Origin of the sequence: Catalinimonas alkaloidigena (assembly GCF_900100765.1) — a bacterium.
Taxonomy (GTDB): Bacteria; Bacteroidota; Bacteroidia; order Cytophagales; family Flexibacteraceae; genus Mooreia; species Mooreia alkaloidigena.
Genome location: NZ_FNFO01000008.1, coordinates 286,265 through 343,935 on the forward strand (window position 1 = coordinate 286,265; position 57,671 = coordinate 343,935).

The 57,671-nt window shown below is 56.8% G+C and carries 49 protein-coding genes (2 of these 49 running past the window's edge); 16 read left to right on the forward strand and 33 right to left on the reverse strand.

The annotated features are described in order from the left end of the window. Window positions 1-566, reverse strand: the beginning of a protein-coding gene (locus BLR44_RS19675) for a S41 family peptidase (RefSeq protein WP_176956128.1). It extends 871 nt beyond the left edge of the window; only the first 566 of its 1,437 coding nucleotides appear in the window; it begins with the start codon at window positions 564-566; its stop codon lies off the left edge, out of view. Between the two features lie 73 nt (window positions 567-639). Beyond that, entirely contained in the window at window positions 640-1,827 is a 1,188-nt protein-coding gene (locus tag BLR44_RS19680) for a helix-turn-helix domain-containing protein (protein ID WP_089685271.1), read from the reverse strand. Window positions 1,828-1,984: 157 nt separating this feature from the next. Between BLR44_RS19680 and BLR44_RS19685 the strand changes: the two genes are divergently transcribed. Together BLR44_RS19685 and BLR44_RS19690 are read left to right on the forward strand one after the other, a co-directional pair. Next, a complete protein-coding gene (locus tag BLR44_RS19685; protein ID WP_089685273.1) occupies window positions 1,985-2,500 on the forward strand; it encodes a DinB family protein in 516 nt (171 codons plus the stop codon). 162 nt (window positions 2,501-2,662) lie between these two features. Next, window positions 2,663-2,899 (forward strand): hypothetical protein, encoded by a 237-nt coding sequence (locus tag BLR44_RS19690; RefSeq protein WP_218127126.1) that lies wholly within the window; start codon window positions 2,663-2,665, stop codon window positions 2,897-2,899. Between the two features lie 44 nt (window positions 2,900-2,943). On the opposite strand, the gene BLR44_RS19695 is transcribed toward BLR44_RS19690, so the two are convergent. The 4 genes from BLR44_RS19695 to BLR44_RS19710 all read right to left on the reverse strand — a co-directional run bounded on the left by BLR44_RS19695 (window position 2,944) and on the right by BLR44_RS19710 (window position 8,195). Beyond that, entirely contained in the window at window positions 2,944-3,453 is a 510-nt protein-coding gene (locus BLR44_RS19695) for a pyridoxamine 5'-phosphate oxidase family protein (protein ID WP_089685277.1), read from the reverse strand. A 138-nt stretch (window positions 3,454-3,591) separates the two neighbouring features. After that, entirely contained in the window at window positions 3,592-4,896 is a 1,305-nt protein-coding gene (murA, locus tag BLR44_RS19700) for a UDP-N-acetylglucosamine 1-carboxyvinyltransferase (protein ID WP_089685279.1), read from the reverse strand. A 161-nt stretch (window positions 4,897-5,057) separates the two neighbouring features. Continuing rightward, a complete protein-coding gene (locus BLR44_RS19705; protein WP_089685281.1) occupies window positions 5,058-5,741 on the reverse strand; it encodes a DUF4290 domain-containing protein in 684 nt (227 codons plus the stop codon). 204 nt (window positions 5,742-5,945) lie between these two features. After that, on the reverse strand, window positions 5,946-8,195 hold the full coding sequence (locus tag BLR44_RS19710; protein ID WP_089685283.1) for an ATP-dependent helicase: 2,250 nt from the start codon (window positions 8,193-8,195) through the stop codon (window positions 5,946-5,948). A 554-nt stretch (window positions 8,196-8,749) separates the two neighbouring features. Between BLR44_RS19710 and BLR44_RS28920 the strand changes: the two genes are divergently transcribed. Next, on the forward strand, window positions 8,750-8,899 hold the full coding sequence (locus BLR44_RS28920; protein WP_176956129.1) for a hypothetical protein: 150 nt from the start codon (window positions 8,750-8,752) through the stop codon (window positions 8,897-8,899). Between the two features lie 44 nt (window positions 8,900-8,943). Further along, a complete protein-coding gene (locus tag BLR44_RS19720; protein WP_089685287.1) occupies window positions 8,944-9,477 on the forward strand; it encodes a ferritin in 534 nt (177 codons plus the stop codon). 326 nt (window positions 9,478-9,803) lie between these two features. On the opposite strand, the gene BLR44_RS19725 is transcribed toward BLR44_RS19720, so the two are convergent. From BLR44_RS19725 to proS, 4 genes are all read right to left on the reverse strand, one after another. Continuing rightward, a complete protein-coding gene (locus BLR44_RS19725) occupies window positions 9,804-10,922 on the reverse strand; it encodes an SMP-30/gluconolactonase/LRE family protein (RefSeq protein ID WP_143017385.1) in 1,119 nt (372 codons plus the stop codon). Between the two features lie 111 nt (window positions 10,923-11,033). Then, on the reverse strand, window positions 11,034-14,144 hold the full coding sequence (locus BLR44_RS19730) for an FAD-binding and (Fe-S)-binding domain-containing protein (RefSeq protein WP_089685291.1): 3,111 nt from the start codon (window positions 14,142-14,144) through the stop codon (window positions 11,034-11,036). A gap of 138 nt (window positions 14,145-14,282) precedes the next feature. Beyond that, the gene (locus BLR44_RS19735; protein WP_089685293.1) at window positions 14,283-15,755 is read right to left on the reverse strand and encodes a T9SS type A sorting domain-containing protein; all 1,473 of its coding nucleotides are present in this window, start codon (window positions 15,753-15,755) and stop codon (window positions 14,283-14,285) included. 254 nt (window positions 15,756-16,009) lie between these two features. Then, entirely contained in the window at window positions 16,010-17,485 is a 1,476-nt protein-coding gene (gene proS / locus BLR44_RS19740) for a proline--tRNA ligase (RefSeq protein WP_089685296.1), read from the reverse strand. A gap of 178 nt (window positions 17,486-17,663) precedes the next feature. Here proS and BLR44_RS19745 point away from each other — a divergent pair, with 178 nt between their 5' ends. From BLR44_RS19745 to guaB, 3 genes are all read left to right on the forward strand, one after another. Continuing rightward, the gene (locus BLR44_RS19745; RefSeq protein WP_089685298.1) at window positions 17,664-19,064 is read left to right on the forward strand and encodes a hypothetical protein; all 1,401 of its coding nucleotides are present in this window, start codon (window positions 17,664-17,666) and stop codon (window positions 19,062-19,064) included. A gap of 102 nt (window positions 19,065-19,166) precedes the next feature. Next, window positions 19,167-20,855 (forward strand): OmpP1/FadL family transporter, encoded by a 1,689-nt coding sequence (locus tag BLR44_RS19750; protein WP_089685300.1) that lies wholly within the window; start codon window positions 19,167-19,169, stop codon window positions 20,853-20,855. A 161-nt stretch (window positions 20,856-21,016) separates the two neighbouring features. Next, window positions 21,017-22,486: an IMP dehydrogenase gene (gene guaB / locus BLR44_RS19755; protein WP_089685302.1), complete on the forward strand. Its 1,470-nt coding sequence runs from the start codon at window positions 21,017-21,019 to the stop codon at window positions 22,484-22,486. 75 nt (window positions 22,487-22,561) lie between these two features. Here the strand turns inward: guaB and BLR44_RS19760 are convergent, their stop codons facing one another. The 7 genes from BLR44_RS19760 to pheS form a co-directional block, all read right to left on the reverse strand. Further along, complete coding sequence (locus BLR44_RS19760; protein ID WP_089685304.1) at window positions 22,562-23,527, reverse strand: AAA family ATPase; 966 nt, start codon at window positions 23,525-23,527, stop codon at window positions 22,562-22,564. Beyond that, window positions 23,527-24,900 carry a peptidylprolyl isomerase gene (locus BLR44_RS19765; RefSeq protein WP_143017386.1) on the reverse strand — a complete coding sequence of 458 codons (1,374 nt, stop codon included), beginning with the start codon at window positions 24,898-24,900 and terminating at the stop codon, window positions 23,527-23,529. The genes BLR44_RS19760 and BLR44_RS19765 overlap by 1 nt, the downstream gene beginning before the upstream one ends. A 124-nt stretch (window positions 24,901-25,024) precedes the next feature. Further along, window positions 25,025-27,334 (reverse strand): peptidylprolyl isomerase, encoded by a 2,310-nt coding sequence (locus BLR44_RS19770; protein WP_089685308.1) that lies wholly within the window; start codon window positions 27,332-27,334, stop codon window positions 25,025-25,027. Window positions 27,335-27,463: 129 nt separating this feature from the next. After that, window positions 27,464-27,898 (reverse strand): ATP-binding protein, encoded by a 435-nt coding sequence (locus tag BLR44_RS19775; RefSeq protein WP_176956130.1) that lies wholly within the window; start codon window positions 27,896-27,898, stop codon window positions 27,464-27,466. Then, window positions 27,882-28,229 (reverse strand): STAS domain-containing protein, encoded by a 348-nt coding sequence (locus BLR44_RS19780; RefSeq protein ID WP_089685312.1) that lies wholly within the window; start codon window positions 28,227-28,229, stop codon window positions 27,882-27,884. Before BLR44_RS19780 ends, BLR44_RS19775 begins: the two co-directional genes overlap by 17 nt. 238 nt (window positions 28,230-28,467) lie before the next feature. Then, window positions 28,468-28,911: a Rieske (2Fe-2S) protein gene (locus BLR44_RS19785; protein ID WP_089685314.1), complete on the reverse strand. Its 444-nt coding sequence runs from the start codon at window positions 28,909-28,911 to the stop codon at window positions 28,468-28,470. 39 nt (window positions 28,912-28,950) lie between these two features. After that, a complete protein-coding gene (gene pheS, locus BLR44_RS19790) occupies window positions 28,951-30,012 on the reverse strand; it encodes a phenylalanine--tRNA ligase subunit alpha (protein WP_176956131.1) in 1,062 nt (353 codons plus the stop codon). Between the two features lie 193 nt (window positions 30,013-30,205). On the opposite strand from pheS, the gene BLR44_RS19795 reads away from it, so the two are divergent. After that, window positions 30,206-30,868, forward strand: a complete 663-nt coding sequence (locus tag BLR44_RS19795) for a hypothetical protein (RefSeq protein WP_143017387.1) — start codon at window positions 30,206-30,208, stop codon at window positions 30,866-30,868. A gap of 26 nt (window positions 30,869-30,894) precedes the next feature. Continuing rightward, window positions 30,895-31,278, forward strand: a complete 384-nt coding sequence (locus BLR44_RS19800; protein WP_089685319.1) for a hypothetical protein — start codon at window positions 30,895-30,897, stop codon at window positions 31,276-31,278. A gap of 9 nt (window positions 31,279-31,287) precedes the next feature. On the opposite strand, the gene BLR44_RS19805 is transcribed toward BLR44_RS19800, so the two are convergent. Continuing rightward, complete coding sequence (locus tag BLR44_RS19805; protein ID WP_089685321.1) at window positions 31,288-31,800, reverse strand: O-acetyl-ADP-ribose deacetylase; 513 nt, start codon at window positions 31,798-31,800, stop codon at window positions 31,288-31,290. Between the two features lie 61 nt (window positions 31,801-31,861). Then, the gene (locus BLR44_RS19810; RefSeq protein WP_089685323.1) at window positions 31,862-32,947 is read right to left on the reverse strand and encodes a transporter substrate-binding domain-containing protein; all 1,086 of its coding nucleotides are present in this window, start codon (window positions 32,945-32,947) and stop codon (window positions 31,862-31,864) included. A gap of 212 nt (window positions 32,948-33,159) precedes the next feature. On the opposite strand from BLR44_RS19810, the gene carA reads away from it, so the two are divergent. Next, the gene (gene carA, locus BLR44_RS19815; protein WP_089685325.1) at window positions 33,160-34,266 is read left to right on the forward strand and encodes a glutamine-hydrolyzing carbamoyl-phosphate synthase small subunit; all 1,107 of its coding nucleotides are present in this window, start codon (window positions 33,160-33,162) and stop codon (window positions 34,264-34,266) included. 116 nt (window positions 34,267-34,382) lie between these two features. Next, window positions 34,383-34,955: a helix-turn-helix domain-containing protein gene (locus tag BLR44_RS19820; protein WP_089685328.1), complete on the forward strand. Its 573-nt coding sequence runs from the start codon at window positions 34,383-34,385 to the stop codon at window positions 34,953-34,955. A 9-nt stretch (window positions 34,956-34,964) separates the two neighbouring features. Here the strand turns inward: BLR44_RS19820 and BLR44_RS19825 are convergent, their stop codons facing one another. From BLR44_RS19825 to BLR44_RS19855, 7 genes are all read right to left on the reverse strand, one after another. Then, entirely contained in the window at window positions 34,965-35,549 is a 585-nt protein-coding gene (locus tag BLR44_RS19825) for a GNAT family N-acetyltransferase (RefSeq protein WP_089685330.1), read from the reverse strand. Then, entirely contained in the window at window positions 35,546-36,136 is a 591-nt protein-coding gene (locus BLR44_RS19830) for a C40 family peptidase (RefSeq protein ID WP_089685331.1), read from the reverse strand. The genes BLR44_RS19825 and BLR44_RS19830 overlap by 4 nt, the downstream gene beginning before the upstream one ends. A gap of 62 nt (window positions 36,137-36,198) precedes the next feature. Then, window positions 36,199-37,449: an alkaline phosphatase family protein gene (locus BLR44_RS19835; protein ID WP_176956132.1), complete on the reverse strand. Its 1,251-nt coding sequence runs from the start codon at window positions 37,447-37,449 to the stop codon at window positions 36,199-36,201. Between the two features lie 77 nt (window positions 37,450-37,526). Continuing rightward, complete coding sequence (locus tag BLR44_RS19840) at window positions 37,527-38,525, reverse strand: alkaline phosphatase family protein (protein WP_218127127.1); 999 nt, start codon at window positions 38,523-38,525, stop codon at window positions 37,527-37,529. Window positions 38,526-38,671: 146 nt separating this feature from the next. Next, window positions 38,672-40,159, reverse strand: coding sequence for a SusD/RagB family nutrient-binding outer membrane lipoprotein (locus tag BLR44_RS19845; protein WP_089685338.1), 1,488 nt, complete (start codon window positions 40,157-40,159; stop codon window positions 38,672-38,674). A gap of 53 nt (window positions 40,160-40,212) precedes the next feature. Next, complete coding sequence (locus tag BLR44_RS19850) at window positions 40,213-43,434, reverse strand: SusC/RagA family TonB-linked outer membrane protein (RefSeq protein WP_089685340.1); 3,222 nt, start codon at window positions 43,432-43,434, stop codon at window positions 40,213-40,215. A gap of 244 nt (window positions 43,435-43,678) precedes the next feature. Next, window positions 43,679-43,873 (reverse strand): hypothetical protein, encoded by a 195-nt coding sequence (locus BLR44_RS19855; protein ID WP_089685342.1) that lies wholly within the window; start codon window positions 43,871-43,873, stop codon window positions 43,679-43,681. Between BLR44_RS19855 and BLR44_RS19860 the strand changes: the two genes are divergently transcribed. From BLR44_RS19860 to BLR44_RS19880, 5 genes are all read left to right on the forward strand, one after another. Continuing rightward, the gene (locus tag BLR44_RS19860; protein ID WP_089685343.1) at window positions 43,872-44,579 is read left to right on the forward strand and encodes an HAD hydrolase-like protein; all 708 of its coding nucleotides are present in this window, start codon (window positions 43,872-43,874) and stop codon (window positions 44,577-44,579) included. The genes BLR44_RS19855 and BLR44_RS19860 overlap by 2 nt on opposite strands. 53 nt (window positions 44,580-44,632) lie before the next feature. Continuing rightward, the gene (locus BLR44_RS19865; RefSeq protein WP_089685345.1) at window positions 44,633-45,793 is read left to right on the forward strand and encodes a TIGR03364 family FAD-dependent oxidoreductase; all 1,161 of its coding nucleotides are present in this window, start codon (window positions 44,633-44,635) and stop codon (window positions 45,791-45,793) included. A gap of 62 nt (window positions 45,794-45,855) precedes the next feature. After that, the gene (locus BLR44_RS19870; RefSeq protein WP_089685347.1) at window positions 45,856-46,716 is read left to right on the forward strand and encodes a histidinol-phosphatase; all 861 of its coding nucleotides are present in this window, start codon (window positions 45,856-45,858) and stop codon (window positions 46,714-46,716) included. Next, window positions 46,709-48,028, forward strand: coding sequence for a DUF5690 family protein (locus BLR44_RS19875; protein WP_089685349.1), 1,320 nt, complete (start codon window positions 46,709-46,711; stop codon window positions 48,026-48,028). Before BLR44_RS19870 ends, BLR44_RS19875 begins: the two co-directional genes overlap by 8 nt. Window positions 48,029-48,035: 7 nt before the next feature. Beyond that, complete coding sequence (locus BLR44_RS19880; protein WP_089685351.1) at window positions 48,036-48,623, forward strand: phosphonate degradation HD-domain oxygenase; 588 nt, start codon at window positions 48,036-48,038, stop codon at window positions 48,621-48,623. An 18-nt stretch (window positions 48,624-48,641) separates the two neighbouring features. On the opposite strand, the gene BLR44_RS19885 is transcribed toward BLR44_RS19880, so the two are convergent. The 7 genes from BLR44_RS19885 to BLR44_RS19915 all read right to left on the reverse strand — a co-directional run. Next, window positions 48,642-49,847: an alginate lyase family protein gene (locus BLR44_RS19885; RefSeq protein WP_245706117.1), complete on the reverse strand. Its 1,206-nt coding sequence runs from the start codon at window positions 49,845-49,847 to the stop codon at window positions 48,642-48,644. A gap of 107 nt (window positions 49,848-49,954) precedes the next feature. Beyond that, on the reverse strand, window positions 49,955-50,719 hold the full coding sequence (locus BLR44_RS19890) for an SDR family oxidoreductase (protein ID WP_143017392.1): 765 nt from the start codon (window positions 50,717-50,719) through the stop codon (window positions 49,955-49,957). A 35-nt stretch (window positions 50,720-50,754) separates the two neighbouring features. Beyond that, window positions 50,755-51,585 (reverse strand): 5-dehydro-4-deoxy-D-glucuronate isomerase, encoded by an 831-nt coding sequence (gene kduI / locus BLR44_RS19895; protein WP_176956133.1) that lies wholly within the window; start codon window positions 51,583-51,585, stop codon window positions 50,755-50,757. Window positions 51,586-51,712: 127 nt separating this feature from the next. Next, a complete protein-coding gene (locus BLR44_RS19900; protein ID WP_089685355.1) occupies window positions 51,713-52,015 on the reverse strand; it encodes a phosphoribosylpyrophosphate synthetase in 303 nt (100 codons plus the stop codon). A 152-nt stretch (window positions 52,016-52,167) separates the two neighbouring features. Next, the gene (locus tag BLR44_RS19905) at window positions 52,168-53,820 is read right to left on the reverse strand and encodes a RagB/SusD family nutrient uptake outer membrane protein (RefSeq protein WP_089685420.1); all 1,653 of its coding nucleotides are present in this window, start codon (window positions 53,818-53,820) and stop codon (window positions 52,168-52,170) included. Between the two features lie 23 nt (window positions 53,821-53,843). Then, entirely contained in the window at window positions 53,844-57,263 is a 3,420-nt protein-coding gene (locus tag BLR44_RS19910; RefSeq protein ID WP_245706118.1) for a SusC/RagA family TonB-linked outer membrane protein, read from the reverse strand. A gap of 37 nt (window positions 57,264-57,300) precedes the next feature. Beyond that, on the reverse strand, window positions 57,301-57,671 hold the end of the coding sequence (locus BLR44_RS19915; protein ID WP_089685357.1) for a FecR family protein. The gene runs 652 nt beyond the window's last position; only the last 371 of its 1,023 coding nucleotides appear in the window; its start codon lies off the right edge, out of view; it ends in the stop codon at window positions 57,301-57,303.

The window sequence follows — 57,671 nt, forward strand, 5'->3', positions numbered from 1 at the left end:
CCGATGTATGTAGCATAAATGCCTGAAAAGTAGTGGTTCAGATCGGCGTACTTTCCGTTGCGGGTGTCCCCGTCGGCGAAAGTGAGCACCGGCAACAGTTGGCCGATCAGGCTCTGCATCGGTTGCCCGTCGATTGCCACAATTTCCGCTCCGGCCGGTAGCGAGTCTGCACCGTAGTGTCCAAGGACCCACGCCTGTTCGCCGACAATGTAGAGCGGCAAGGGGAACAGGTCTTCCGTATGAAACGGGTATTTTTCTTCGCGGCCCGATGCCATCCATTTGGTGTGGCCACAGCGCAGCGCAGCGATCAGCGGCGTGAGCGTGACGTAGAACTCCTGCCGCGATAAAGGCCGCTGGAGCGCCGCGGACGTGGCGTCGAAGAGGGAGTCGAAGGTGGCTTTTGACGTGTACCGGTACAGACCCGGGTGAGCTTCTTCCAGCGCTTGGCGGAAAATGCTGAAATCTTCCTGCAGTTGGGTGGACGACAGGCGGGTATCCTGCGCATAAAGTCGGGGGGCGGCCGCCAGCCACAAGACAGCACAGGCGAGCCAAAGGAGACGTATCATGGTACTTGGAGTTGGTTGAAATACGTCACAAAAGTAGAATGAGAAAGATGGCGTGTCGTCCGATCCGCGAAGTTCAGACCAATTCCCGGGCATTTTTGCGCATAAATTCCGAGGGGGTCTGGCCGGTCTGTTTCTTAAACACAGCGTTGAACGTAGCTTTAGAATTGAAGCCCGCTTCTTCGGCAATGCCCAGGATGGTCAGGTGGCGGTATTCTTCATCCCACAGAAGTTGCTTCGCTTCTTCCACACGATAGCCGTTCACGAAATCATAAAAATTCTTGCCCAGTTGCTCGTTGATGAGCTGCGACAAATGGTGGCGCGGCAGTTCTAATTGATCGGCCAGTTCCTGAATCGTCAGCGTTGATTGTCGGTAGGGTCGGGCGTGTTGCATGTGCCGCAGCAGACGTTCGTGGTAAACTGCCGTCTCTTCTTCTTTCAAAGCCGATCGCTGATACTTAGCCGGTGGCTCCGGTACGGCGGTGGGCGGATCGGCCACGGCGGGCAGCGATGCGGCCTCACGTGCGCCGCGTACGTTCAGGGCAGGATTGAACAACTGCGGTTGGGTCAGGGCCCGGTAGCCCATCCAGTAGATGCAGCCGATCACCCCGAGGTAGTGATAATGATAAAACGCGGCCAGCCCCCACCAGCCCCATTTGCGCGCATAAAACGTCGGAATGGAAATCACCAGGATGCCCAGCATAAAGCCCAACAGTTGCCAGAGCCAGCGTAACCGCAGGGCTTGTGCATCGGAATACATCTCTTGCAACTGACGTTGATAACGTTGCAAGGTGTAGAGCGCTATCCCCAGATACACCACGTGCAGACCGTTCAGCGCTTGGTTCAGCCAACCAAAATCGTCTTGCGAAGCGCGCTCAAAATCGTCGAGGTAGGCGATTTTTTCAGCGGCGGGTTGTACGTAATAGGGCAACAGAACGCAGAGGCAAGCGAAGAAGGGCACCAGATGCACGGCATCTCGCCAGGACCCGCGGGGCGGCTCCGTAAGCTGACGCACGTACAGGTAGAGTAACGGCCCAAACAGCGAAGGCAGCAGCCAGCCTACTTTGCTCAGGTGCGGAAATTGGAGAAAAAAAGCGCGGTTGTCGAAAGCCACCAGCACGGACTGAACCGACAGCAGCACGAGGAGCAGTGCCAGAAGACCGTTGGCACGGCGGTTGGCATGGCGGGTCAGGAGCAGGCAGGCCAGCAACAGGCCTTGCAAGGCTCCAGCAACCAGAATCAGTGGCAGAAATCCGATGCCCATAGCTTCGTTTTTACTAAAAATACGCGGTTCGTTGCAGAAGCAAAATACCGACGCGCTGGTACAGGTCACAAGTAAAAAGCCGACATCGCCCGGCAGCGCGGGGCCCGAAGCATCAGGATGAAATACCGTACTTTTCCCCTTCCATCAATCCCTCGTCATGCAACCTTTTCTATTCCTCTGCCTTGTTGTTCCGCTGTGGGGAGCTACGCCGCCGGAACCCGACTTCAAAAGCAATTTTCTGGACCTGTGGGCGCGGGCCGGCGCGTACACCCTGGAAGTAGCCGACGCGATGCCAGAAAGCGCATACGATTACCGGCCTACGCCAGACGTGATGACCTTCCGGGAGCAGTTGACGCATCTGGTGCAAAACCTCAACTGGATTACGTCTACATTTCTGAAAGACGAAACGTCACCACTCGAAGGGAGGTCTTTAGAGCATCTTTCCAAAAAAGAATTAATTACTGCACTAACTGCCGCGTTTTCGTACGTGGAGGCCACAGCGCAACATTTTCCGCCCGAGGCCCTGGCCGATCCGGTCACCTTTGGCAATGCGCCTGTTAACAAAGAACGTCTTTTTTACGTGATGCGCGATCATATGACCCATCATCGTGCACAGTGCATCCTTTATCTGCGCATGAACGGCATCGAACCGCCATCGTACCGCGGGTGGTAAGCGCTTAACAAAAGCATAACACCGCCACAAATTCAACGCGGAGAATTATCATTTCCATAACATTGAACGCAAAAACTTACACGCACCATATTTTTTATGGCATTTTGCGGCAAAAACCGTATTCCGTTCTTAATTTGGAGTTAAACTGTTATCGGTTATTATATGAAACTCCCCAACGACTCACAAAGACAAATGATTGTAGCTTCGCTGATGCCTTCGCGGGTACAGCAGCAGGTAATTTCGATGTTGTACCAGGAAGAGAGCTGGCGCATGATGACCCTTTGGGCCTTCCGCGCGAAAAATACTCCCGAGGGACCACGCGAAGAGCTAATCCTGCGCGATCGCTACACGTTTGGGATGAGTCCTACGCTTTATAACTTCCCGCTGGTATTGAATTAATAAAAAAGGCGAGTCGACACTCGCCTTTTCTTTTTTATGTGAATTTACGATCGGACGTCGAGCTTTTCGTGCTCTGAATCGCCTCGTGCATCTTTTCCCGTCACGGTCGACTTGACCATTCCGTACAGCGTCAACAAAGTCCCTGAAGCCGAATCCCAATACTCCGCCTTCTCGACGGTGATCTTCAGCAAGGCAATATCGGGGGTATCCAGCCCATCGGCGAACCAGGCCTTTAAGGTCGGATTCCACAGATCGTGCATCTTGGCTTTGTCTTTTACCAGTTGCGCTTCGCCCGAAACCGACACGTAGGTGTCTTTGCCAGGCCCCGAATAGCCTAACCCAACTTTCGGATTGCGCTCGATTTCCCGGACCTTATCCGACTGGTCGCTGGTAAAAAACCATAAGATCCCGTCGGCATCCACGCGCGTGGTGTGCATGGGGCGTGCCCGAAATCGCCCGTCGTCCCCTTGGGTGGTGAGCATGGCGATCTCTACCTTTTCAATTTCTTCTTTGAGTTTGATGGCCGCATCGGTGTGTGTGATTTGCCCTTCCATGTGTGTTGTCAGTAAGGTGAAAAAATGGGGTATATGTTTGATTACTACTGCATTAGAAAAAGGTTTGAGTCAGAGCAAAATAAAAAAGCAGCTCGGGTGAGCTGCCTTCGTACAATCCAATCGTATAGCAAATTAATGTCAGAGTCGGCGAATTTTGGCCCCCACGGCCTGGAGCCGTTGGTCAATCTTCTGATACCCCCGGTCGATCTGTTCGGCATTGTCGATGATGCTGGTGCCTTCGGCCGAAAGCGCCGCAATCAGGAGCGATACCCCGGCCCGAATGTCGGGCGACGACATGCGAATGCCGCGCAGGTTCATTTTCCGGTCCAGTCCGATGACCGTAGCACGGTGCGGGTCGCAAAGGATAATCTGTGCACCCATGTCGATCAGCTTATCGACAAAAAAGAGGCGACTTTCAAACATTTTCTGATGCACCAGCAGCGTTCCGCGTGCCTGCACGGCCGTGACCAGCACAATCGACAGCAGATCGGGCGTAAAGCCAGGCCACGGGTGGTCGGAAACCGTCAGGATCGAGCCGTCGATAAACGTATCGATTTCGTAGTGGTGATGCACCGGAATGTGAATATCGTCGCCGCGGAATTCGAGTCGGATGCCCATCCGCTCAAAAACGCTCGGAATCAGGCCTAATTGGTCGATGCGTGCATTTTTGATGGTGATGGCCGAGCCCGTCATGGCCGCCAGCCCAATGAAACTCCCAATTTCGATCATGTCGGGCAACAACGTATGTTCGGTGCCACCCAGGGCTTCCACCCCTTCGATGGTCAACAGGTTGGACCCCACCCCCGAAATTTTGGCCCCCATGCGGTTCAGCATGTGGCAGAGCTGCTGCAAATACGGTTCGCAAGCGGCGTTGTAGATCGTGGTTTTGCCTTTGGCCAGGACGGCCGCCATGATGATGTTGGCCGTGCCCGTCACCGATGCCTCGTCCAGCAACATGTAGCATCCTTCCAGGTTGGTCCCGTCGATGTGGTAAAACCCGTCTTTGGCGTTGTAGTTGAATTTGGCACCCAGCTTTTCCAGTCCGATGAAGTGTGTATCCAACCGCCGGCGGCCAATTTTGTCGCCTCCGGGCTTGGGAATGCGGGCGCGTCCGAAACGTGCCAGCATCGGCCCCAAAATCATGATGGACCCCCGCAGCGAAGCCGCCTGGCTGGCAAACTCCGGCGTGTCCATGTATTCTGGTTTTACGTCTTTCGCCTCAAACCGGTAAGCCCCTTCTTCCAACTTCTCTACCGAAACGCCCAGGGAGCCCAGCAGTTCAATCAGTTTGTTTGTATCACGAATATCGGGCAGGTTCCGCATGATGATAGGTTCCGGCGTGAGCAGAACCGCACACAGTACCTGCAATGATTCGTTTTTGGCCCCCTGCGGAACAATATCGCCGCGCAATGGGTAACCTCCTTCTATTTCGAGTGAAGCCATGAAGTTGTGTAAGGGTTGTGTAGATCAAAAGTTTGTTGATAGTCCGCAGCTCAAAAAGCTAACTCGCTCATTTACTGAGGAGTACCAAAGTTAAAGCACTCCTCCGGGACGCGTGCCTGGCGAAGTGCTTAAAATTCGTGGTGTGTAAGAAATTTATGGAATTACCGACGTCTCCCACCCTGGCGACGGTTGCTGCGGTAGTTGCGACTTCCTCGGTTGCTGCTGTTGCTCGTGTTGTTGTTGCTACTGCTGCCGGGATAATCGCGCACGGGCTGCGAATCGAAGAGGTTCTGCGCCTTTACGCGCTCGATCGGGATTGTAAGTTTTCCGCGGGAAACGTCACGCAACTGTTGGATAATGACCTCATCCTCAATGTTTTCTTTGTTCCAGGTGCTGTAAAAACTCTTCATCAGCTTGCCCAGGTAGATGATGGCCGCCTCGCGCTCCTCCGGATCTTCCAGATCGACGGCCCGCTGCACCAGCAGTTCTAAGTTGCGGCCGTAGTGTTTGTAACGCACTTCGCCTTCGCGGTAGCGCATGCGTTGTGGTTTTTTATGGATGATGGCCGGCTCGGGTTTGGGATAGGGTCCGTCTACGTCCAGTTCGAAATTCGACATGATGTAGAGGTCGTCCCAGAGTTTCTGGTGGTAATCCTGCGTATTCTGGAAGTTCGGATTGAGCTGCCGCATCAGGTCCACCAGGACGATGGCCGATTGCGTGCGCTCTTCACGGTCCGGAATGCTCATGACGTGCTGCACCAGACGTTGCACATTCCGGCCGTATTCTTTCAGGATGATGTCCTCATCTTCCGTATAATAATAAAATAGATTTTCTCTCTCTGGCATGGAATTAAAAATTACAAAAGGCAAATGACTGATTACAGATGGGTAGAGACCTCAGGTCTCAGGGTATAGCTATGCAGGTAGTGGGTTTGGTTCAATAGGCACCAACGCCTCAACGTGTAGCGCGGGCCCTTCCTTCTCTGCCGAAGCACCGTTTCGTCTGCTCAAAAGAGGGCGCGTTATCACGCCATCGCCCCCTCACACCGGTTACTCGTGGATCATCAGCTTGGCGAAGCTCAAAAGTAACGTCTTTTCGCCATGTTGCTGAAAATTAATACGGGCCTTGCGGTCGTTGCCCTGCACTTCGACAGCGCTGACGGTACCGAACCCAAATTTGGGGTGCTCTACCGTCATGCCTGCCTTCAGGCGCATCGGGTCGCTGGGCCGGAAATTGGCCGAGGGCTGATGGGCGCTCTTTCCATTCACAGGAATGCGTTTCACCGGCGCACCGGCCCGCTTGAACTGCGCCGCAAAACGCGTGGGGCGCGGCGCGGCCTCTTCGGTCCGGAAACGGCGCGTCACTTTCAGGTATTGGCCGTCCAGCTCCTGCAGAAACCGGCTGGGCTCGCAACTGCGAATGTTCCCGAAACGGTAGCGGCTCAGCGCGTACGAGAGGGTGAGCTTTTTCTCCGCACGGGTGATGGCGACGTAAAACAGGCGGCGCTCTTCTTCCAGATCTTCGCGGCTGTTGAGCATCATCTGCGAGGGAAACAGGTCCTCTTCCATACCCACCACATACACATTCCGGAACTCCAGTCCCTTGGCCGAGTGGATGGTCATCAGGGTTACCCGGTCAGGATCTTTGTTCTGATCGTCTTCCCAACTCGTTAATAACGAGACGGTTTGCAAAAACGTGCCCAGGGTTTTGTCTTCGTTTTCCGGGTTGTCGACAAACTCTTTGATGGCGTTCAGCAATTCCTGTACGTTCTCGTAACGTGAGATGCCTTCCGGAGTTTTGTCTTCGTAGAGTTCCTTCAGCAAGCCCGACTCGCGTGCCACCTGCGACGCCACTTCGAAGGCATTCTTGGTCTGCATAGCGAGGTCGAAACTCTTGATCAGGTTGGCGAACGCATCGATCGAGTTCGCCGTCCGCCCCGACATGGCCGTGTAGATGTTGCCGATGATGTCCCACAACGAAACGTCGTTTTCGTTGGCCATCACGATCAGCTTCGCGATGGTCGTATCGCCGATGCCGCGCTTGGGCAGGTTGATGATGCGCTTCAGCGCCTCCTCGTCGTTGTGATTGACCACAAACCGCAGGTACGCCAGCAGATCCTTGATTTCTTTGCGCTGGTAGAACGACAGCCCCCCGACGATGCGGTACTTGATGTTCATCTTCCGCAGGGCCTCTTCCACGTTCCGCGACTGGGCATTGGTGCGGTACAAGATGGCGAAATCCTGGTTGCGCAGCGCGCCGTTCATTTTGTCTTCGAAAATGGAGGTCGCCACCAGCCGGGCCTCTTCCGCATCGCTCGAAGCTTTGATCAGCTCGATCTGGTCGCCCTGTTCGTTGTCGGTCCAGACTTCTTTCCGCAGCTGGCGGTCGTTGTGCTTGATGAGCGAATTGGCTACTTCGACAATGTTGCGGGTCGAACGGTAGTTCTGCTCCAAACGCACGGTTTTCAGCTCGGGGTAATCCTTCTCGAAGTTGAGGATGTTCTGAATATCCGCCCCCCGGAAGGCGTAAATGCTCTGCGCGTCATCGCCCACCACACAGAGGTTGCGGTGCACGGCAGCCAGCTTTTTGGTAATCAGGTATTGCGAGACGTTCGTGTCCTGAAACTCATCGACCAGCAGGTACCGGAAGCGATGCTGGTACTTGTGCAGCACGTCAGGGTGGTCGCGGAACAGCACATTCGTGTTGAACAGCAGGTCGTCGAAATCCATCGCCCCCGATTTAAAACACCGCTGCTGGTACAGTTTGTAGAGGCGTCCCATTTCCGGGCGGCCGGCCACCTCGTCGTCGGCGCGGTAAAACGGATCGTTGATGTACGTCTGCCAGGAAATCAAGCGGTTTTTCGCCATCGAGATCCGCCCCAGTACCACGTTCGGTTTGTAGACTTTGTCATCCAGCGCCGCCTCCCGGATGATGGACCGCAGCAGCGATTTAGAATCGTCGGTGTCGTAGATGGTGAAGTTGCTCGGATAATTGAGTCGCTCGGCTTCGAACCGCAGAATGCGGGAAAAAATGGAGTGGAAGGTACCCATCCAGATGTTCCGCGCCTCGTTGCCGATCATCTTCTCGATCCGCTGGCGCATTTCGTTGGCCGCTTTGTTGGTAAAGGTCAGGGCCATGATGCGGAACGGGTCCGTGCTCTGTTCGATCAGGTGCGCAATGCGGTAAATCAGTACGCGGGTTTTGCCCGAGCCGGCTCCGGCAATGACCATCAGCGGTCCTTCGGTATGGAGGACCGCCTCACGTTGCGGCTCGTTGAGCGAATCCAGCTTCAGTCGCATGAATCGTCGCTAAAGTTAAGTTAGGGGTGATTTCTTGATGCTCTGCGTTGCAGGATATGCAAGTTACGAGATTTCGGGCATCTGCGGGGGCAGTCCCCTGATTTGATGCGAATTGCGCAGGTGGAGGCTGGTCTCAAGAAACACTACACGGCATGGAAGCGTGTCCAAAGGCTACACCCCGTAAAGTACGGTCAGATCATAGCTGGAAATGTGGACACACCGGTGGAACTGACAAGAAATCTTTTTGAAGCACTCCTGGATTACAGACGGTTACCCAAACCTCTCCTCTCTCGGACCACAAAGAGCATTTCCAAATTTCTCCGTCATTAGTATTTGGATTAAGTCTAAATAAGGTTACTTTTGTTACTGATATGGTCGAAATCTTCGGAACGTCGTCGGGTGCTCTTTACCAATGTGACCGAGACAATTGCTTTTATCTCCAGTTTCAGGACAAGCAAACCTCTTTTCGTGTATGCAGTCTCCTCGCGTTTAAAAGGAAAATCGATAACATTGACCTCGTAAGCCTGCTAACGGACGAAGACGACCGGTCGGGTATGACCATCGTCAGAACCTGTCAGCACCGCGAGCTCTTCGTACTGACCATCCGGGAAGTGCTGGAGCTCAAAGAGATCTTATCCGGAGCATTGGTGATGCTGGAGTTGAACAGCATATTGCACCAGAAGTTGCAGTATAGTTTCTCCTGAATCCCGCTTCATTTCCTTTTACACCCTTAAATCGTAATTTCTCTATGAAAGATCTACTCAGACAAAGAGTTTTTATTCCTGAGGCCTCGGCCGCCTTGCTGAACCAACAAATTGCGTTGGAAGCTGCGTCTTCGTCCGCTTACCTGGCGATGGCCGCCTGGTGCGATCAGCACGGCTTCGACCATACGGCGGGACACTTCTACAAGCAGTCGGAAGAGGAGCGCAAGCACATGCTGAAGTTGTTTCACTACCTGAGCGACATGGGTGGACTGGCCGTTTCGCCGCCGCTGTCGGAAGTACAACATGAGTTCGCTTCGCTGCGCGACGTGTTCGAAAGTGCGCTGGACCATGAGGTGCAGGTTACGGAATCAATCAACAAGATTGTGGCCGCCTGCCGCAAAAGCAACGATTTCGCAACGGAGAATTTCATGCAGTGGTACGTGAAGGAACAGGTGGAAGAGGAGTACATCGTGCGCCGCGCGTTGGAGTTGATCGACCTAGCCGAAGCAGGCAGCCTCGACCTGATTGAGCTGGACGAACGCCTGGCACAAATCTCGTACCCCGCTACCGAAGAATAAGTTTTTTCCCTTAACGCTCTTTACCAACCGAACGCTTTTGCCCCATGACGCTGAACAACGAATTGTTTGACTTCGGTTTCTACGACGAAAATCCGCTGATTACCAAATCGCTGCAAGACGCGCCCGGGTGCGTCTTTAAGAAGTGCTGTAAGAAGTACAAAAAGTCGGAGAAGAAGCGGTGCAGAAGCTGCCCTAAACGTTAGTTTACTATGTGTTGGTACCCATAGATGATATAGAAGGCCATCCGCTCGGATGGCCTTCTGTTGTTATAGCATCAGCGATCGCCCGAAGGCTCGCTTCACAGGGGTTGTCAGGACAGTCGGCGTTTAGCGCTGGGTGGTGGATTGGGTCGAAAGGAATTCGGCCGGCACCTGAATAATCGACATGGTATGCACTCCATCGGCCTGTTTGTTGACGAACGAAGGACTGTTGGGCTGGTCGTAGTTGGCCACAAATAACTTGTCGCCTACCAGCAACGGCTCGCACGGCTGGTCCAGCCCGCCGTCGGCTCCGTCGGTGTCGCCGTTTTTCGCTAAGGTGCGGACCTCTCCTTTTTTGGTGACCACATGGATCGCGTTCAGTTCCGAATCGGCGATGTAAAGATGGTCGGTCGTCTTGTCGATAAAGATCCCGTCGCAACAGGGAATTGTCCCCAGCTTCAGAAATTCCTCTTTCGAGTTGACCGCTCCGCTCTGGTCAAAAGTCAGCTTGAACACCCGGCCGTCGGTAAACATCCCCACGAACAGATTGCCCTGGCTGTCGAAATCCATTCCGTCAGTACCCAGGTCGTTGCCGTCCTGCGGAATGGCCTCGAACGTGGCGATCAGGTGGCGTTCTTCCATCGAAGGCTGAATCTGCACCGAATCATTTTCCATTTCATGGCTCGCAATGCGGAAAATCCCGCTGGTGTGCATGTCGTCACTAGTGCGCCATTTGGTATCGGTAATGTAGAGGTCGTTCTTGTGCCAGCGCAGGGCATTCGGATGTTTCAGGCCTTTGGCCACCACGTCGACGCCTACCGGCTTCCCGTTCTCCATGTTCAATCGCAAGATGCGCGACTGAAAGTTACTGTCCAGATTGTACTGGTTGTCGGCAATGTAAAGGTTACCGTCCGGCCCGAACGAAATACCCATCGGAACCGCCTTGTGGGTGGTAGGATGCGCCGGCAGGTTGTAGGCCACTTCCCATTGGTAATCGGGCGTGATTTTCACCAGAAGCCCCGGGTAGGCGGGGGCGCTGGAATTGGGACACGAAAAGAAGACGTTCCCTTCCGGGTCGACCGCCATGCCATCGGGCTGCGCAATGTAGTCGGGAAACGAAAACAACAGCTGCGGTTCGCCGGGTTTGAGGGAAGCACCGGGTTTATACGGCTGAGAGGCTGCGGATTGCGCGTGCACCTGCACGCTAAAAAAGACACCTAGTATCGAGAAAAATAGAGGCTTCATGTTGAAAAAAGTTAAATCAAACATGCCTATATAAACTACAGGCGCCCCGATATGTTCTCTTTTTTTAGAAAGTAACCTACCGGGGCGCTTGCCATGCACAGGAAGCTCGGCTCAGACCAGCGCCTCCCAGAGGATTTCGGCGGGGTGTTTGGCGCGGCGGCCGGTCCCGTCTTTGATCTGGTGGCGGCAGCTGGTGCCCGGCGCAGCGATGATGACGTCGGCAGGCTGCTGACGCACCGTCGGGAACAGCACCAGTTCGCCGACTTGCATGGAGACGTCGTAATGTTCTTTCTCGTAGCCGAACGATCCGGCCATGCCACAACAGCCGGAACGAATCAGATGCACCTCATAATTTTTGGGCAGCGACAGAATTTTTTTCGTCGGGACCAGGGAGGCGAGTGCTTTCTGGTGGCAGTGTCCGTGGAGTTTGATCACCCGCTTTTCGGTCGTAAACTGATCGGCAGTCAGGCGTCCGCGGTCGATCTCACCCGCCAGAAATTCATCCAGCAGAAACGCATGCTCGGCAATGTGGCGGGCGGCTTCGCGTTCTTCGTCCCGCAACAGATCGAGGTATTCGTCGCGGAACGACAGAATCGCCGACGGCTCCAGTCCAATCAACGGGGTTTCTTCGGAGACCAGGTCTTTCAACAACGCCACGTTGCGGCGGGCCACGTCGCGCGCGTCGCGCAGCAAGCCCTTCGACAGGTAGGTCCGGCCACTTTCGGTATGGTCGGGAATGACGACATCGTACCCCAGCTTGGTCAGCAGCTGAATCGCCTGCATGCCCATTGGCACGTCATTATAATTGGTAAACTCGTCGCAGAACAGGTAGACGCGGCGGGAGGTACGTCCCGTGTTGGGCTGTTCGCCCGGCCGCCCCAGTTCCGACTCCGGTGGGTACTCGGCACGCTGCGGAATGTCGGCGTCCAGCGTCTGACCACTCTGCCGACTCCGTTCCGTACCGACCACTTCGGCCGTTTCTTCCGGCGATCCGATGCCGTTTGTGCTCAACCCTGCGCTTCGCGGATTTTCCTGCACAATGCCAAACCGATGGGCTTTGCTTTTCTGATACCACGCGCGGAGTGTGGTCGGATACAGAGGGGGCATGGACCGCTCCGGGGCAAATCCTACCATGCGCTTGGCGAGTTCGCCCACTACCGGCGCTTTGAACGCCGCATTGTAGAGCCCCGACATGGACGACGCCAACACGTTCAGTTTGTTGAAGTTGGCAACGAGGCGTGTCCGCAGCGAAACGCCGTTGGCATCCTGGTACTGTTGCAGAAACTCCGCTTTCAACTTGCCGACATCCACGTTCGAAGGGCATTCGTTTTTACAGCCTTTGCAGGAGAGGCACAAATCCATCACGTCTTTTACCGCTTCGCTGTCGAACCGGTTCGGTTGGCTGGAATTGGTCAGCACTTCGCGCAGAATGTTGGCCCGGGCGCGGGTCGTATGCTTTTCGTTGCGCGTCGCCATGTAGCTGGGGCACATGGTTCCGCCGCTTAGTTCGGTCTTGCGGCAGTCGGCCGAGCCATTGCACTGCTCAGCCGCCCGCAACACACCGTCGGTCTCGCTCCAGTCGAACACGGTGTCGAACTCCGGTGTGGTCTGCCCCGGACGGAACCGCAACGAGCTGTTCATCGGGGGTGTATCGACAATTTTATTGGGGTTGAAGACCCCTTGCGGGTCCCAGGTGTACTTCACCCGTTTCAACAGGCCGTAGTTGTGTTCGCCCACCATGAACCGGATGAATTCTCCGCGCAATCGCCCGTCGCCGTGCTCACCGCTGAGCGATCCGCGGTATTTCTTGACCAGCGCCGCAATTTCCTGCAGAATGGTGCGGAACATCTGGTTTCCTTCTTCGGTCTTCAGGTCCAGGATGGGCCGCAGGTGCAGCTCGCCCGAACCGGCGTGGGCGTAATGCACACAAAAGAGTCCGTAACGTTTCAGCACTTCGTTAAATTCCTGGATGTAGGCAGGCAGGTCCTCTACCGCCACGGCCGTATCTTCAATCACCGGTACGGGTTTGGGGTCGCCCTTCATGTTGGACAACAGACCCAGTCCGGCTTTCCGCAGCGTCCAGATCTTGCCCATGTCTTCGCCTTTTACGATGGGATAATGGTAGCCCAACCCTTCGGCTTTCAGTTCGTCGATCAGCGCCTGGACCCGGGTATCAACCTCGGCTTCGCTTTCGCCCCACAGTTCGATGACCAGAATGGCCCCCGGATCGCCCTGCACAAAGAAACGATTCTTGCGCTGTTCCAGGTTGTTTTTGGTGCACTCCAGAATGAAGTGATCCATCAATTCACTGGCACCAGGGTTGTGTTTCACCGCCACCAGGTTGGCCCGCAGCGACTCGTCGACCGTATGGCAATGGACAGGCACCAGCGCCTTGTGGGCAGGGGACAGCGGAATGACGTTCAGCTTCAGTTCGTACAGAAACAGCAGCGTCCCTTCCGAGCCGGCAATCAGTTTACAGAAATTGAAGGGCTCCCCTCCTGCCGTAAACGGTTCGCACCGCAGCAGCATGTCGAGCGCGTAGCCGGTGTTGCGCCGCGGGATGCTCGGTTTGGGAAATTCTTCTTCGATGGCGGTCCGGTTCTCGGCGTCGGAAAGCAGTTCGTAGATCGACTGGTAGAGTTGTGCTTCCAGCCCGGTTCCCTGGCGTTTCTGTTCAAACGCTTCGTTTGTCAGCGGTCCGAATTCTACTTCAGAGCCGTCGCTCAGCAAGGCTTTGCAGGAAATCAGGTGCTCGCGGGTGCTGCCGTAGACGATGGAGTTGGAGCCGCAGGAGTTGTTGCCGACCATCCCCCCGACCATCGCCCGGTTGGCCGTCGACGTTTCCGGCCCAAACTGCAACCCGTACGGTTTCAGGTGCATGTTCAGCTCGTCGCGTACCACGCCCGGCTGAACCCGTACCCAGTTTTCGGCCTTGTTTACCTCCAGAATGCGGGTAAACGTGCGCGAGACATCCACCACAATGCCCGACCCGACGACCTGCCCGGCCAGCGACGTACCCGCCGTGCGCGGAATCAGCGACGTGTTGTGGGTAGAGGCAAAACGAATCAGTTTTTTCAGGTCTTCGACCGAATGCGGAATGGCTACGGCCAGAGGCAGTTCGCGGTACGCCGAGGCATCGGTAGCATACAACGTCCGTAGGGTGGTGTCGGTGTGGAGTTCACCTTCGAGCTGACCGGCGAGTTCGTGCAGGGCTGCAAGCATAATAACAGAGGTTTCGAAATCAGGGAGGTAAAGCTACAAGGCCCTGGCGAGATGTGAGAGGCTTCCTTTCTCTAAAAATGAAAGAAGGCATCCCGATGCGCCGGAATGCCTTCTCTGCCGAGGTCTGGTTCAGGCAATTTACTCTACCACCAACCGTTTGTGGAAACGTCCTTCCGGCAAGGTTACCTCCAGCAGGTACACACCACGCGACAGGCCAGCCACCGAGAGCTGCGCCAGCGGTCCGCGCTGGGTCCATTGCCGGAGGGCCTGGCCGGTGATGGTCCGAAGGGCCAAGGTATACGCCCGCCCGTTTAGCTCGGCTTGCGAAAGGTCGAGCTGCACCTGCCCGGCGGCCGGATTCGGGTAGAGACGGAAGCGACCGGCGTCGACCGTAGGACTGCTGCTGACCGTTGGCGACGAATAGTAAAAATCGACACGGCTGGCTTTTGCCCAGTCCGGGATGTCGGCATCCCAAATGTAGTCGAGGCTCGACGCAAGCCAGGCTGTGTTGCCTCCGGTCGTCGAGGCGGTTTCGCGCCACAGAGGCGCCAGCCAGAAGGGATACTGCGGGACGAGCTCGCTGGCCGCCGGTTGGTACTGAAACGTTTCCTGTTCGGCTTCTGTCCACGCTTCGCCGTCCCATGTGTAGTAGGTAGAGGACGTACGCGTTCCGTTGGCAGCAAATTGCGATACCATCCGGTAGTTCTCCAGCCAGGCGTCAGTCTCCGAATCAGTGGTGTAATTGATCTGCTCTACCGCGCGTCCCTGCGCATCGTAGCTAGACACAATGCGCGCGAATGGACTCCAGGCGCCCTCTTCCCAATCGTATTCTGCGTATTCTTCCAGTTGGCCAGCTGCGGTATAAGTGTAGATATATCGACTCGACAGTTCCCACGTGGTGCCATCAGCTGAGTAGTAGGTGGTGGCTTCCTGCAGGTGGCCCTGCGCATCGTACTGGTGAGAAAGGCTATCGCTTTTCATCCAGCTTTCTTCGTTCCACTGATAGCGGGTCGAGTAAGTGGCTTTGCCGTTGGCATCGTATGCGTACGCATAGCGATACACATCGAGCCAATAGGTTTCAAACCATCCTTTTGTATTGATCTGCGTGGTATCACCGGCCGCATTGTACGTGTAGATGTATTGATCGGAACCGATCCAGTCCAGCTGTTCAACGTCGAAATAATACACGGTCTTCTGCGAAAGCTGCCCACCGGCATTGTACAGGTAATCGACCCGCTGCTGGGGCGTCCAACTTACGTCTTCCCACAGGTAATCCAACGCTTTGACCACACGGCCCTGGTCGTCGTACTGGTAAGTGTATTTGAACTGCGCCATGGAGTCGACAGGTTCGTCGAACGTGTATTCCGAGTAAATCATGCTGTCCAGTTGATACTGGTCGCCCGCCAACGGGCGGAGTGCCAGCCGGCTCTGGTCTGGAGCTGACGTGCGCACAGCAACCGACGGCGCAAGCGGGGCAGGTTGGTGTACGCTCGGGCGCAAATGTGCGTTGAGCGTGTGCTGAGGCCGGGGCGTGCCCGACGAAGGCGTGACCTGAGCGTAACCCATTCCGGCCCACATCCAGATACTGCACAGGAGTAGAATTTTCTTCATAAAACTAGGGAGTAGAGGATACTTACGTGAGATGCAAAAGTGTAAAAAAGCAACCTCATACAACACCGTTTACTCGAATATTCGCCACCCAATCGACTAAAATAACGCTGTAAAGCGCTTAGTTACGCTTGAACGGCACAAATTCTCTCCTGAAGATTTCATCCACATAGAACTCTAAAAAAATGGCCTTGTCTTTTTTCAAGACAAGGCCGTTGGCACTAAGCGCGAGCCGCGCTGTGATCGTTCTGCAATTGCTAATACGCTCTGGCAAAAAGGACCTGCCGCTGCGACGGCTTGCCCGAATAGATGCAGGTACCGGGAGTTTCGTCGCCTTCCAGCGGAATGCACCGGATGGTGGCTTTGGTCTCGTCTTTGATTTTCTCTTCTGTTTCTGAAGTTCCGTCCCAGTGCGCCAGCACAAAACCGCCTTTGGAGTCGAGCACCTCTTTGAACTCTTCGTACGAACTCACCGGGGTGGTGTGTTCCTGCCGGTAGCGCAACGCGCGGTCGTAAATGCTCTGCTGAATTTCGTCCAGCAACCGGGGCACCAACTCGGCGATGCCGTCGGCCGACACGGTTTCTTTCGTGCCTGTATCGCGCCGGGCCAGTTCGACCGTCCCGTTTTCCAGATCGCGCGGTCCCATCGCAATGCGCAGCGGCACACCCTTCAGTTCCCAGTCGGCAAATTTCCAGCCGGGTGTCTGGGTATCGCGGTCATCGAACCGCACCGAAACGCCCTGGGCTTTCAGCGCCTTCTGAATCTGTTCTGCCCGTTCGCGCAATTGATCGAGTTGCTCGGGTTTCTTGAAAATCGGCACGATTACCACCTGGATCGGGGCCAGCTTGGGAGGCAACACCAGGCCGTTGTCATCGGAGTGTGCCATGATGAGCGCGCCCATCAGGCGTGTGCTTACGCCCCACGACGTGCCCCACACGTAATCGAGGCCGCCTTCTTTCGACGCAAACTTTACGTCGAACGCCTTGGCAAAATTCTGCCCCAGGAAGTGTGACGTGCCACTTTGCAGGGCCTTGCCGTCCTGCATCAGTGCTTCGATGCAATAGGTATCGACCGCGCCGGCGAAGCGTTCGTTCTCCGTCTTTACGCCCTTCACGACCGGCAGTGCCATGTATTCTTCGGCGAACGTGGCGTACACGTCTAGCATCTGCATGGTTTCGGCGACTGCCTCGGCACGGGTGGCGTGCGCCGTGTGTCCTTCCTGCCACAGGAATTCAGCCGTACGCAGGAACAAGCGCGTGCGCATCTCCCACCGCACGACGTTGGCCCACTGGTTGAGGAGAATCGGCAGGTCGCGGTACGATTGAATCCAGTTGCGGTAGGTGCTCCAAATGACGGTTTCGGACGTCGGGCGAACGATCAACTCTTCTTCCAGTTTGGCGTCGGGGTCTACAACCACACCCGAGCCATCGTCCGCGTTTTTCAGGCGGTAGTGCGTCACAACGGCACATTCTTTCGCAAACCCCTCTACGTGGTCGGCCTCGCGGCTGAGGTAAGATTTTGGAATAAACAGCGGGAAATATGCGTTGGTATGGCCCGTCTCTTTGAACATGCCGTCAAGCCCGGCCTGCATTTTTTCCCAGATCGAATAACCGTATGGCTTGATGACCATGCACCCCCGCACCGGCGAGTTTTCAGCAAGGTCTGCACGTTTCACCAACTCGTTGTACCAGAGCGAATAATCTTCGTCTCTTTTGGGTAACCCTTTGCCCATAATCTAAGTTTAACAATATATAAATTCAGGAATGTTTGAATACTTCTGGTATAAAATTTGTTCTATTTATACAGAAGCAGAAAAGGTGCCGGCAAAGATACCGTGAATTCAAAATAATGTTGCCGAGACCTTCGTAATATTGTAAATTGTGACGCTTACCGATAAAAACCGTACCACTATGAAACTTTTCAACCTGCGGGGACTGGCCGTGCTGATGATTCCGCTCCTGGCCGCCTGTACCGCTCAACGTACAGCCTCTACGGGCAGCGAATCTGATGCCCTTTACTTTACCTCTGCCGATCGCCTGTCGGTGCAGCAGAAGGCCACGCCACGCCGGAGCGAAGCGACCAACGAAGTCGCGCCAAGCACTGGCGATGGTTATTACGATTCTGAATACAGTCAAAACTATACGCCGAGCGAAACGGCACCTGCCCAAGTGGCCGATGCGGAGGCGCCGGTAGATTATTATGACGAAAATTACCGTTCGTCTACCACAAGCGGTGGGTATGCCTCCCCTTCGTGGCAAACCTACACCTCGCCCACGTGGGTGAACAACGGCTGGAACTTCTACAACGGGTATTACGATCCGTTCTTCTACAGCCCTTATGTGATGCGCAACAGCTTCAGCCCCTGGATGCGCCCTGGCCTGACGGTAAGCTTCGGGTATGGCGTAGGATGGGGTTCGTCGATGTGGGCTAATCCTTATTACGCTTACGGGTACGATCCATTCTGGGGTCCTGGGTACGGATATGGGGCCGGTTATTATTCACCGTTCGCCTACGGCTACAGCAGCTTCTACAACCCCTGGGGCTATGGGTATTACAACCCTTGGTACGGTAACGCTTATGCCTACGGAGGCGGTTATTACGGTGGCTCGCTCATCGACAACGTGCGTGAAAAGAACAACGTCGTATACGGTGCCCGTGCCAGCCGTGGCAACGCTGTGGCCGTGAGCAGTGTTGGTGGTCGTTCTACCCGCAGCATCACGCGGGGTAGCAGCACCGGCGGAGAGCGCACCGTCGCTACCCCAAGCAATGGCCGTGGTACCGCTCAACCCGCTACCGTTCGTACAGTTGGACGTGATGTCATCGAGCGGGCCGATGTGCGCCCGGCACGTGGCGAACGCATTACGCGTTCCAGTACCAGTGCCCCGCTTCAGGTCGGCGACCGCGTGACGCGTAGCAGCAGCAATGCTTCGTATAACCGCAGCGCCGCACCAGTCAACATGCAGCGCGACGCTGCTCAGCGGAGTGCTACCCAACAGCGTTATTATTCGACGCCTAACTACAGCACGCCAAGCCGCAGCGCCAGCCCGTCACGTAGCATCCAAAGCACCCGCCCGACGCGAAGCAATTCGTACGCACAACCCAATTCGGTCCAGCGCAGCACGTATTCGGCACCAAGCCGGAGCTACTCCACTCCGAGCCGGAGCTACGATAGCTATTCGAGCCCGAGCCGCAGCAGCGACAGCTACTCACGTCCCAGCTACTCGGCACCGAGTCGCAGCAGTAGCCCATCGTTCTCGGCACCGAGCCGAAGCGTCTCGCCAGCGCCTTCGCGCGGCAGCCGTGGGAACTAGCAAAAAGCGGTAAGATCCTCCTACTTTTTTCAGATGCCATCGTACTAAACAGTACGATGGCATTATTTTTTCTTGTCAACTAGCAAGCAACTTTGTCAGATTATGAATTTACGTCGTTCCATATTCGTACTGGGCTTGTCAGGACTCTCAACCCTGGCCTTTGCCCAGACCGGTCCGGAAGGGGCCATTTCCATCTACCATACCGATGCCTTACGCTACTCGTATACCGGCCCTGGCGGTACCTCTCGTACCCTGGGCATGGGCGGTGCTCAGACCGCACTTGGGGCCGACATCAGCAGCCTTTCCATCAACCCGGCCGGACTCGGTGTGTTCCGCCAGTCGGAGTTCAGCATCACGCCGGCCTTTTCGCTCACCAACATCAATTCCCGCTACGCCGCTGGCGAGAACAGGCAATTGTTCGACGCTAACGTGACGGACGATAACTTCAGCAACCTGAACTTTCCCAGCATGGGCGTGGTGTTTACCAACATCAAAGACGACATCGTCCCCGGCGCCTGGCGGGGTGGTTCGTGGGGAATGAGCCTGACGCGCCTCAACAGCTTCAACCAGAACTTCAGCTTTAGCGGCGTTAACCGAAATAGTGCTCCTGGTCAAGCCAACTCCCTGGTAGATTACTATCTGCAGGTTGCTCAAGGGCAACCCGCTGGGCAACTAGAAGGCCTTGGTCCGGATGTTACCTTGCCTTTCAACGTCTTCTTGATTGATACATTAGGAGGTGAGGGCTCTTTTGTTCCTACGGAATACATCGCTGACGCTTCTACGAATCCTTATACACTAGCCGATCTGGTTCCGATTTCTGATATGGACCAGCGGGGTACCATTGAACGGAACGGCGCCCAATACCAATTCGACATCGGATACGGAGGCAATTTTGAAGACAAATTGTACTTTGGATTTGGGGCAGGCATCGGTACCGTTCGTTTCCGGGAGGTTCTGAACTACTCAGAAACGCCTGTGAATGTTTCTTCCGACTTCTCCTTCCAAGGGGTGCAACTCATGCGCGATCTGCAAACCAATGGCACCGGTATCAACTTCAAAGCTGGTCTGATTTATCGACTGACCGATTGGGTACGCCTGGGTGGTTCTGTGCAAAGCCCTACTTTTTTCGCCATGCGCGAACAATCGAATTATACCTTGAGCGCGCAATATGCAGATGTCCTTTACAATTTCGATGCGAATGGACAGGAAGTGTATCTAAGTGATTTTGGCAATGGCGCAGCTAGCTTTCAAGGGAGCGCTCCTACTACCAATTACAATTATAGCATGACCACGCCCTTTCGGGCTACAGGTGGCATTTCGATCTTTGCTGGCAAGAATGGATTTGTTGCCGCTGATGTAGAGTATGTCAATTACACTTCGGCACGGGTGCGGGATAGCAACGGCTCGATGGACATCGATAATATCAAAATCGGTAATATCGCCCAGTCCGCGCTCAATTTTCGGATCGGGGGCGAGTACCGGTATGATATGTTCCGTGTGCGTGCCGGTTATAGCCTTTACGGATCTCCATACAGAGAGAACACGGTGTCAATTAACCAAAGTTCGGTTGGAAAAAGTCCGCTTTCTAATCTCGATGTGCAAGGAAGCACACAGAGCTTTTCAGGGGGATTGGGGCTGCGGCTGGAAGACTTTTACGTCGACCTGGCGGCAATCTACAGCTTGCGCGACAGCCATTACTTCCCCTATCAGGTACGGCAGGGCACTGGCGCTTCCGCAATGAATGATTTGAGCAGTACGACCGTTTCCGTGTCGATCGGCTCATTCTTTTAAGGAGCGTACTTCATGAATTTATAAAAGGCCTTCTCCCTAAGGGAGAGGGCCTTTTTTGTGGAACCGACCCGGAGAACCAGATTATTTCTCGGGAAGGTTTTTTTCCTGAGGTCGTTCACCCTATTTTTGTGCGGCAAATAAAGACACGTAACTTATTTGCCATGAGCGCTAGCGCTGCTAAGATCACGGACTCGCTTACGTACGACGACGTCCTCCTCATCCCTGCTTACTCAGAGATACTTCCCCGCGACGCGGACACCTCTACCCTCCTCACCCGTGCGATCAAACTCAACATCCCGCTGGTTTCGGCCGCGATGGATACCGTCACGGAGTACGAACTCGCCATTGCCATTGCCCAGGAAGGGGGGATTGGGTTCATCCACAAGAACATGACCGCCGCGCGCCAGGCCGAGCAGGTGCGGAAGGTGAAACGTTCGGAAAGCGGCATGATCCTCGATCCGATTACCCTCTCGGAGCATGCCACCCTGGCCGAAGCCGAACGCATCATGCGCGAATTTGGCATCGGCGGCATCCCGATCGTGAACGGCGAAAATAAATTGCGGGGCATCCTGACCAACCGGGATCTGCGTTTTCAGAAAGATCTTTCCATTGCGGTGGAAGAGATCATGACCAAAGAAAACCTCATCACCGCCCCCGAAGGGGTCGACCTCTCCAAAGCCGAAGAAATTCTCCAGGAATTTAAAATCGAGAAGCTGCCGATCGTCGACAAGAATTACAAGCTGATCGGTCTGATCACCTACAAGGACATCCTGAAGAAGAAGTTCCGTCCCAATGCCTGCAAAGACGAGTTTGGTCGGCTGCGGGTAGGAGCCGCGGTGGGCGTCACACCCGACCTATTGGACCGCATCAAGACGCTGAAAACGGCCGGAGTGGACGTTATTACCATCGATACGGCACACGGGCATTCGCGCGGGGTGATTCAGGCGCTCAAAGAGGCCAAAGCTCACTTCTCCGATCTACAGGTGATTGTCGGCAATGTCGCCACCGCCGAGGGTGCGAAAGCGCTGGCCGATGCCGGTGCCGATGCGGTGAAGGTGGGCGTGGGCCCGGGTAGCATTTGCACCACCCGGATCATTGCCGGGGTAGGCATGCCGCAACTGTCGGCCGTGATGGAAGCGGCTGCGGCCTTGCAGGGCAGCGGTATTCCGATCATCGCCGATGGCGGGATTCGGTTCTCGGGCGATCTGGTCAAAGCCATTGCCGGGGGGGCGAGCAGCGTGATGATCGGTTCGTTACTAGCCGGTACCGAGGAAGCGCCCGGCGAAGTGATCATCTACGAAGGTCGTCGCTTTAAAACCTACCGGGGCATGGGCTCGCTGGAAGCCATGGAAGATGGCTCGAAAGACCGCTACTTCCAGGATGCAGAAGACGACATCAAGAAACTGGTTCCCGAAGGCATTGTGGGACGCGTACCCTACAAAGGTCGTGTGGCCGAGGTGCTCTACCAACTGGTGGGTGGGTTACGCGCCGGCATGGGCTATTGCGGTGCTCCTGACATCAAAGCCATGCAACAGGCACGGTTCACCAAAATTACCGCCGCCGGGGTACGCGAAAGCCACCCGCACGATGTTACGATTACACGCGAAGCACCTAACTACAGCCCCCGCTGATCATAGGGCTAGCTAGAAAAGAAAAAGCCGATCTACTGCGAGTAGATCGGCTTTTTCTTTTGATTAGAGGTCCGGTTACAACAAACGTCGGATGATATCGTCGACGGAAATATCTTCGGCTTCGGCTTTGAAGTTCCGCACGATGCGGTGACGCAACACGGGCACAGCCACGGCCTTCACATCTTCGATATCGGGCGAATACTTTCCGTTCAACAGGGCGTTGCATTTGGCCCCCAGCACGAGGTACTGCGAAGCCCGCGGGCCCGCTCCCCATTCCAGGTACTGTCCCGCTTCGCTGGAAGCCAGTTCGGTACCCGGCCGCGTTTTGTGTACCAACCGCACGGCGTATTCCACTACGTTGTCGGCGATGGGCACCCGCCGTATCAGCTCCTGAAACTGCCGAATGTCCGCTCCGGAAAGGACGTGTTTCAGATCTTGTTTTTTGACCGTAGTGGTGTTCTTGACCACGGCCACTTCCGATTGAAACGAAGGGTAATCCAACAAAATGTTGAACATAAAACGGTCCAGCTGCGCCTCGGGCAAAGGATACGTTCCTTCTTGTTCGATGGGGTTCTGCGTCGCCAGCACAAAGAACGGACGCTCCAAGGCGTGTCGCTCGCCGGCCACCGTCACGGCATATTCCTGCATCGATTCCAACAGGGCAGCCTGCGTTTTAGGCGGAGTACGGTTGATCTCGTCCGCCAGCACAATGTTGGAAAACACCGGTCCCGGAATGAAGCGCAGGTTGCGGTTATTGTCCAGTGTTTCCGACCCGATGATGTCGGAAGGCATCAGGTCCGGCGTAAACTGGATGCGGTTGAACTTCAGTTCCAGCACCGACGAAATGGTCTGGATCAGCAGCGTTTTGGCCAACCCGGGTACCCCGACCAGCAGGCAATGCCCCTGGCAAAAAATGGCGGTAAGTACTAACCTGACGACTTCGTCTTGTCCGATGATGACGCGGCCGATTTCCTGTTTCAGTTGATCATACGACGCTTTAAAGGCATCTGCTGCCTCGACGTCGCTCTGGAATGTCTGCATTAAAATGTCTCTTTGTTAAGAAGGTCGCACGAATCGTACATGGGATCGATGCTAATGTACACCTCAGACCGAGTCGACTCAAACCAGTCGCTCAAAAGTCGCTGTTTCTTTTCGGCCAGCGCCGCATTGTAGATCTTCTGGTAGTCTTCCTTCAGATTGGCCTGGTGCGGAGCGGTTCGTGCCTTGTAGTACAAAATGCGCAGGGCATCTTTTCCGTCTTCGGTACGGAATTTCAGGGGCGGAGAGATGTTGCCCACTTTCATGGTATCGATCACAAAAAATACGACAGGATCGATGCTTTCGACGGGCATGCGCGAAATGTTGGTAGAAGGATCAACAAAAAAACCGCCGCTCGTCTTGGTCATTTCGTCGTCCGAATACTCTTTTGCGGCCTTCTCGAACGAAATGCTATCGGCCAGAATCACCGAACGCAGGCTATCGAGGTAGTCTTTGGCGTCGTTGAGGTCCAACGTCGACGATTCCGGTTTGATCAGGATGTGCCGCGCGCGGTACTGCGTACCTTTGCGTTCTTCCAGCCGAATGAGGTGAAAACCAAAGGGAGATTCGATTACCGGCGACATCTCACCGGGTTTCAGTTGCAGCGCAGCGCCTTCGAACTCAGGCACCATGGCCCCGCGTCCCCACCAACCCAGATCGCCCCCTTTTTTGGCCGACCCCGGATCTTCAGAATACGTTTTAGACAGCTCGGCGAAATCCTCACCATTGACGATGCGCTTCCGCAGGTCCTGCAGTTTCTCTTTGGCCTTCTGCTTCTGTTCTTTGCTTACCTCCGGATATTTTACGATCTGCCCGACTTCTACTTCGGTCGAAAAGTAAGGCAGGCTATCGCGGGGAATCGAATTGAAAAATTTACGCACTTCGGCAGGCGTCACCTTGACATCGGCCGTGATGGTCTCCTGCATCTTTTGTACGATCATCTGTTCGCGCACCTGTTTGCGCAGTTCGCCTTTCAGTTGGTCGATCGTCTTGCCGTACAGTTCTTCGAGCTTTTCCTGCGAACCGATCTGGTTGATGAAGTACTGCATGCGGCGGGTCATCTGGTCTTCCACCATCGCATCTTCGACCATCACCGAGTCGATCTCTGCCTTTGCCAGCATCATCTTGCTCACCAGCAGGTTTTCCAGCACCTCGCACTTCAGGTTACCGTTGTCTTTTTCGCCGTTCGAGAGCATTTGCACGTAGGTCATTTCCACATCGGAGCGCAGCACAATGTAGTTATCGACCTTCGCGACGATCTTGTCTACGTTCGTTTTCTGCTGTGCCCGCGCCGGACTGACCAGCCCGATCGCCACCGCAAAGGCCAGCAGAAGCATACCCCACGCACGATGCACAGGAAAAGAGATTTTTTTCATAGAAGTACGATTGAACTTTATCATGACGCCCGCTGGCCTGCAATAGTTCATCAAGCAGCTGTTTTACGTAGGAGTAACGGCGCAGCGGAAGGGGTATTTTACCCGCGCTGCCCTCGCCACCGATTTATTCTCCCTGAGAAGTCGATTTGGGGCGAATGAGCTTCTGCACCTCCTCTTCATTCACCGTCACTGGGTAAGTGGCGCGCAGTTGTTCCACCCATTGCTGTTCCAGGTAATTCTGGTAATCGGAGATGGCCTGTCCCCGGGCTTCGCTCAGGGTTTTGCCGCGCGGCGCTTCGATTGTCTTGATTTTCACCAGGTAAATGCGTCCGTCGCGTGCCACTTCGTAAGTGCCGGGTTTCCACTCGATCTGGTCGAGCACCGGCTGATCACCTTTCTGGAACTTGCCTTCAATCACGTCCAGGTTCAGCGACTGTTCCACGTTCAACAGGCGTTCCAGCTCCTCGTTCGAAGAGCTGTAGGCCAGAAACGACACCCGACGGTTGTGCGGCAGTTTAGCAGCCCCTACCGGCGGGCGGCGACCAAAGTCTTTGGCAATCAGTCGTTTTTCCTCAATGCCCTGTTCGGCGAAATAGTTGCGTACGGCCAGTGCTCGTGCTTTAGACACGCTACTTTTTTCACTAGCGTCTACGTGCCCGATTACGTCGATATACAGGGTAGAGTCGCGTTGCGCCCGGCCCAGAAGTTCTGCCAACTGATCTTTCTGCGGTTCTGTGAGTTCACTCTGGCCCGCCTCGAACGTAATGTCCGAAAATTTCTCCTGAATCGGGAAGATTTTGCCGTCCAGCTTCTGCTTCACCTCGCGTAATACGTCCTGATTGGCTGTGTTGTAAATGACCGCCTGCGCTCGTTCGTCCCAGCGGTAATCATCCCGGTGCTGCTCGAAAAAGGAGCGCAAGCCAGCCGTATCTTCAATGGCCTGCGACCAGACTTTTTCGTCCATCAGTTGGAACAACAAAATTCCGTCCCGGTACTCTTTCACCAACATGCGGTAGTCCACATACTTTTCAGCCAGGTGGTCCCTTTCGTAGGCCACCAGGGTTTCGTCGACGTACTGGTCGTAAGCCAGCCGGGCGGCATATTCCGGCGAAGTGTTGGCGGATTTCCGCTGATGTTCCGACAGGTAGTTGTAAAAATCGCGCCGGGTCAGGGTGCTGTCCTTCACGGTAAAGAGCACGTCGGTCAGGTGGGTGGCGTTCGGATCGTACTTCCACGTACCGGTCAAAAACGTTGAATCTACCCCCGCAAGCGCCGCGTCTACGTTCGAGGCCTTCTCGGCAAATTCGTTTTCGCTTTTCAGGCGCTTGATGAGCGCACTGCGGTTCAGTTCCGAGCGCGAGTCTTTGTTGACTTTGGCACGCAAGTCGTTCTCCAGTTCGCTGAATGGCGCCAGCCCTTCTTTCTCTATGAGTTTGATGATGTGCCAGCCGTAAGGCGTCTGCGTAGGCTCCGACAAGTCGCCTGGATTTTTGAGAGCAAAGGCTGCCTCTTCGAACGAAGGGATCATGTTGCCGGTCCCGAAGATCGGCAACACCCCACCCCGGTTCCGCGATGAGTTGTCTTCCGAAAACTGCGCCACCAGCGCATCCCACGGCTCCCCATCGGCCAGACGCTTGGCCAGTTCGTCGATCTTGCGCTTGGCCTGCAACGAATCGGCTTCGGACATGCCCGTGTTGGCGCGGACCATCAGGTGGGCTACTTTGACCCGGCCGCGCGACGGACGGCGATCGTGAACTTTGATGATGTGGTAACCGAACCGCGTACGCACCGGCTCCGAAACGCCACCTACGGGGGTACGGAACGCCGCATCTTCGAAGGGATATACCATTTGCAGGGCTGTAAAATAGCCTAGGTTTCCGTCGTTACGCGTCACCGAAGGGTCCTGCGAATAATGCCGGGCCAGGGTGGCAAAGTCGCGCCCGCCCAAGGCCTGCTGCCGAATGCTCACCGCTTTATTGTAAGCGGCCAGCGTATCGCGCGGATCGGCCTCGGGAGCGACTTCAATCAGAATGTGCGACGCATTCACCTCCTGTTTCAGGCGCTCGTACGCTTCGCTCACCAGCTGCTCCGTAACGCTCTTTTCAGTCAGGTACGGTTGCGCCAGCTGCTGTTTGTAGCCGTCCAGTTCCGTCTCAAAGGCTTCGGTCGTGTCCAGCCCCATGCGTTCCGCATCGTACACCTTCAGCTTAAAGTTGGTGTAAAGCGTCAGGTAATCGCGGAGACTTTCTTCCGTATAGATGTCGGGACTGTTGGCGTTATTTTTTTCGTAGACGTAGCGAAATTCGCTGGTAGGTACCTGTTGCTCTCCAAACTGAATAATAACAGGCTCTGGCTGAGTTTTCTGGCTGTCAGTTGTTTTACAACCCACCACTACGGCTGTCCCACACAGCAACGTAATCAGCGTGTTTCTCATAGAGGCTTTTCAAGAAGATATAGTACTGCAAGTTTACTTAATTTATCGGTACCCTTAAATGTACAACAAGCCCCTTTGGTCTTGGAATAACCAAAGGGGCTTGTTTCAAAGCATTGCTTTGCTAAAGTCTTATATACCTGATAGTTGCGAGTATAAATTCAGCTTTTTGTAAAGAAGACAAACGTTGCAGTCTTCGCTCTGAACGTATTCGATCTTGTCCATAATGCGGCGCACTAACGACAGACCCAGCCCGCCTTTGCGGCGCAGCCGTTTCACTTCGGTCAACGAAGACTCGATGTAACTACTCGGATCGAACGAATGTCCGTTGTCTTTCAATTCAAAAATGACGCCGTCTTCGAGGGGCTGCACACCCACATGGATAAACTTGCTTTCGTCGCGCTCGTTGGCATGGATGATCAAATTCGCACACATTTCGTCGATCGCCACGACCATCAGGTTCTGCTCCAGTTCGTTAATGGCGAGCGTTTGCAGATTATCCTGGATAAAAGATCGGATCTCCTTTAAATTTTCAAGACGACATTCTATTTTAAGATGTCGATGCATTTGCCATATTCTTTGCTTCTTCTTTGGTTGGCGTGATGTGAATGAGTTCATCCAGACCTAAAATCTCAAATACGCCTTTCACTTTGTCGCTCACCTCAAACAACACCAAATTGATGTTGCTTTCTTCAAACTCTTTCAGGTACGACATAAAAACGCCTAATCCCGCGGAAGAAATGTAATTCAATTCACTACAATCCACCAAGATGTTTTTCGCCCCATCGGCAACAACGCGCTCAATGGTTTGATCCAGGGAGATAGAAGAACTCGCATCCAACTCTCCTCTTACTTTAATGATGCAGAAGTTTTCTTCTGTATTAACAAACAATTCCATCTATCGCAAATTAACGTGTATTAAACCATAAGGTTGTGGTGACAGCCCTGAATATAGGGAGAGTGCGCGGAAGAATCCAACACTTTACACCCTAACGATCACAATTCTATGTAAAAAAATAAAAGAAAAATTAATAAAAGCTAGCACGCGTCAATGCGAAGAAAGCGCTAAAGCCCTGGTCATAAAAGAGTGCTACGCAAGCCGGTAGGAAAGGTTACGCGAGGCGCTTTATTTATTCTTAGTTGCTGATATACAACACGTTACTGGAAACTACCGCTGCGTATTGCCGCAAAGGCGAAACGGCCGGCGGGGCCGTGACACGTCCTTCGAAGTCGAATTGTGAACCGCAACAGGTATCGATCATAAATTGCCCGGACGGATCGACCATCACCTGCGAACACGTGTCGGTCGGCTGCCAGGTACACTGCCGCTCGAACGCCCGGAATTTGCCGTTGCTGACCCGGTAGATGATCAGTCCCTTCAGCCCACCGCGATCCAACTCCACATAGCCGCCGTCCAGTTGCAACCGCACGTAGCGTGGGTCAGTCAACACAATCTGTTCGTTGACAATGGCCGTTGGCAGCGGATCGATGATGTAATTGTCGTTCTGGCAGGCCCCTGCCAGAACGCCTAGCCCCACCAGCCAACCCGCCCAGCGGTGCTTTCTGCTTCCGTATTTCATGGTCGTCCGTTTTCTCTTTTCAACCCGGCACCGGCCGGATTAACCCAACGACGTGAACTGTTGTAAGAACCGCACGTCGTTTTCAGAGAATAAACGTATATCGCTGATTCGATATTTGATCATGGTGATCCGTTCGATGCCCATGCCAAAGGCGAAGCCGGTGTAGCGTTCCGGATCAATGCCGCAATTAGACAACACATTGGGGTCGACCATGCCCGCACCGCCGATTTCGATCCAGCCGGTGCCTTTGCAAATATTTTCGGAGCCGCCACAAATCTGGCAGGTACCGGGCTGACGCAGCCCACACGAAATGTCGATTTCCGCGCTGGGTTCGGTAAAAGGGAAGAACGACGGCCGGAAGCGCACCTGCGTCTGCGGTCCAAACATTTCGCGGGCGAAGTAATAAAGGGTTTGTTTCAAATCGGCCATGCTGACGTTCTCTGCGATGTACAACCCTTCGACCTGGTGGAAATAGCAGTGCGCACGGGCCGAGATGGCTTCGTTGCGGAACACCCGCCCGGGCATGATCATCCGGATCGGCGGCTTGTGGCGTTCCATCATCCGTACTTGTACCGACGAAGTATGTGTGCGCAGCGCAATGTCGTTGTCCTGACCAGGATTTCGTTCGATGAAGAACGTATCCTGCATGTCGCGCGCCGGGTGATCGGGCGGAAAGTTCAATGCCGAGAAGTTGTGCCAGTCGTCCTCGATTTCGGGACCTTCGGCCACGCTGAAACCGATGCGGGCAAACACCTCAACGATCCGGTCCCGCACCAGCGAAAGCGGATGGCGTGCGCCCAGCTCTTTGGGCACTACCGGCAGCGTCAGGTCCAACGGGGGCGGCACGTCCGACGTCTGGCCCTGTTCCATCGTCGCTTTTCCTTCGTCAAAACGCTGCTGGGCCAGTTGCTTCAGTTCGTTCAGCTCCTGCCCTACCGCCCGGCGGTCTTCGGCCGGAACATCGCGGAGGCCGGCGAACAGGTCGGCGACTTTCCCTTTACGGCCCACGTAGCCGATCCGAAATTCTTCCAGTTGAGCCGGAGTTTCAATGGAGGCAGAGACGATTTCCTGCCGAACCGCTTCGATTTTTTCCTTCATCATACGCAAAGATAGAAGACCTCCCGCACTGATGACCCGGCCGGAAGTCGATTTTTGTTTAGGCGCGCCTGTTCGTGTCGTGCGGAAAAGCGGGCCGAGGAATGACGAACCGAACGTATTTCTTACATTCAACTGCGTGCCGCCCCGTGCGTACCGCTGGAGAAACCTTGCGGCGCTGCCTACCTTTGATTTCTGTATGAAACCGCACGCTATGTTTCGTAAGGGATTGATTCTCGCCGGATTACTCTGCGTTCTGGCAGGTACCGCTCAGGCGATGGTACCGGGCGATTCGCTTGCTCCTGCCACGACGCGCACCATTGTGCCCGCCAATACCAAAGCCAGTTTGCTCAATGTGAAAGTGGTACCGGGCTTTTTCTGGAACACCGCTGGCCTGGAACTGGAAGCGACCCTGAGCGGCTCGTTCTCGGCAGGCGTCGTCGGTCATTTTAAATGGGGACCCGGCGACGGACAACGCGACAATTACCGATTGGTGGACCAGGACTACAACCACGCCGGTTACCTGATCGACGGCTTTGTGCGGTATTTTCCTTTGCAACCGGCTCCGTCCGGATGGTACGTGCAAGCGACCGCCTCGTACGGCACCCTGCTGTACGCCGATGCCTCCGTGCGGCCTTATACGCTGTGGATGCTGCGCGATTTGCCCAAACAAGCCGATCCGCTTGCGCCGGTAGCCGCTTCCCAACCGTATGCGTTTGGAGTAGCTTCGGGCTACCAGTTTCTGATCAGCCGTGGGCACCTCATCGCCAATCTGCTGGGCGGGGCACAATTGCAGTTCGACGAGGCACAGAAACCGTATGTTTCCCTCTATTTTATGCCATCCGTAGGGTTTTATTTCTGATAATCACCGACTTCGCTCCGATCTCCATGCGTACGTTCTGCCTCTGTCTTTTGCTTTGCCTGGGCCTTTCGGCCTGTCAGCACGAATCGATCGACCCAAACCGGTTGCTCGGCAGCTGGAACGGCGGGGGCGTGGTTTATACCTTCGAAGCCGACGGCTCGTTCACCGCGACCTACCCCTTTACCGGCTACGCAGAAGATACCATCCTGGCTTCGTCCCTGTGGGGACTCTATACAACCGATGACCGACGCAACAACGTGGAAATGCGCGCTCTGGGCTACGTCGGCAAGAGCGGAGAAGTCATTCAGCAACCGTTAAAACAAGTGACCTGGTCGTACAGCTTTCCCAACGACACCACGCTCCGCTACGAAAGCCGCACCGCCATTGGTTACCTGTACCGTACGCCATAGGGTGAGGGACTACGCCAGCGCCTGCTGGTACAATTGGTAATTTTCTTCATCGAAGCATACGAAGATCACTGTTTCGACCGGGCCGGGATTTTCCCCGAAGGCTTTTACTTCCTGGAGGGCCACTTCTGCCGCTTCTCGTTTCGGATAACCGTAAATGCCCGTACTGATGTTGGGAATCGCTACGGTCCGAGCGCCATGCTCTGCCGCCAGACGCAAGCTGTTGCGGTAAGCCTGGGCCAGTTTCTCCGGCTCGCCCTTGTGCCCGCCGTTCCAGACCGGCCCGACCGTGTGGATAACGTGTTGCGCCGGCAAACGGCCGCCGCCGGTAATGACCGCTTCCCCCACTCCACAACCGCCTTGTCGTGCTCGGATCTTGTCCAGATCGGCCATGATTGCCGGGCCGCCCGCCCGATGAATGGCCCCATCGACACCCCCGCCGCCCCGTAGGCTCGAATTGGCAGCATTCACGATGGCATCGACTTCCATTTTGGTGATATCGCCTTTTTCAACTCGAATGTCCATGATCGTATTCCATGCTAAAAGTATACTGTTGCATACGCGGCGCGAGCCGTGGCGTTGCTCCTTACTCCTCCGAGCCTAAGTACCGGAACAGCACGTCGCGCCAGGCCGACTCACTCACTTTGTCGAGCAACACGCGGTTGACTGGCTCGCGCAGCGGGCTACCGGAAGGCAGGCCGATGCCGTAGTACTGAAGCCCGAACCGCTCGGGCAGGACCTGCAATACGTCATCCCCCCGCTGAGTTACTTCGTAGCGCAGCACCGCATCGTCATAGACAAAAGCATCCAGCCGATCTTCGTGCAGGGCCTGCAATCCGGCCGCGGGCGTGGGCAGTTGCTGGAAACCGATGCGTTCCCGCTCCAGATAAGCCGCCCCCGTCGAGTTGGCCACGGCCCCCACGCGTACGTCGGGCAGGTCGGCGCGCCCCTTGATGCTCCCCTCCAGCTCTTGCAACGTCAGTGCCGACGTCAGCGCGGCCGTAAAGCTGGAAATCACGATCAGGGCGACAAACATCCAGACCAACGCCACGATGCGACCGCCCCACGTCGAAGGTGCCTTGTCGCCGTACCCTACGGTGGTCATCGTCACGGCCGACCACCAGAACCCCGAGCCGATGCCGCGCCAACCCCGCTCGAACTGGTCGGCATTGCGCCGCCGCTCGAAGAGCCACACCAGCGCGCCCACCAGCAGCAACAGCAGAATCAGCACGCCCACCACCTGCCAGAACTGGGGCGAAAACAGCCGCTTCATCACTCCCCAGCCGCTTTTCTGTGTCGTGCGGGTCGCAATGGCCAAACCGGTGGTGTAGTACGGATGGGTAAAATCAAAGCGCGCTTCGCGGTCTTCGGTGATGCTGAGCGCCGCCACCGCCACGTCGATCGAGCTGTCGGCCAGCGCGTCGGTCATCTGGGCCAGGTCCATCTCCTGCCACTCGTAGCGCAGGTTCAGCTCGCGGGCAATGTCTTCCCACAGGGCCACGCTGATGCCACTCCAGGTGCCGTTGGGGTGGTGAATGACGAACGGCGCCACGGGTTTGGTCGCCACCACCAGCGTGCGCGTCGGGAGCTGAAACGTAGAATCGACAAACTGCTGGGCCAGAAGCGGGTGCGCCAGCAGCCCGCAAAAGAGGAGAAGAATCAGTCGAACCATACGGGGAAAGTAACCAATCGACTACACTTCTGCGTAGTGCCTGTTAGCGACTCTCTATTTCTAAGTTGTTAAACATTTCCGCGATAAGGTGATAAAGTTTAAAGAACAGCGACCACCTTTTTCATTTTTTTTTAAGTTTGCGCAATTTGTCCGGTTCCTCGCGTTGAGGTGCACCGGCTTTTTGATGAACTCATCCCACGCCTAACTCACGCATGAAATACCAGTCTCGTCAGGATGCCCTCCTCGTACTTGAAGACGGCACCGCTTTCGTTGGAAAAGCGATCGGAAAAATCGGTACCACCGGCGGTGAACTTTGTTTCAATACCGGCATGACCGGCTATCAGGAAATTTACACCGACCCTTCGTACTACGGTCAGATCATCGTCAACACGACGGCCCACATCGGCAACTACGGGGTATTCGAGCCCGAACAGGAGTCCGGATCGGTCAAGTTCTGCGGGCTCGTCTGCGACGAATTCGCCTCGATCTACTCGCGCAAGCGCGCCGACCACTCCCTGCAACGCTACCTGGAAGAGGCGGGCATCGTCGGCATCAGCGACGTAGACACGCGCAAAATTGTCCGCTACATCCGCAGCAAAGGGGCCATGAACGCGATGATCTCTTCGGAGATTCTGGACAAAGACCAGCTGCTTCACAAACTCCGCACGGAGGTGCCTTCCATGCTGAACCTGGAACTGGCCACGCAGGTCTCGACGTCTACCGTTTACGACATGGGCAACCCCTCGTCCGACATCAAAGTGGCGGTGCTGGACCTGGGCATCAAGAAATCGATTTTGAAAAACCTGGCCAACCGCGGCGTATACTGCAAAGTATTTCCGGCCCAGACGCCCTTCCAGGAAATGAAATTGTGGGAACCGAACGGCTACTTCATCTCGAACGGCCCGGGCGACCCCGGCGTGATGGATTACGCGGTCGATACAGTCCGCGACGCACAGGAGTCGGGCAGCCCGGTGTTCGGCATCTGCCTCGGTCATCAGATCCTGGCCCGCGCCAACGGCCTCAACACGTACAAAATGCACCACGGCCACCGGGGGCTGAACCATCCGGTCAAAAACCTGATTACCGGCCGCTGCGAAGTCACGTCACAAAACCACGGCTTCGGCGTAGCGAAAGACGAACTCGATAAACAGGACCGCGTGGAAATCACGCACCTGAACCTGAACGACCAAACCGTAGAAGGCATTCGCGTGAAAGAACGGGCGGCGTTTTCGGTGCAGTACCACCCCGAATCTTCGCCGGGTCCGCACGACTCGCGCTACCTGTTCGATGAGTTCATCGACAACATGCAGAAATCATAAACGACCTGAACGGGATGGAAAAAGGACGGGGCAACCTGTCCTTTTTCCGCTTTGGGTAACCCCGCCCGTCGGTCGCCTAACCTCTCGTTACACCTCATGCTGCCCCTCCTGTTCCCATGGTAAAAAGCGATGCGTTGAGCCGTATCGGCCGGAAAATCAAAGAGGTAAGAAAAGACAAACGCCTCAGCCTGAAAGAAGTCGCCGAAGCCAGCAAGGTGACGGCAGGCCTGCTGTCGAAAATCGAAAACTTCCGGACCATTCCTTCCCTCCCGGTGTTGCACAGCATTGCCAATGCGCTCGACGTCAGCATGGCCGAACTGGTAGAGCCGGTGCACCAGGACCCCATGCCGCCGTATCTGCTGATCCGGCAGGGCGAAGGCGAAACCGAAGACCGGGAAGATTCCGAGGGGCTGTCGTACGAGTCGCTCATTTCGACCGATTTCACGAACATGAACGTCCGCGTGAACATCGTGTCCATCCAGCCGGGCGTGTTCCGTCCGCCACTTGCCACCGACGCGATGGAGCTGATTCATGTGCTGGCCGGAAAAGTGCGGTACGGCGTAGGCGACAAAACAGTCGACCTGCAAGAAGGCGACACGCTCTTTTTCAACGGCCGCATTGCCCACTCGGTCGAAAATCCATTCCCGACTCCCGGTCGGCTGTTCAAAGTCTATTTTCTGGAGAATTAATTCGCTGCCCTAGGGCGCACCTTCCCGCATCCGCTCAAAGTAATGGAAGCGATTGCTGGTGTCGTGTGGCATGGGCACAAACCCCACTTTTTGCAGCAGCCGCTGCGAGGGTTCGTTGTCGCGCTCGGTAAAAGCCACCACGGCCGCCACGTCGAAGTGCTGAAAAATGTACGCCACCAACTGGTGGATGGCCTCTTGCGTATAGCCCTGCCGCCGAAACGCCATGCCGGTGGTGAACCCGATGGTAGCCGTATTGCGCTGTCCTTCGCCCGTCTCGCGACTGAGTCCGTAGAGGTTGATCATCCCCACCACCGCACCTTCCGCCTGCCGTAACCGGTACACCCAGTCATACCCCGCGCGCTTCAGGGAGTAGCGGATCGAAAACAAATGTTGTTGCACGTACTGCTCCCACAGCTCTTCTTGCTTGTAATCTTCGATGATGAAAGGATTAGGATCGTCCGTAAACAACTGAAACACCTCCTGGGCATTCGCCTCGTCGAGGGGTTCGTATTGCAGGCGCGCCGAGGGCATCAGGGGAGGAAATTGGAAATACAAGTGAGAGGTAGGGTGGGCAGACCGGGGGGGTGTTTTCATGAAGCAGGCTGTACGCGTTTGACAGAGACAAATCGTTCTTTATAATGGCGGACTAACGAATCGTACTTGACTTCCGGCGTGGTGCGGTTCGACGACGCATGGATAAAGCGCAGCGGCTCCTCCCCCGTTGCAGCCACCACAATGCCTACGTGTCCTACCACACTGCTGTTGGGGTCGGTTCCCCGAAAAAAGATCAGATCGCCGGGCCGGGCCTCTTCCGGTGTCACTTCCCTGCCCTCCCGGGCCATCAAACGCGACGAACGCGGCAGGTCATACCCGTAGTGCTCAAACACATGGTAAACAAAGCCGGAGCAGTCGAAGCCTTTGGACGGATTGGTGCTGGCATAACAGTAAGGTGTTCCCAGCAGCGTCTGTGCATACACCACCAGTTCGGGCACCGGTGGGGCGTCCTGCGCGGACGGCACGTCTGCGATCGGCACCAAGGGCACGTCCGCAGCGGAGCGTTCCATCGCGAGCGAATCGGAAGCGGGCGCGGTCAGTAGCGCGTCGTGGTGCGCTTCGTGAAAGAGCCATCCACCACTCACCATCACACCCAGCCACATCAGGGGCCAAAACCACTTTTTCATAGCGCTGTTTCTGCCTGGTTCTAGAGCTTTGAACGAGCAAAGACGCTTCGTGGTTCGGTAGGCTATGGGCGGGCGCTCCGTCGGTACAGTCTGTGGAGCACCTTTTTACGACCGTCGATCCGGGGCGTTTTCAGCCCCAACAGCTCCGCGACAAAAGGATAGACGTGGACATTCTCGAAGGCGGGGACGATCACGCCCGGCTGTACCTGCGGCCCCCAGGCGTAGAAAATGCCCGATACGGCCTGCACCGTCTGCGGATCGAAGCCGTGCGTTCCCCAGTGGGTTCCCCATTCGACTTTCTTGCCAAACTCTTCCTGCCCTACGCCCACGACGTAATATCCGGAGTCGGCCACCAGCAGCACATCGCCCGCACGAGGGTTCTGAAAGTGCCAGCGCTTCGGAAAGTCGGACTGCCGGTAGACCCGAAAATGGGTTTCCTGCGTCTTAAGGCGTTGGTAGAGCGCATCGCGGCGGGCCGGGTCGTCGGTGTAGAACGACACCTGGGTGCCGTTGTTAACCGTTACGACGGTGGTGTCGCTCACGTCGACCAACTCGGGCAAAAACAGATACGTCTCAGGTTTGGTCTCCATCTCCAGCATGCCATGATCAGAAGTCAGAATGACGTTGATCGGCAGGTCCGTTTGGTGCACCATTTTCATCAGTTGTTCCACCAGGGTATCAGCCTCGCGCACGGCCGCCCGCACCTCGTCGGAGTTCGGACCGTAGGCATGGCCGGCGTCGTCGACCAGCGAAAAATAGAGCGTGATGAAGTGGGGCCGTTCGGCCTCGGGCAGTTGCAGCCAGCGTTGTACGGTGTCGATGCGGCTGGCGTTGGGGATGCTGGCGTCGTACATCAGGTAACGGTCCGGAAACTCCCCCAGGATGGGCGCTTCGGAACCTACCCAGAAAAAGGAGGCCGTCGGAACGCCCTGTTGCTGCGCCAGTTGCCAGAGGGGCGTGCCGCCGTAAAACGCCGGATCACAAACCGTCTCGCGGTTGGAAATGCTATAAGTTCGGTGAAGTTCAGGCGCATAAAAGCGATTGGAAACCAGGCCGTGGTGGCCGGGATAGAGCCCCGTCACCAGCGTATAATGGTTCGGAAACGTTTTGCTGGGAAAGGAAGGGATGAGGCGTTCGGCCTGCGCTCCCGCCCGAATAAATTCTTTAAAATGGGGCAGGTCGTACTTCTCAACGTAATCGTGGCGAAAACCGTCGAACGAGACCATGATCACGTAGGGCCGTTCGGGCGTACGGCCCAACACCCCCTGCACCATCAGGAGCACGAAGCATCCGAAAAAAAGGTATTTTCCCATAACGAAGCGTAACACCATCACAAAGCAGAGGGAAAAGTACCACGCAAACCCAACGGACGCAACTTACCCGACGAAGTTTATCGTTGCACCACCGATACCGCCTCGCGATCGGGGTCATCGGCAAAGCCTTCGAAGGCGCTTGTGACCGGCTTTCCGATCCAGGCGTACGGTGTGGTCAGTCCGAACGCAAACGCAACCGTAGCGGCGTTGTCGGTCGTGTTGACTACGTGGGCTATTTCGTGATGGGGTTTGATGCCCTTCCCCGCCAGGATGAACGGTATTTCCATTTCGGCCAGCGTTTCGCCACCGTGCGACTTACCCAGCCCGCCGTGGTCGGCCGTCACCAGCACCAGCAGATCGTCTTGCAGGCCTGCCGCCTGCGCCGCCCGCACCATCCGACCGATGAGCGAATCGGCCCGTTCGACCGCACGGTAATACTCGGGCGTACCGTGCCCGATCTCGTGACCCCAGTGATCGACATGGTCCAGGTGTACGAACAGAAACTGCGGCCTCTTCTCTTTCAGATACGCCTCTGCCAGTTGGGTGGTCGCCTCTTCCGTGTCGCCGTGCTGGTCGTAGTTCACCGCACGTTTCTCAAACAACCGCCCGAAACCCTCCCAGTGGTAGATCGCCCCGATTTCTGCCTCCGGTCGCTGCGCCCGCAACTGCCCGAAGATGGTCGGGAAAATTGCCTCCGAGCCGGGCGTGCTGGCCGGCAGGGTGTGTCGGTCGCGTTCCCATTCGTTCGACGTGATGCCGTGCTGTTCCGGCCCGGCCGCCATGATCATCGACGCCCAGTTCGAACTGCTACTCGACGGCAATACGGCCCGCGCGTGCAACGTGAACGAACCATGCGCCATCAGCGAATCGAGGACGGGGGTGGTGGCCTGTCGGACGCCGTCGGGGCTCATGCCGTCAACACCGATCACCAGCACGTGGCCCACGCGCGCGGCCGAGGCGTTGTCGGTCGCAACGAACGGGTCGGAAGATTGATCTGCCGGTGGCCGAGGCGATTGGCAAGCGAACATAAGAAGCGCAACGGATGGCGCCAGAGCGGCAAATGAAAAGAATCGCATGGGGAGAAGGTTGAGCATCGGAAAACAAGATGATACCAGAGAAGACAATTGATTAGCTAGGGATATAGCGCATTCAAGAGTTGTGAAAAGCAACGATACCCGGCTCCCTGGAGAAGGCCGGGCATCGTGTTACTTCATGCTAAAGCTTATTCCAATATCCAGAGCGGCCGATTGATGTCGTCGGCCCCGCCGAACTGACGTTGCAGCGCATCGCGCAGGTTCGCTTCGTTGTTGCGGTACTCCGACTGTGGGTACTGCCAGCGCTCCGGAATGCGCCCCCCGTTCTGGTTGCCCGGCCCGATGTCGAACGTCGGCACACCCGTCCGGCGCTGGTTGTAGAAAGCTTCCCAGCCGGAATTCTGGAAGAAGGCCAGGTACTTTTGCGTCAGGATCTGGATCAGGCCGGCATCGCCGTTGCCCGCATACGCTACGCCGTCCTGGCTCAGGTACGCGTCGAGGACCACCGGGTCAGTAATGCCATAAAAATTCATGGAGGCGGTTATACCGTTCGTGTAGTGCTGCGCCGCGTCGCCGCTCGCCCACCCGCGGGCGATGCCTTCCGCCAGGGTAAATTCCTGTTCGGCGTATCCGACAATGATGGTCGGCTCGCCGGTATAGGTGTAGTAGCGGTCGTCTTTCGGCAGGGAGTATTTCCCGGCATCCGAGTTGGTATACAGATCGCCCAGCGTCGCACCCGACGGGGCGCCCACGTACGACGTCAGCTTCGTGGCGTAGTCGGGGTCGCCACTGGCTTTGGCCGAGTCGGTCGGTTCCGCCACCACAAACAGGCGCGGGTCGTTATACATCTTCAGAAAATCCAGGTACGTCGCACCCATCACGTACCGCCCGATGGTAAAGCCCCGGTTGCTGGGGTTGATCGGATACTGGTTGTTCGGTACGTTGAAGAACTTCATCGTGGCGTTGTCGTCGAGGCTCTGCATCAGCGGATAAGTCGACGGATTGTTGATGATGGCGGCAAATCGTTCTTTCACGCGCAGGTCGGCATCGTCGGCCTGGTGGCTCAGGCTGATCAGCGTCCGCAGGTAGAGTGCGTTGCTGACCTGCTGCCACTTGCGCAGGCTACCGCCCATAAAAATATCGCCCGCGACCATCTGGTCAGCAACCGCCGCCAGTTGGGTATTGGCCTGCTCCAGCAGGTCGAGGCATTGCAGGTACACTTCCTTCTGCGTGTCGTACTGCGGCGTGTAGTTCTCGTCCAGGCCCTGCAACGCCTGGCGCATCGGAATGTCGCCCACGCGTTCGGTCATGCGGATAAAGAAGTAGGCTTTCATCAGGCTGGCCAGCCCCGCGTAGGAGTTGTCGCCCAGCCGCTCGGCCTCTTTTTCCATTTGCAGCACATTGCGCAGCGTCCCGTAGTTCAGCCCGGTCGACGACCAGTTGTAGTCCTGGTTACCGTAGTAGTCGAACGTAATCGCGTAAAACTGATTCAGGCGTTGCGTCTCGCTCCAGGGCTCGTAGTCGGCATTGTACCAGTCGTACAGCACGCCCGTGAAAATCTGCGAAGGTGGGGCCTGGGTCGGGTTGTTGGGGTTGACCTGCAGGTCTTCGAAATCTTTGCAACTGGTCACCGCCAGCAGGGCGGTCAGCAGCAGGGGAAAGGTATAGCGTTTCATAAGAAAGTCGGGAGAAAAGACCGGGCCCAGCGCCCGGTCCCGATGAAATAAGATTAGAAAGAAGCGGTCAGGTTAATGCCGTAGCTTTTGATCGACGGCGTTTGCAGACCGGACGAGTAGCCCGTGCCGTACTGGTCGAGGTCAATGTTTTTGTACTTGGAGAAGTAGAACAGGTTCCGCGCTACCAGCGACACGCTTGCGTTGCGCACGAAGGTTTTCTGCAACAGAGTGGACGGGAACGAGTAGGTGATCACCACCTCGCGCAGCTTGAAGTACGTCTTGTCGATGATGTTGGGCGCGTCGGCCCCGTTGTAGTTTTTCGCCCAGTCCTGGTAGAACACGGCCGTGGTGTTCGGCGCAAACTCGCGGGTGTCGGAAATCACGTTGCCGTTGCCGTCGCGCACCAGTTCGCCCTCCGTAATCACCATGCCTTCGCCAACGTACGACTTGATGCCCAGGCCGTCGTTTTCCCGCTCCGGCGCGACCGCCTCCGGGTGGCGACCGCTCTGCCACAACTTCTTGTTCACGTAGTTCAGGATTGTACCCCCGACGCGGCCGTCGAACAGGAAGCGCATCTGCAGGCTCTTGTAGCTCAGCGTGTTGGTAATGCCTCCGAACCAGTCGGGATTGTAGTAGCCGAACAATTTCGGCAGGTTGTCGCGCTTGGGTTTCCCGTCGTCGCCGACCACTACCTGTCCGTCGGGCGTCCGCTCGAAGTCGTAGTTGTAATATTTGTCCACGCGCTCGCCTACCTGCACAAAGCCGATGCCTCCCGCCGCCGGCAGTTTGTCAACCCCCGGGTAAATGTCGCGCAGGTACTCGCGGTAGGTCGACCAGTTGGCGGCCACATCCCACCGGAAATGATCGGTCCGGATGGGGTTGCCGGTCACCGTCACTTCCCAACCCCGACGCTCGTACTTCAGGCCGTTTTCGAGCCGGTAGTCGTAGCCCGAAGCTTCCGAGACGGGCAACTGGAAAATGCTCGGTCCGTCGAACGTGTTGTAGTGCGCTACGTCGACGCCCAGTCGGTTTTCGAAGAAGCGGATGTCGAGCCCGCCTTCGTACGAAGTACTGAAAGTCGGTTTCAGGTTCTGGTTGTAGACCGTCCCCGGGTAATAGAGCGTGGGGTTGCCGTTCCAGGTAATGCCCGAGTAGTAGGTCGGGTTGTTCTGGTAGATGGTGGCTCCGTTGCTCACCAGGCGCGCATCGTCGATGCGCATGTCGGCGTCAGGATTGCCGCCCAGATCGCCCCCGACGCGGGCGAACGATCCCCGTACTTTCAGGAACGAAACGGCGCGGGGCAGGTGAAGGGCATCCGAAAGCACCGCACTCAGCGACGCCGACGGATAGAAATACGAGTTGTTGTTCAGGGGCAGTGTCGACGACTTGTCCCAGCGGCCGGTCAGTGCCAGAAAGAGGTAATTGCGGAACGCCAGGTCGGCCGAGCCGTAAGCGCTGATCACCTGTTTCTGTTCCAGGTAGCTGTAGGGCTTCAGTTGGTTCGTGGTGTTGGATAGGTTGTACACCCCCGGCACCACCAGGTAGTCGGTCTGCCCGTAGGCATACTTCAGGGTATAGCTGCGCAGGTTGCCCCCCGCCGTGGCCTGCACCGAAAAGTTATCGCCAAACTGCTGCTGGTAATTCAGCAGCACGTCCGTGTTGTTCTCAAAGAAGTTACGGTACCCTTCGATGTAGCCTCCCTGGGCCACCTCGCGTCCGTAGGTAGTCGCCGAATAGGGAAACTTCTCGTTTTTGTTCAGTGTGTTGGTTGTCACGTATGTGCGCCCCGCCAGGCTGAAATGCTTGTTGAAGTCGTACGACAGCCGCACGAACCCGAACACGTCGTCTTTGTAGAAGCCCCGTAGCCACTCGTAGGCCGAAAACCAGGGGTTGTTGTAGCGTGCGTATTCGTTGTTGACTTGCTGCAAGCCTTCCTTGCCCGGCTGCCAGTAATTTTTCAGGTCCCGGATGTCGAAATCAGCCCCGTTCCAGATCAGAATGTTGTAGATGATGCTGTTCGGGCCATAGTCTACTTCCGGAATGTTGGGCGTATACTGCTTATTGTAGTTGAGGTTGGTCTCCAGCCGCAGTTTTTCGTTGAACTTCATCCCGCCCGACACCGCAAAGTTGGTGATGTTCAGGCGCGTGTTGGGTACAATGCCGCGCTGGTAGGTCTGCGTGGCCGAAACCCGCAGGTCGCCCTTGTCGCTACTGGTCGCGACCGACAGGTTGTTGGTCGACAGAAGGCCGTTTTGCAAAAAATTGGTCAGGTTGTTCGCGCCGCGCGGCAGGAAAGGCGTCGGGATGCGCTCGCCGGTGGCCGGATCAATCGGGCTGTCGTACTGCGGAATCAGCCGGCCGTCCAGTTTGGGGCCCCACACGTCGTAGTCGGAATCGTTGATGCCGCCGCCTTTGCCGTCCCCAAACGCATACTGCCCGTACGAGCCGGGCCCGTACTGGTTTTGCACGTCGGGAATGGCGTTGAAGCCCGATTGCAGCGTGGTGCTGGAATTGAAGTCGACCGAAAAGCCACGGTTTTTGTCCTGAGCACCCCGCTTGGTGGTGATCTGAATGGCACCGTCGCGTCCCCGCGAACCGTACAGCGCCGCGGCCGTCGGGCCTTTCAGGACGGTATAGGTCTCGATGTCGTCAGGCGAGATGTTGAAAAAATCCGAGCTGATGGGCTGGCCGTCTACGACGATCAGCGGCGTTTTTCCACGCAGCGTAACGGTAGGCGCACTGAACAGCTCGGGCGAGTTGGAAACCTGCAGCCCCGCGACGCGTCCGGTCAGCGTACTCACGGCGTTGGGCTCCCGGGCTTTGACCAGGTTCGAGCCGTCTACTTCCTGCACGGCATAGCCGACCCGCGCCTTTTCTTTCCGAATGCCGAGGGCCGTCACGACAACCTCCGACAGTTGCATGGCATCTTCTGTCAGAGCCACGTCGATGGTGGATCTTCCGGCGATGGCCACGTGCTGCGTAGCAAAGCCCACATACGAAAACAGCAGCGTGTCGATGTCGTCGGCCACCTGTAACGTATAGTGTCCTGAGATGTCGGTGATAGTACCCGTCACGGTCCCCTGGGCCAGCACCGTAACGCCGGGCAGCGGGGTGCCGTCTTCTGCCGATGTGACCGTACCGGTCAGCGTGCGCACCAACGGATCGGCCGCCCGGGCGGTCCAGGGCACCAGAACAGTTCCCACGAGCAGCAGGAACAACAGCAGGCGCTGGGAGGCAGCGCGCTGGGTTCGATGAAACAGTACAGATACTTGCATAGATATTGTGGAGTTGAGAAAATGGTTTGAGTCCAGGCAAGGCACGGCCACCGCAGGTGCTGCGTAGGCACTGCTCAGAGCGGGTTACAGGAAGACAGTAGGAAAACGGGGGTGGGACCGTCTTGAACGAAAACGAATCTAAGCCTTTAGGATAGTTTACTATTTGTAAATATCATACCTTACTTTTCGCCTCAAAGATCAACGGATCTTGACGGAGATTCAACGGTGATAAGTTATAAAAATGTTAACAAATCGTAAATAAGAAAACATTTTTTTCTGTTTGCATTAATTTTAAAATAATATTTGTCAAGTTGCTCGCCTTGAACCAGCGTGCCAAATATTTAATATTTATATAATCAGAAGGGCTTTTCATTTCCGGGGGCGATTGCTGAATTTCGCCTTTCCGCATAGGAACCGCCCGTTTTAATTTCTTTTCCATGTCCACATCGCTTCAACTTATTGTATTCGATCTTTCCGGCACCACCGTCGAAGATCACCAGGGTGTCCAGCGCTGCCTGCAGGATGCCCTGCGCGACGCCGCCGACGTCACCATTTCGCTGGAAGCCGCCAACCGGGTGATGGGCATCCCGAAACCGGTTGCCATCCGGCAGCTTCTGGAAGAACAGCAGCACCCGGCCGACGCGGCCCTGATCGAAACCATTCACGCGCGGTTTCAGGAACGGATGATCGCTTATTACCGCTCCGACCCGCGCGTTCACGAAAAAGCGGGCGTGAGCGAGACGTTTCGCACGTTGCAGGAGCACGACATTCGCGTGGTGGTCAATACCGGATTCGACCGCTCCATCACCGACGTACTGCTCGAGCACATGGGCTGGCAGCACCAGGGATTGATCGACGGCAGCGTCACCAGCGACGAAGTAGCCGCAGGCCGCCCCGCCCCCGACATGATTTTCCGGGCGATGGAGCTGACGGGCGTCACGTCGGCCGCCCACGTCGGCAAAGTGGGCGACACGGCGTCGGACTTGCAGGAAGGCACCGCCGCTGGCTGTGGGCTGGTGGTCGGCGTAACCACCGGCGCTTACACCGCGGAAGCCCTCGCTCCCGAACCGCACACGCACCTGATTGCGCAATTGCCCGAACTTCTGTCCATTCTGGCGCTGGCGCCAGTGCCCACCCGTAAATAAGTCACCACCGGAGCGCTTCCTTGCCGGAAAGCACCCCGAAACGAGAAAGCCGTATGAGAAAACATTGTCATGCCGATGTGGCCGTCGTAGGAGCCGGCATCGTGGGACTGGCCACCGCCCTGGCGAACGCGCGTCGGGGACAGCGGGTAGTCCTGCTGGAACGCTCGCCCCGGGCCACGGGTGCTTCCATCCGCAACTTCGGGCTGATCTGGCCCATCGGGCAAACGGCCGGTCCGGCGTTGCAGCGGGCGCTGCGCAGCCGCGACATCTGGCAGGAAGTGACCCAACAGGCGGGCATCTGGACCCGACCCAACGGCTCGCTGCACCTGGCCTACCACCCCGACGAGTGGCAGGTGCTCCAGGAGTTTGCCGCCCAGGCGATGGGGCAGGGCTATGCCTGTCGGTTGCTTTCGCCCGACGCAGTACGGCAAAAAAGCCCGGCGGTAAAGCCGGAAGGATTGCAGGGGGGCCTGTGGAGTGAAACGGAAATGACTGTGGACCCGCGCGAGGCGATCCGCCGCCTGCCCGACTACCTGCACGAGACCTACGGCGTGCGGCTCTGCTTCAACGAAACCGTCACCGAGATCGAAGCGCCCTACGTCCACACTGCCACCACCACCTGGGAAGTTGACCGCATCTTTGTGTGCAGCGGGTCCGATTTCGAAACGCTTTATCCGCAGCACTACGCCGCCAGTGGCATCACCAAATGTAAATTGCAGATGATGCGCACCGCGCCCCAGCCCGGCGGCTGGCAACTGGGGCCGTCGCTCTGTGCGGGCCTTACGCTCGGCCACTACACCTCCTTCAGCCAGTGCCCGAGCTTGCCGCTCCTGCAACAACGGTTCGCCGAAGAGCTGCCCGAGTACGTCAGTCGGGGCATTCACCTGCTGCTAGCGCAAAACGGACGGGGCGAACTGGTCATCGGCGATTCGCACGAGTACGGAGACAACCCGGAACCCTTCGACCGGGAAGACACCAACCAGTTGATTCTGCGCTACCTGCGCACCTTTGCCGACGTGCCTTCTTTCGAAATTGCTGAACGCTGGCATGGCATTTATCCCAAACTGGCCGGTCACACCGAGTGGGTGACGGAGCCGGCGCCCGGCGTCACCCTGATCAACGCCCTGAGCGGCGCGGGCATGACGCTCTCGTTCGGTCTGGCCGAAGAAGTGGTGCAAGGCACCTACCAGGAAGCCCCGGTCACGAAAGTCTAACGCCCGCGTACGCACGAGCGAAGGCGATTCCGTAACTTGCTGATAATCTACCGTTTCTGACCATGTCTTGGACCAATTATCATAGTCACTGCCGTTACTGCGACGGCAAAGGCGAGCCGGAAGTGTTTGCGCAACGTGCCATCGAACTAGGGTTGGACGCCTACGGGTTTTCGTCGCACGGCCCCGTTCCGTTTGAGACGACGTGGAACATGCGCGCCGAAGACGTAACGCACTACCTGTCGGAGATTCATCAACTACGCGAAAAGTACCGGGACCAGATTCAGCTTTACTGCGGCATGGAAGTCGACTTTGTGCCGGGGCTGATCAGCGTACAGCACGGCATCGTCCGCGAAGCGGGGTTGGATTACACCATCGGCTCCATCCATTTTGTCGACGCCTACGCCGACGGGACGCCGTGGGAAATTGACGGACCGCACGAAGGCTTTCTGCGGGGATTGCACGAGATTTTTGAGGGCGACGTGAAGCGCGCCGTGCGCCGTTATTTCGAGCTTACGCGCCAGATGATTCGGGAAGCACCGCCGAGCGTAGTGGGCCATGTGGACAAGATCAAAATGCAAAACGAAGGCGGCACGCTCTTTTCGGAAGAAGACGGCTGGTATCAGGACGAAGTGGCCGAGACGCTGCGCACCATTGCCGATGCGCGGCTGACGGTGGAAGTCAATACCCGGGGCCTGTATAAAAAGAAAACGGAGGAAACCTACCCCAGCCGCTGGATTCTGGAGCGGATGTGGGCGATGGACATCCCGGTCATGCTCAACTCCGACGCCCACCGCCCGAACGAGATCACGGCCTATTTTGAAGAAGCCGCCCTCCTGTTACAGGACGTCGGCTATACGCACGTACAAATTCTGTACGACGGTCGCTGGCAGTCCGTCCCGCTCAAAACCCGCATCAATGCCTGACGCTCGCCTCACCCGTTGGCTTCGCCACGCTTCGCCTTCGGCCTTCACCCTCTATGCCGTGCTGGCGGCCTTCTGCACGTATTCGTGCATGTATGCGTTCCGCAAACCGTTTACGGCGGCCACGTTCGACGGGCTGAGCTGGCTTCACATCGACTACAAGGTCTGGCTGATTACCGCGCAGGTGATCGGTTACATGCTCTCCAAGTTTATCGGCATCAAGGTCGTGTCGGAGATGACCGGCGGCCGCCGGGCCTCGGCCATTTTAGGACTGATCGGCCTGGCGGGCCTGGCCTTGCTGGGCTTTGCGCTGGTGCCTCCCCCCTACAACATCGTGTTTCTTCTGCTCAACGGGCTGCCGCTCGGCATGGTCTGGGGGCTGGTCTTCAGCTTCCTGGAAGGCCGCCGCACCACCGAAGTGCTGGGTGCCGGGTTGTGCGTGTCGTTCATCTTCTCGTCGGGGCTGGTCAAGTCCGTGGGCAGCTACGCCATGCAGGACTGGGGCGTCTCTCCCTTCTGGATGCCGCTGGTGACCAGCCTCCTCTTTGTACCGCTGCTGCTGGTGGCGGTGTATCTGCTGGCACAACTCCCGCCGCCCTCGCCGGAAGACGAAGCCCTCCGCACCCGCCGCAGGCCGATGAACGCGCAGGAACGGTGGCACCTGTTTCGCACCTTTGCACCCGGCCTGGTGCTGTTGATTCTGACCTACACGCTGCTGACCGCCTTCCGTGACTTTCGCGACAACTTCGCGGCCGAGATCTGGCAGACGCTGGGCTACGGTGACCAACCGGCCATTTTCACGAAAACGGAGATTCCTGTGTCGCTCGGGGTCCTGCTTTTGGTCGGCCTGATGGTCGTTGTAAAAGACAACCGCTACGCGCTACGTCTGAACCACCTGCTGGTGCTGGGCGGGCTGCTGCTAACGGGCGCAAGCACGCTGGCGTTCGAGGCGCACTGGCTTTCGCCGCCTGTCTGGATGACCCTCGTGGGCTTCGGGCTTTACCTGGGCTACGTGCCGTTCAACAGTGTGTTTTTCGACCGGCTGATCGCCGCCTTCCGGTACGTCAGCAACGTAGGCTTTCTGATTTACCTCGCCGATGCCTTCGGCTACCTGGGCAGTGTGGGCGTTATGTTGTTCAAGAGCTTTGGTTACGCCGAAATGAGCTGGCTCCGTTTTTTTATTGTAGGCAGCTACGCAATGGCGATCGTGGGCAGCGCACTGATGCTCGGCGCGCTCTTCTATTTTGAACGCAAACAAGCCGCACCACCTACCCCGCACCTCCACCCTTCCGATCACGCAAAAACCGTTGTCTGATTTTCCCATGAATCCCGAACTTCTGATCGACAAAATCTTTACGCTTTACGAACTCCACGGCCACGACGATTACATCGGCGAGCCGGTCTCCCAACTCGAACACATGGCCCAGGCCGCGCAACTGGCCGAACGCGAAGGCTTCGACGAGGAGGTGATCCTGGCGGCGTTTTTCCACGACATCGGTCACTTGTGCGCGTCTTCGAGCGCGGCGCAGATGGACGGTTACGGTGTGGTTTCCCACGAAAAGATCGGTGCCGATTTTCTGCGGGCGCACGGCTTTTCGGAACGGGTCGCGCGGCTGGTGGAAGGGCACGTACAGGCGAAGCGGTACCTGACGTACAAGTACCCCGACTATTACAACCGACTCTCGGAGGCCAGCCAGCAGACGCTGCGATTTCAGGGCGGACGCATGTCGCCCGACGAGGCCGAACAGTTCGAAGTCAGTCCGCTGTTTGGCGTCAGCCTGCGAATGCGCCACTGGGACGAGGAAGCCAAAGAAGAACACCTCCCGGTGCCGGACCTAAAGCGCTACAAAAAGATGGCGCAGCGCCACCTGGAGCAACAAGGCTTCGTGTTTTCGGATACGGTCCTGTAACGCGCGTTTTGCGTCAGATCACACTTCGTCCAGCCACAGCAGCGGATGGCGGATGGGCAGGTTCCGCAGCACTTCTTCGACGTCTGGCGTGTGGTCCAGCCTCTCCCAGGTTGCCAGCCAGGCCGCTTCGTCGAACGCCACCGCCCCGAACACCAGGAAGGGATGCGCCACCGGCCATTCGTTCCAGTACATCACGTCTTCTGCATAAGGCCACGCGGCCTTGTCGTCAACGTACGGATACATAAACGCAATACCATCGCGGATGGAGCGGCCGTCGGGCGTCTGGTACTGCCAGAGGTCGTGCTCTGCATCCGACAGAATCTGGCAGAGGGTAGTCATGGCATCGAGGTTGAACAGCGAATAGCCGTAGGGCTTGGTGCGCTCCAGTTCCAGCGGAAAGCTTCCGTCGGCGGCCATCTGACCAGGCAACAGCACCGTTTTGTAACGCTCGCGGCAAAATGCCAGAATCGAATCGTTTTCTGTCAGGCGGGCAAACGCCGCCACCTGCATCACCCAGCACGTGCTGTGGTTGTTTTTGGTGTTCAGTTCGTCCTGCCCGTACGGGTGGGTAGTCAGCCAGCGGAGGTAGTCGGCAAACCATTGCCGGATGTAGGCCACCTGGGCGGGTGCTACGCCCGGCGCGCCTTCCAGCACGCGCAGTCCCTGCGCCACTTCCATCAGGTGAATGGTATCGATGATGCCGATGCCGCGTCCGGTGACGCGTCCTTTAATGGCCTGTGCAAACGCCAGGGAAGGGTTCATGCGCGTATCGGCCTCCACAAACCAGGCGCGGAGGTGCCGCATGGCGTGGCGCGCGTACTTTCCCTCACCGGTCAGGCGATAGGCCGACGCCAGCGCCCCGACGATCCGACTCAGGCGGATCATGGCCAGCCGATGTGCCACGAAATTGTCGGGATTGGTCATGCCGTCGCGCCGCACGTACGGCCCTTCGGGGTGGGCTGAATCGGGCCACCAGTAATCGCCCTCCGAGTAAAAATCGTGGATGCTGCCGGCGCTTCGTTCGGAAGTCTTCGCGGTGACGGTGACGGGCTCCTGACGCAAGGCCCAGTCGGCTTCTTGCAGGGTCGGTTCGCGCAGGGTGGCGACAATCGTTTGTCGCAGTGGCGTGGTTTCCTGCCGGGCAGGTCCGCAACGCGCCAGTCCCATGAACAGTCCCCCTGCGAGAAGAACAAACTGAATCGGTTTTCGGAAGTTGAGAAGCATCTGCCTACAGGAGTGGTCGTCCGCACGTTTCCTACTCTGCTTCCCACTGCCCACAAAAAAAGGGGCGCAGCGGCCCCTTCTTGTACTCCATGTATGCCATTGGCACGTTAGCGTCCCATCCAGCCCCCATCGACCGTCAGCACCGTCCCGTGCACATACGCGGCCGCAGGTGAGGCCAGAAAAACGGCGGCGCCTTTAAAGTCGTCGGGATCGCCCCAGCGTCCGGCGGGGATGCGCGCCAGGATGGACGTACTCCGCTCGGCGTCGTCGCGCAGGGCGGCCGTATTGTCGGTGGCGATGTAGCCCGGGGCGATGGCGTTCACGTTGACGCCTTTACCGGCCCATTCGTTGGCGAGGGCCTTGGTCAGTTGCCCGATGGCGCCTTTGCTGGCCGCATAGCCGGGCACCGTGATGCCACCCTGGAACGTGAGCAGCGACGCGGTAAAGATGATCTTGCCACTGCCGCGCGCCACCATGTCGCGTCCGAACTCGCGGCTCAGTAGGAACTGCGCGTTCAGGTTGATTTCGATGACCTGATCCCAGTATTCGTCGGGATGCTCGGCCGCCGGGCGGCGCAGGATGGTACCCGCGTTGTTGATCAGAATGTCGGGCGTGCCGTGCTCGGCCTTCACCTTTTCGACGAACGCGTACACCGACGAGCGGTCGGCAAAATCGCACTGGTATCCCCAGAATTTGCGCCCCAGCGCCGTGATGCGCGCCTCGGCTTTGCTTCCGGTGGTTTCCAGCGACGCCGATACGCCGATGATGTCGGCCCCGGCTTCCGCCAGTCCTTCGGCCATGGCCAGGCCAATGCCACGTTTCACGCCCGTGACGAGCGCTACCTTTCCGTCCAGACGGAATTGATCTAAAATCATAAGAGAATGGAATCGAATGAATGAGGAATGGACTACCGCAGGTCTTTCATGGCGACGGCGTCCATGTCGGTAAAGCTTTGGTTTTCGCCGCCCATCGCCCAGATGAAGCTGTAGTTTTTCGTACCGGCGCCGGAGTGGATCGACCACGGCGGCGAAATGATGGCTTCCTCGTTTTTCAGCACCATGTGGCGCGTCTCGCTCGGCTCACCCATGAAGTGGAACACGCGGGCATCTTCGGCCACGTCGTAATAGAAATACGCTTCCATGCGGCGGTCGTGCGTGTGGCAGGGCATCGTATTCCAGATGCTGCCGGGCGCCAGCACGGTCAGGCCCATCACCAACTGGCAGCTTTTCACCCCGTTTTCGTGGATGTACTGGTAAATCGTCCGTTCGTTGCACGCTTCTTTCGAGCCCAGTTCAACCACCGTCGAGTCTTTTGCCTTCATCAGCGTCGTGGGGTGCTCCGCGTGGGCAGGTGTTGAAATCAGGTAAAAGCGGGCCGACTGGCTGCCGTCGCTCGACCGGAACGAGACGTCTTTCGTGCCGCGGCTCAGGTAAAGGCAATCCAGTTTTTCCAGGGAGTAGTCGGTACCATCGGCTGTGATGACGCCCTTCCCGCCGACGTTGATCACGCCCAGTTCGCGGCGCTGCAGGAAGAAGTTGGACTTGAGCGCATCGTAGGTGGGGAGCGTCACCGCCGCGGTGCCCGGCACCAGGCCGCCGATCAGCATGCGGTCGTAGTGGGTATAGACCCAGGTAAACGCCGGGCCGCTCATCAGATTTTCGATCAGGAACTCCTGACGTAACTGTTCGGTATCAAACGTTTTCGCCTCGCGGGGGCTGGTCGCTTGTCTAATCTGCATCAGTATAGAATTCAGTAAATGAGAAGATGTAAGAACACGGTTGTATAGGTAAAGATCGGCCTGGGGCGAAATCATACTCAATTTCGCCGACCGAAAAGCACAATCGTAAGGGGGATTTGGGGCGTTTCTACCGCCGGAAATTCAGTTTCTGGATCATCTGTTCGGAGACCGTGTCGGCATAGGTACCGTAGGCATCCACAAAGGTGCCTTTCAGGCCATCGTTGGAAGCGATGCCGTAGACCACGGCGTTGTCGTCCGGGTTGCTCATGCCCTCGAAACGGTAGGTTTCCGTAATGGTAAATTCGTCGGGTGACAACTGCCGGTCCAGTTCGGGGCAGTGGAGGCAATCGGGGCGCAGGTTGAAATCATACGTGTAGCCACGTTCCTGCAAACCACTGATCGCTTCAGAGAGCGTTGTGTAATCGTACATGCGTTTGAGAGATTTGGTGTTTCAAGGTACGCAACGCAGGCTGGTTCGGGTTGCACAAATCTTGCTTTTCTGGCCAGACCAACGCGTACAGAAAAGGCCGCATTTCCGAAGAAACGCGGCCGTTCACTTTCAAGCATTCAAACCAAAGTCGTTTATCCGCCGTAGCCCTCGTTCTGCTGGTAGCCACCGCTGACGCGGTCGAGCTGATCCTGCGGAATGGGGCGATACAGGTGAAAATTCTGAATGTTCTGCGCAGCATCCGGGTTGTACTTCTGCACCCGCTCGATGAGCTTACCGGTCCGTTTCAGGTCAAACCAGCGGTGCATTTCACCGACCAGTTCGCGGGCGCGTTCGTCCAGAATAAAGTCGATGCCTTCGTGGTCGCCGGTACCACTCAGCACGCTGGCGTCAATCTCGATGGCGGTTTCCTGGCCCGGAAACGCTGCCCGACGGCGCACGACGTTGATCGCTTCGGCGGCTTCTTCGTGGCGGCCTTGCATCATCAGCGATTCACCCAGCAGCAAGTACATTTCGGCCAGTCGGATGACCGGGAAGTCGCGCCGACCTTCTTCCTGCTGGATGGTCAGCCGCAGGGGGTCCAGGTGCTTGCGCAACGTCGGGAACCACCGGTAGTTGATCTGCCGCAGCTTCATCACTTCGTCCGTAGCGTTAGGATCGACGTCGACAAAGAAGTAAGGCTTGCTCTTCTGGATTTCGTCAGGCACGGCGTAAGGCACCACGTAGTAGGCCGTATCCCCGACGTTGAGCCCGGCGGGTGCCGTGGCGGCGTTGTTCACGTAGAACACGTCCTTGAAGCTCCCTTCGTAGCGCGAATCCACCCCGCGCTCAAACAGCGTGAGCAGGTACATGGTCGGCTGGAAGCGCTTCCAGGGGCGTCCGTTCGCAATGTCGCGTTTCATTCCGGCAATCTGGTCGTACTCCGACAGGAAGTAAAGGTGCCCGCGGTTCCCGCCCGCGTTGCCGTTAGCGGCGTTGGTCAGCGGGTCGGCCGTGTATTGTACCGACCAGATGATTTCCTGGTTTTTGTCATTGCTGATGTCCCACAGGTCTATGAACCGGGGCAGCAGCGAAAACCCACCTTCGTTGATCACGGCATTGGCCATCTCTTCCACTTTGGTCCAATCGCCCATCACCGCGGCGACACGTGCCCGAAGCGCCTGTGCCACCGGCTTGGTGACGCGCCCCAACTGCGACGTGGTGGCCGGCAGGTTGGCGATGGCGAAGTCCAGGTCCGGCACAATGGCCTCGCTGTAAATGCGATCGACCGGCGTACGGTTGGCTTCCGTCGTGGGCGCGGTCGTTTCTTCCAGCGTCAGGTGGATAGGACCGTATGTTTGCACCAGAATGAAGTAGTAAAGCGCGCGCAAGGCACGGGCTTCCGCAATGCCGGTGACCTTATCCGTTTCGGAGAGCCCCTCTACGGCGTCGGCCCGGTCGATGACGGTGTTGGCCGTATTGATCCCCTGGTAAAACTCACGCCAGGTAGAGCTGAAGTAACCCGAAGCGGCATTCAACTGACCATCGTAGTCGTTGAAGTACTTGTAACTGCCGTCGGCCCCTTTGGTGTAGGTATCGGTGCCGAAGGTGGTAAACGTAAAGCCCTCTTCGCGGCCATACCAGTACCGCAGGGTTTCGTAGACTGCGTTGACGCCACCTTTCCAGCCTTGCGGCGTTTTGTAGTAGATACCGGCGGTGATGCCCGATACAATTTCTTCTTCCAGTATTTTTTCGCACGACTGGCTCATCAAGGCCAGAGCCGCGACCAATATGATTCGTTTTTTCATGAGGTTCATGGGTTGGAGGTGGGTTAGAGTTTGATGTTCACACCCACGGTATAGAGACGGATGCTAGGCGTATCGGCACCGACTTGCGCCGTGCGCTCCTGGTTGTCTTCCGGTGTCCGGGTCACTTCCGGGTCGATGTTCTTGAACGACTTGTCGGCGAAGATGTACGGGTTCAGAGCCGAGACGTAGATCCGTGCCGAACTCATAAACCCGGTTTTCTTCAGCAACTCGGAAGGCAGGTTGTACGCCAGGGTGATGTTCCGGATTTTGACGAAAGAGCCGTTTACGTACCCCAGGGTCGACTGGTAGCGCGGCGATTCCTGGTCTTGGTTCGGGCGCGGGAACGCGTTGGTCGGGTTGATGGGCGTCCAGTAGTCGATGTCCACGTTGTTGTAACGTCCGGCCAACGAGTTGTTGGTGGTGTAGAACGTGTTGTTGATCAGGTTGCCCTGCCGCGTGAAAATGAACGCCGACAGTTCGAAGCCTTTGTACGAGAAGCGGTTGGTCATGCCTCCGGTCCAATCGGGCTGGTCGGTTCCCAGAATCACGCGGTCGTTGCCGTCGATGATGCCGTTGTTGTCCTGGTCACGCACTTTGACTTCGCCGGGGCGCTGTCCGTACTGTGCAGCAACGGTCTCTTCGCTGGTCTGCCAGATCCCGACTTTTTCGTAATCGAAGAACACCGTCATGGGATACCCGATGAACCAGCCGCTTCCGACGTCGTCCGACTGACCACCGTAGAGTTCCGTGATCTTTTCGCGGTAGACGTTTACGTTGAAGTCGGTTGTCCACTTAAAGCCGCCCGGGCTGTCGATGTTTACCGTCGAAACCATCAGCTCCATGCCCCGAACCTGCGTGGCGCCCACGTTCCGCTGCACCTGCGTAAAGCCCGACGAGGTAGGTAGTTGCTGGTTCATGATCAGGTCCTTGGTGTTGGAATTGTAGACCTCGAACGAACCAAAAATGCGGTTGCGCAGCAAGCCGAAGTCCAGACCCACGTTAAACGTGGCGGTGCTTTCCCATTTCAGGTTCGGGTTCCGAATCAGGTTGGGCTGGAAGCCAAATGCCGGCGTGTTGTCCCAGGCGTAGAACGTTTGTCCGAGCGCACCCTGCGTAATGTAAGGACGCAAGCCGTTGGTGTTGCCGACCACGCCGTAGCTGGCGCGCAGTTTCAGTTCGTCGAACACGCTTTGCGACTGCATAAAGGGCTCGTCTACGATGCGCCAGCCCAGTGCCGCCGACGGGAAATACCCCCATTTGTTGCCTTCCGCCAGACGAGACGAACCGTCGGCCCGCATGGTCAGGGTCAACAGGTAGCGGTTCAGAAGGCCGTACTGCACACGTCCCATAAACGACACAATGCCCCATTCGCTCAGATCAGAGGCTTTGGCGTTGATCAGCGGGGCCGTTCCCAGGTTGTAGAACAGCGCCGACTCGTAAGGCTGGTCCAGCACTTCGATCCCACTGTATTCGTCGCGTTGCTGCTGAATGGAAAACAGGCCGGTCGCCGTCAGATTGTGGATGTCGCCAAAGTCACGCTGGTAGGTCAAGACGTTCTCGAACGTGTAGGCGAAGGTGTTCCAGTTGAGCACCCGGGCCAGCGGCGCGCCTTCGGCACGGGCCTGGGTGTAGCGTCCCTGGAACAGGCCGTTCCGGCGCAGGTTGATGTCGGGGCCGAAGTTGACGCGGAAGTTCAGATCCTTGGTCACTTCTGCGGAAGCATACAAGCTCGGGAAGATGCGGTACCGACGGTTTTCGTCGATGTATGCATTCTCCACCAGATCGGCCAATGGGTTGGTCTGCAGACCGTCCGACGTGGGCCGGAACCGCAACGAACCGTCGTCTTCAAAAGGCTTGCCCAGCGGGTTTTCGCGCAGGGCCGTGCCCCAGGGGTTCGGGCCCCAGTTTTGTACCGAATACCCCAGCAGCGTAAAGGCACCGACTCTGAACCGATCGTTGAGTTGGTGATCTATGTTGACCCGAACGGTATTCCGCCGGTAATCCTGCGTTTTGGTGACCCCTACGTCGTTGAAAAAGCTTCCTGACAGGTAGAACGTGGTTTTGTCGTTCCCGCCCGATACTGAGAGGTTGTGGTCCTGCCGGTGGCCGGTCCGCAGAATCAGGTTCTGGTAGTCGGTCCAGCTGTAGCCGTTGTTGATGTTGGCCAGTTCGACGGCCTCAAACAGGTTGGCGTCCTGCACGGGGTCCACTACGCCGGTCGGAGCCGTGTATTTGGGATTGACCAGCGCCCGGCGCGATTCGCGCTTGTATTCGGCAAACTCTTCGCCGTTCATCAGGTCGACCGTTCCGTAGGCATACGACGGGCCGTAATAGCCGGAATACGCCACTTCGGTTTTTCCGGGTTTTCCGCGTCGGGTCGTGACCAGCACCACGCCATTCGAGCCCCGCGATCCGTAAATGGCGGTGGCCGAAGCATCTTTCAGCACGTCCATCGACTGGATATCGTTGGAGTTGATGTCTCCGAAATCGCCCGAAAACGGAATTCCGTCCACTACGTAGAGCGGATCGTTCCCCGCGGTAAACGAACGACGCCCGCGTACACGGACCTGCACCCCCTGTCCCGGACGGTTGCCGACCGTGACCACTTCTACCCCGGCGGCGCGGCCCTGCAACGCCTGCTGTGCGTTGGCAATGGGCAACTCCTGAATTTCGCGCGACGAGACGGACGCGATGGCGCCGGTGATGTCACGCTTTTCCTGCGATCCGTACCCCACCACCACGATCTCTTCCAGGGCTTTCACGTCTTCTTCCATCGTGATGTCGATCACACTGCGGTTGTTCACGGCCACTTCCTGCGACATGTACCCCACGGCGCTTAACACCAGCGTGGCGTTGTTGCCGACGGTCAGCGAATAGCGGCCCTGCACGTCGGTGATGGTCCCGTTGGTGGTGCCTTTTTCCAGCACGTTCACGCCGGGAATGCCTTCCCCGCTGGCGTCTTTGATGATCCCGGTCACGCGCACGTCTTTTTGCTCGGCGAGTTGCAATTGTAGGGTTTGCAAATCGCGCATGACGGGCGACAGCGCCGACTGCGGGTGGGTGGGTCTCAGGCTTTGGGTACCCGAGCGGGCTTTATTGCCGATGGCGTAGCTGTTTACGCTTACTTTTTTATAAGAAAGGTTCAGCGGCGCGAGCATGCGCTCCAGGCGCTCTTCCAGCGAGCCTTTGGCCGCCGAAGGCCGCATGACTTTCTGCCGGGCGATCAGGTCCTGGCGATAGCTGATGTTGACTTTGAATTCCTGCTCCAGTTCTTCCAGAGCCTGTTGCAAAGGGATGTAGACGACCTGATTACTGGGCTGTGCGGGGTGCTCCCCCCCGCCCCCGACCAGCGCCAGGTCCTGCGCCGAGAGCGATGTGGTGCACAGGCAGCACGTAAGCCAGAAGCACGTGCTACGCTGCAATTGGCGTACAAATTGTTTCATAATGGTTAGGTTGATTGTTACGTATTGGGATGGCTTTTTACTTGCGAATAAGAATCTGATGATCGTGGTGCTGAACCTGCACCCCGGTGGTGAACACCAGAGCATCGAGAAGCTGGTTGAGGTTTTCGGTGTAGAGGGTCCCTCCCAACTTCATGGCTTTGAGGCTATCGTCTTTAATCACCACTTCAATCCCGTAGATGGCTTCGATTTCGTCGGCGACGGTTTGCAGCGTAACGTCGTCCAAGACCAGCTTGCCTTCGGTCCAGGCTTCGTACCGCTCGGGCACCACCACCCTCTGCTTTAAGTGATGCTCCGCGCGCGAATACGCCACCAGGTCGCCGGGCTGCATCATAATTTCTTCGTCCTGTTCGTTGCGCAGCGCCAGCCTGACTTTCCCACTTTTGAGCA

Bases quoted from the DNA above. Each gene is read 5' to 3' on its own strand.
- BLR44_RS19680 (WP_089685271.1), bottom strand. From the start codon at position 1,827: ATGGGCATCGGATTTCTGCCACTGATTCTGGTTGCTGGAGCCTTGCAA.
- BLR44_RS19685 (WP_089685273.1), top strand. From the start codon at position 1,985: ATGCAACCTTTTCTATTCCTCTGCCTTGTTGTTCCGCTGTGGGGAGCT.
- BLR44_RS19690 (WP_218127126.1), top strand. From the start codon at position 2,663: ATGAAACTCCCCAACGACTCACAAAGACAAATGATTGTAGCTTCGCTG.
- BLR44_RS19695 (WP_089685277.1), bottom strand. From the start codon at position 3,453: ATGGAAGGGCAAATCACACACACCGATGCGGCCATCAAACTCAAAGAA.
- murA (WP_089685279.1), bottom strand. From the start codon at position 4,896: ATGGCTTCACTCGAAATAGAAGGAGGTTACCCATTGCGCGGCGATATT.
- BLR44_RS19705 (WP_089685281.1), bottom strand. From the start codon at position 5,741: ATGCCAGAGAGAGAAAATCTATTTTATTATTATACGGAAGATGAGGAC.
- BLR44_RS19710 (WP_089685283.1), bottom strand. From the start codon at position 8,195: ATGCGACTGAAGCTGGATTCGCTCAACGAGCCGCAACGTGAGGCGGTC.
- BLR44_RS28920 (WP_176956129.1), top strand. From the start codon at position 8,750: ATGACCATCGTCAGAACCTGTCAGCACCGCGAGCTCTTCGTACTGACC.
- BLR44_RS19720 (WP_089685287.1), top strand. From the start codon at position 8,944: ATGAAAGATCTACTCAGACAAAGAGTTTTTATTCCTGAGGCCTCGGCC.
- BLR44_RS19725 (WP_143017385.1), bottom strand. From the start codon at position 10,922: ATGAAGCCTCTATTTTTCTCGATACTAGGTGTCTTTTTTAGCGTGCAG.
- BLR44_RS19730 (WP_089685291.1), bottom strand. From the start codon at position 14,144: ATGCTTGCAGCCCTGCACGAACTCGCCGGTCAGCTCGAAGGTGAACTC.
- BLR44_RS19735 (WP_089685293.1), bottom strand. From the start codon at position 15,755: ATGAAGAAAATTCTACTCCTGTGCAGTATCTGGATGTGGGCCGGAATG.
- proS (WP_089685296.1), bottom strand. From the start codon at position 17,485: ATGGGCAAAGGGTTACCCAAAAGAGACGAAGATTATTCGCTCTGGTAC.
- BLR44_RS19745 (WP_089685298.1), top strand. From the start codon at position 17,664: ATGAAACTTTTCAACCTGCGGGGACTGGCCGTGCTGATGATTCCGCTC.
- BLR44_RS19750 (WP_089685300.1), top strand. From the start codon at position 19,167: ATGAATTTACGTCGTTCCATATTCGTACTGGGCTTGTCAGGACTCTCA.
- guaB (WP_089685302.1), top strand. From the start codon at position 21,017: ATGAGCGCTAGCGCTGCTAAGATCACGGACTCGCTTACGTACGACGAC.
- BLR44_RS19760 (WP_089685304.1), bottom strand. From the start codon at position 23,527: ATGCAGACATTCCAGAGCGACGTCGAGGCAGCAGATGCCTTTAAAGCG.
- BLR44_RS19765 (WP_143017386.1), bottom strand. From the start codon at position 24,900: ATGAAAAAAATCTCTTTTCCTGTGCATCGTGCGTGGGGTATGCTTCTG.
- BLR44_RS19770 (WP_089685308.1), bottom strand. From the start codon at position 27,334: ATGAGAAACACGCTGATTACGTTGCTGTGTGGGACAGCCGTAGTGGTG.
- BLR44_RS19775 (WP_176956130.1), bottom strand. From the start codon at position 27,898: ATGCATCGACATCTTAAAATAGAATGTCGTCTTGAAAATTTAAAGGAG.
- BLR44_RS19780 (WP_089685312.1), bottom strand. From the start codon at position 28,229: ATGGAATTGTTTGTTAATACAGAAGAAAACTTCTGCATCATTAAAGTA.
- BLR44_RS19785 (WP_089685314.1), bottom strand. From the start codon at position 28,911: ATGAAATACGGAAGCAGAAAGCACCGCTGGGCGGGTTGGCTGGTGGGG.
- pheS (WP_176956131.1), bottom strand. From the start codon at position 30,012: ATGATGAAGGAAAAAATCGAAGCGGTTCGGCAGGAAATCGTCTCTGCC.
- BLR44_RS19795 (WP_143017387.1), top strand. From the start codon at position 30,206: ATGAAACCGCACGCTATGTTTCGTAAGGGATTGATTCTCGCCGGATTA.
- BLR44_RS19800 (WP_089685319.1), top strand. From the start codon at position 30,895: ATGCGTACGTTCTGCCTCTGTCTTTTGCTTTGCCTGGGCCTTTCGGCC.
- BLR44_RS19805 (WP_089685321.1), bottom strand. From the start codon at position 31,800: ATGGACATTCGAGTTGAAAAAGGCGATATCACCAAAATGGAAGTCGAT.
- BLR44_RS19810 (WP_089685323.1), bottom strand. From the start codon at position 32,947: ATGGTTCGACTGATTCTTCTCCTCTTTTGCGGGCTGCTGGCGCACCCG.
- carA (WP_089685325.1), top strand. From the start codon at position 33,160: ATGAAATACCAGTCTCGTCAGGATGCCCTCCTCGTACTTGAAGACGGC.
- BLR44_RS19820 (WP_089685328.1), top strand. From the start codon at position 34,383: ATGGTAAAAAGCGATGCGTTGAGCCGTATCGGCCGGAAAATCAAAGAG.
- BLR44_RS19825 (WP_089685330.1), bottom strand. From the start codon at position 35,549: ATGAAAACACCCCCCCGGTCTGCCCACCCTACCTCTCACTTGTATTTC.
- BLR44_RS19830 (WP_089685331.1), bottom strand. From the start codon at position 36,136: ATGAAAAAGTGGTTTTGGCCCCTGATGTGGCTGGGTGTGATGGTGAGT.
- BLR44_RS19835 (WP_176956132.1), bottom strand. From the start codon at position 37,449: ATGGGAAAATACCTTTTTTTCGGATGCTTCGTGCTCCTGATGGTGCAG.
- BLR44_RS19840 (WP_218127127.1), bottom strand. From the start codon at position 38,525: ATGCGATTCTTTTCATTTGCCGCTCTGGCGCCATCCGTTGCGCTTCTT.
- BLR44_RS19845 (WP_089685338.1), bottom strand. From the start codon at position 40,159: ATGAAACGCTATACCTTTCCCCTGCTGCTGACCGCCCTGCTGGCGGTG.
- BLR44_RS19850 (WP_089685340.1), bottom strand. From the start codon at position 43,434: ATGCAAGTATCTGTACTGTTTCATCGAACCCAGCGCGCTGCCTCCCAG.
- BLR44_RS19860 (WP_089685343.1), top strand. From the start codon at position 43,872: ATGTCCACATCGCTTCAACTTATTGTATTCGATCTTTCCGGCACCACC.
- BLR44_RS19855 (WP_089685342.1), bottom strand. From the start codon at position 43,873: ATGGAAAAGAAATTAAAACGGGCGGTTCCTATGCGGAAAGGCGAAATT.
- BLR44_RS19865 (WP_089685345.1), top strand. From the start codon at position 44,633: ATGAGAAAACATTGTCATGCCGATGTGGCCGTCGTAGGAGCCGGCATC.
- BLR44_RS19870 (WP_089685347.1), top strand. From the start codon at position 45,856: ATGTCTTGGACCAATTATCATAGTCACTGCCGTTACTGCGACGGCAAA.
- BLR44_RS19875 (WP_089685349.1), top strand. From the start codon at position 46,709: ATGCCTGACGCTCGCCTCACCCGTTGGCTTCGCCACGCTTCGCCTTCG.
- BLR44_RS19880 (WP_089685351.1), top strand. From the start codon at position 48,036: ATGAATCCCGAACTTCTGATCGACAAAATCTTTACGCTTTACGAACTC.
- BLR44_RS19885 (WP_245706117.1), bottom strand. From the start codon at position 49,847: ATGCTTCTCAACTTCCGAAAACCGATTCAGTTTGTTCTTCTCGCAGGG.
- kduI (WP_176956133.1), bottom strand. From the start codon at position 51,585: ATGCAGATTAGACAAGCGACCAGCCCCCGCGAGGCGAAAACGTTTGAT.
- BLR44_RS19900 (WP_089685355.1), bottom strand. From the start codon at position 52,015: ATGTACGATTACACAACGCTCTCTGAAGCGATCAGTGGTTTGCAGGAA.
- BLR44_RS19905 (WP_089685420.1), bottom strand. From the start codon at position 53,820: ATGAAAAAACGAATCATATTGGTCGCGGCTCTGGCCTTGATGAGCCAG.
- BLR44_RS19910 (WP_245706118.1), bottom strand. From the start codon at position 57,263: ATGAAACAATTTGTACGCCAATTGCAGCGTAGCACGTGCTTCTGGCTT.